Origin of the sequence: Shewanella sp. CG12_big_fil_rev_8_21_14_0_65_47_15 (assembly GCF_002783505.1) — a bacterium.
Classification (GTDB): domain Bacteria; phylum Pseudomonadota; class Gammaproteobacteria; order Enterobacterales; family Shewanellaceae; genus Shewanella.
Window position 1 is genome coordinate 149,984 of sequence record NZ_PFGL01000044.1, and the last position, 51,321, is coordinate 201,304.

General features: G+C 45.6%; 51 protein-coding genes, 3 tRNA genes and 2 pseudogenes (1 of these 56 running past the window's edge). 26 read left to right on the forward strand and 30 right to left on the reverse strand.

All coding sequences use genetic code 11. From position 1 onward, the window contains the following. Positions 1 to 605: the 5' portion of a DUF2989 domain-containing protein gene (locus COW15_RS12120; RefSeq protein ID WP_293632804.1), read on the reverse strand. Its footprint begins 295 nt before the window's first position; only the first 605 of its 900 coding nucleotides appear in the window; the start codon lies at positions 603 to 605; its stop codon lies off the left edge, out of view. Between the two features lie 203 nt (positions 606 to 808). Between COW15_RS12120 and COW15_RS12125 the strand changes: the two genes are divergently transcribed. The 5 genes from COW15_RS12125 (at position 809) to COW15_RS12145 (ending at position 4,412) form a co-directional block, all read left to right on the forward strand. Continuing rightward, positions 809 to 2,242 (forward strand): glyceraldehyde-3-phosphate dehydrogenase, encoded by a 1,434-nt coding sequence (locus COW15_RS12125; protein ID WP_293632805.1) that lies wholly within the window; start codon positions 809 to 811, stop codon positions 2,240 to 2,242. Positions 2,243 to 2,617: 375 nt separating this feature from the next. Then, positions 2,618 to 2,693, forward strand: a tRNA-Gly gene (locus tag COW15_RS12130). 20 nt (positions 2,694 to 2,713) lie between these two features. After that, a tRNA-Cys gene (locus tag COW15_RS12135) sits at positions 2,714 to 2,787 on the forward strand. 49 nt (positions 2,788 to 2,836) lie between these two features. After that, a tRNA-Leu gene (locus tag COW15_RS12140) sits at positions 2,837 to 2,923 on the forward strand. Positions 2,924 to 3,218: 295 nt separating this feature from the next. Next, positions 3,219 to 4,412: an amino acid aminotransferase gene (locus tag COW15_RS12145; protein ID WP_293632806.1), complete on the forward strand. Its 1,194-nt coding sequence runs from the start codon at positions 3,219 to 3,221 to the stop codon at positions 4,410 to 4,412. Positions 4,413 to 4,489: 77 nt separating this feature from the next. Here the strand turns inward: COW15_RS12145 and COW15_RS12150 are convergent, their stop codons facing one another. Further along, positions 4,490 to 5,413, reverse strand: coding sequence for a YvcK family protein (locus tag COW15_RS12150; protein WP_293632807.1), 924 nt, complete (start codon positions 5,411 to 5,413; stop codon positions 4,490 to 4,492). Positions 5,414 to 5,810: 397 nt separating this feature from the next. Here COW15_RS12150 and COW15_RS12155 point away from each other — a divergent pair, with 397 nt between their 5' ends. Then, positions 5,811 to 6,623 carry a glucosaminidase domain-containing protein gene (locus tag COW15_RS12155; RefSeq protein ID WP_293632808.1) on the forward strand — a complete coding sequence of 271 codons (813 nt, stop codon included), beginning with the start codon at positions 5,811 to 5,813 and terminating at the stop codon, positions 6,621 to 6,623. Further along, positions 6,616 to 7,239: a DUF2987 domain-containing protein gene (locus tag COW15_RS12160; RefSeq protein WP_293632809.1), complete on the forward strand. Its 624-nt coding sequence runs from the start codon at positions 6,616 to 6,618 to the stop codon at positions 7,237 to 7,239. Before COW15_RS12155 ends, COW15_RS12160 begins: the two co-directional genes overlap by 8 nt. 75 nt (positions 7,240 to 7,314) lie before the next feature. Here the strand turns inward: COW15_RS12160 and ttcA are convergent, their stop codons facing one another. From ttcA to ccoN, 11 genes are all read right to left on the reverse strand, one after another. Next, positions 7,315 to 8,283, reverse strand: a complete 969-nt coding sequence (gene ttcA, locus COW15_RS12165; protein ID WP_293632810.1) for a tRNA 2-thiocytidine(32) synthetase TtcA — start codon at positions 8,281 to 8,283, stop codon at positions 7,315 to 7,317. 77 nt (positions 8,284 to 8,360) lie between these two features. Then, complete coding sequence (gene uspE, locus COW15_RS12170) at positions 8,361 to 9,293, reverse strand: universal stress protein UspE (RefSeq protein WP_293632811.1); 933 nt, start codon at positions 9,291 to 9,293, stop codon at positions 8,361 to 8,363. A gap of 178 nt (positions 9,294 to 9,471) precedes the next feature. Beyond that, complete coding sequence (gene etrA, locus COW15_RS12175) at positions 9,472 to 10,224, reverse strand: electron transport transcriptional regulator EtrA (protein WP_198783418.1); 753 nt, start codon at positions 10,222 to 10,224, stop codon at positions 9,472 to 9,474. Positions 10,225 to 10,279: 55 nt separating this feature from the next. After that, complete coding sequence (locus COW15_RS12180) at positions 10,280 to 10,972, reverse strand: sulfite exporter TauE/SafE family protein (protein ID WP_293632812.1); 693 nt, start codon at positions 10,970 to 10,972, stop codon at positions 10,280 to 10,282. Further along, positions 10,969 to 11,184, reverse strand: a complete 216-nt coding sequence (gene ccoS / locus COW15_RS12185; protein ID WP_293632813.1) for a cbb3-type cytochrome oxidase assembly protein CcoS — start codon at positions 11,182 to 11,184, stop codon at positions 10,969 to 10,971. The genes COW15_RS12180 and ccoS overlap by 4 nt, the downstream gene beginning before the upstream one ends. A gap of 38 nt (positions 11,185 to 11,222) precedes the next feature. Continuing rightward, complete coding sequence (locus COW15_RS12190; RefSeq protein ID WP_293632814.1) at positions 11,223 to 13,622, reverse strand: heavy metal translocating P-type ATPase metal-binding domain-containing protein; 2,400 nt, start codon at positions 13,620 to 13,622, stop codon at positions 11,223 to 11,225. Positions 13,623 to 13,644: 22 nt separating this feature from the next. After that, a complete protein-coding gene (locus COW15_RS12195; RefSeq protein ID WP_293632815.1) occupies positions 13,645 to 14,124 on the reverse strand; it encodes a FixH family protein in 480 nt (159 codons plus the stop codon). A gap of 110 nt (positions 14,125 to 14,234) precedes the next feature. Next, positions 14,235 to 15,203: a cytochrome-c oxidase, cbb3-type subunit III gene (gene ccoP, locus COW15_RS12200; protein WP_293632816.1), complete on the reverse strand. Its 969-nt coding sequence runs from the start codon at positions 15,201 to 15,203 to the stop codon at positions 14,235 to 14,237. Next, a complete protein-coding gene (locus COW15_RS12205) occupies positions 15,203 to 15,379 on the reverse strand; it encodes a cbb3-type cytochrome c oxidase subunit 3 (RefSeq protein ID WP_198783424.1) in 177 nt (58 codons plus the stop codon). Before COW15_RS12205 ends, ccoP begins: the two co-directional genes overlap by 1 nt. A gap of 11 nt (positions 15,380 to 15,390) precedes the next feature. Then, positions 15,391 to 16,017 carry a cytochrome-c oxidase, cbb3-type subunit II gene (ccoO, locus tag COW15_RS12210; protein WP_293632817.1) on the reverse strand — a complete coding sequence of 209 codons (627 nt, stop codon included), beginning with the start codon at positions 16,015 to 16,017 and terminating at the stop codon, positions 15,391 to 15,393. Between the two features lie 12 nt (positions 16,018 to 16,029). After that, positions 16,030 to 17,466: a cytochrome-c oxidase, cbb3-type subunit I gene (ccoN, locus tag COW15_RS12215; protein ID WP_293632818.1), complete on the reverse strand. Its 1,437-nt coding sequence runs from the start codon at positions 17,464 to 17,466 to the stop codon at positions 16,030 to 16,032. 256 nt (positions 17,467 to 17,722) lie between these two features. Between ccoN and COW15_RS12220 the strand changes: the two genes are divergently transcribed. Next, positions 17,723 to 18,175, forward strand: a complete 453-nt coding sequence (locus tag COW15_RS12220; protein WP_293632819.1) for a hypothetical protein — start codon at positions 17,723 to 17,725, stop codon at positions 18,173 to 18,175. A gap of 92 nt (positions 18,176 to 18,267) precedes the next feature. Here the strand turns inward: COW15_RS12220 and COW15_RS12225 are convergent, their stop codons facing one another. Further along, positions 18,268 to 19,845, reverse strand: coding sequence for a response regulator (locus COW15_RS12225; protein WP_293632820.1), 1,578 nt, complete (start codon positions 19,843 to 19,845; stop codon positions 18,268 to 18,270). A 169-nt stretch (positions 19,846 to 20,014) separates the two neighbouring features. On the opposite strand from COW15_RS12225, the gene COW15_RS12230 reads away from it, so the two are divergent. The 3 genes from COW15_RS12230 to COW15_RS12240 all read left to right on the forward strand — a co-directional run bounded on the left by COW15_RS12230 (position 20,015) and on the right by COW15_RS12240 (position 23,057). Beyond that, positions 20,015 to 20,233, forward strand: coding sequence for a hypothetical protein (locus tag COW15_RS12230; protein ID WP_293632821.1), 219 nt, complete (start codon positions 20,015 to 20,017; stop codon positions 20,231 to 20,233). 61 nt (positions 20,234 to 20,294) lie between these two features. Further along, a complete protein-coding gene (locus tag COW15_RS12235) occupies positions 20,295 to 21,593 on the forward strand; it encodes a site-specific integrase (protein ID WP_293632822.1) in 1,299 nt (432 codons plus the stop codon). A gap of 705 nt (positions 21,594 to 22,298) precedes the next feature. Continuing rightward, complete coding sequence (locus COW15_RS12240; RefSeq protein WP_293632823.1) at positions 22,299 to 23,057, forward strand: sulfite exporter TauE/SafE family protein; 759 nt, start codon at positions 22,299 to 22,301, stop codon at positions 23,055 to 23,057. A 239-nt stretch (positions 23,058 to 23,296) separates the two neighbouring features. On the opposite strand, the gene COW15_RS12245 is transcribed toward COW15_RS12240, so the two are convergent. Further along, positions 23,297 to 23,521, reverse strand: a complete 225-nt coding sequence (locus tag COW15_RS12245) for a hypothetical protein (protein ID WP_293632824.1) — start codon at positions 23,519 to 23,521, stop codon at positions 23,297 to 23,299. Positions 23,522 to 23,775: 254 nt separating this feature from the next. Between COW15_RS12245 and COW15_RS12250 the strand changes: the two genes are divergently transcribed. Further along, positions 23,776 to 25,377, forward strand: a complete 1,602-nt coding sequence (locus COW15_RS12250; protein WP_293632825.1) for an MATE family efflux transporter — start codon at positions 23,776 to 23,778, stop codon at positions 25,375 to 25,377. Further along, on the forward strand, positions 25,374 to 25,937 hold the full coding sequence (locus COW15_RS12255; RefSeq protein WP_293632826.1) for a hypothetical protein: 564 nt from the start codon (positions 25,374 to 25,376) through the stop codon (positions 25,935 to 25,937). Before COW15_RS12250 ends, COW15_RS12255 begins: the two co-directional genes overlap by 4 nt. 503 nt (positions 25,938 to 26,440) lie before the next feature. Here COW15_RS12255 and COW15_RS12260 read toward each other — a convergent pair. Together COW15_RS12260 and COW15_RS12265 are read right to left on the reverse strand one after the other, a co-directional pair. After that, positions 26,441 to 28,066: a methyl-accepting chemotaxis protein gene (locus COW15_RS12260; protein WP_293632827.1), complete on the reverse strand. Its 1,626-nt coding sequence runs from the start codon at positions 28,064 to 28,066 to the stop codon at positions 26,441 to 26,443. A gap of 57 nt (positions 28,067 to 28,123) precedes the next feature. After that, a complete protein-coding gene (locus COW15_RS12265) occupies positions 28,124 to 28,705 on the reverse strand; it encodes a TetR/AcrR family transcriptional regulator (protein WP_293632828.1) in 582 nt (193 codons plus the stop codon). Positions 28,706 to 28,808: 103 nt separating this feature from the next. Here COW15_RS12265 and COW15_RS12270 point away from each other — a divergent pair, with 103 nt between their 5' ends. The 3 genes from COW15_RS12270 to COW15_RS12280 all read left to right on the forward strand — a co-directional run bounded on the left by COW15_RS12270 (position 28,809) and on the right by COW15_RS12280 (position 30,625). After that, the gene (locus COW15_RS12270; RefSeq protein ID WP_293632829.1) at positions 28,809 to 29,348 is read left to right on the forward strand and encodes a carboxymuconolactone decarboxylase family protein; all 540 of its coding nucleotides are present in this window, start codon (positions 28,809 to 28,811) and stop codon (positions 29,346 to 29,348) included. A gap of 78 nt (positions 29,349 to 29,426) precedes the next feature. Further along, positions 29,427 to 29,933 carry a hypothetical protein gene (locus tag COW15_RS12275; RefSeq protein WP_293632830.1) on the forward strand — a complete coding sequence of 169 codons (507 nt, stop codon included), beginning with the start codon at positions 29,427 to 29,429 and terminating at the stop codon, positions 29,931 to 29,933. Then, positions 29,921 to 30,625, forward strand: a complete 705-nt coding sequence (locus tag COW15_RS12280; RefSeq protein WP_293632831.1) for an NRDE family protein — start codon at positions 29,921 to 29,923, stop codon at positions 30,623 to 30,625. Before COW15_RS12275 ends, COW15_RS12280 begins: the two co-directional genes overlap by 13 nt. 216 nt (positions 30,626 to 30,841) lie before the next feature. Here COW15_RS12280 and COW15_RS12285 read toward each other — a convergent pair. Next, positions 30,842 to 31,041: pseudogene (locus COW15_RS12285) on the reverse strand (IS110 family transposase); the annotation flags it as partial. 212 nt (positions 31,042 to 31,253) lie between these two features. Here COW15_RS12285 and COW15_RS12290 point away from each other — a divergent pair. The 6 genes from COW15_RS12290 to COW15_RS12315 all read left to right on the forward strand — a co-directional run bounded on the left by COW15_RS12290 (position 31,254) and on the right by COW15_RS12315 (position 34,534). Continuing rightward, positions 31,254 to 31,463, forward strand: a complete 210-nt coding sequence (locus tag COW15_RS12290) for a DUF2892 domain-containing protein (protein WP_293632832.1) — start codon at positions 31,254 to 31,256, stop codon at positions 31,461 to 31,463. Positions 31,464 to 31,466: 3 nt separating this feature from the next. Then, positions 31,467 to 31,988: a sigma-70 family RNA polymerase sigma factor gene (locus tag COW15_RS12295; RefSeq protein WP_293632833.1), complete on the forward strand. Its 522-nt coding sequence runs from the start codon at positions 31,467 to 31,469 to the stop codon at positions 31,986 to 31,988. Positions 31,989 to 32,105: 117 nt separating this feature from the next. Then, positions 32,106 to 32,414 (forward strand): DUF2282 domain-containing protein, encoded by a 309-nt coding sequence (locus COW15_RS12300; RefSeq protein WP_293632834.1) that lies wholly within the window; start codon positions 32,106 to 32,108, stop codon positions 32,412 to 32,414. Positions 32,415 to 32,427: 13 nt separating this feature from the next. Further along, positions 32,428 to 33,279: a DUF692 domain-containing protein gene (locus COW15_RS12305; RefSeq protein WP_293632835.1), complete on the forward strand. Its 852-nt coding sequence runs from the start codon at positions 32,428 to 32,430 to the stop codon at positions 33,277 to 33,279. Then, entirely contained in the window at positions 33,276 to 34,046 is a 771-nt protein-coding gene (locus tag COW15_RS12310) for a DNA-binding domain-containing protein (RefSeq protein WP_293632836.1), read from the forward strand. The genes COW15_RS12305 and COW15_RS12310 overlap by 4 nt, the downstream gene beginning before the upstream one ends. Further along, complete coding sequence (locus tag COW15_RS12315) at positions 34,043 to 34,534, forward strand: DoxX family protein (protein WP_293632837.1); 492 nt, start codon at positions 34,043 to 34,045, stop codon at positions 34,532 to 34,534. The genes COW15_RS12310 and COW15_RS12315 overlap by 4 nt, the downstream gene beginning before the upstream one ends. A gap of 10 nt (positions 34,535 to 34,544) precedes the next feature. Here the strand turns inward: COW15_RS12315 and COW15_RS12320 are convergent, their stop codons facing one another. From COW15_RS12320 to chrA, 6 genes and pseudogenes are all read right to left on the reverse strand, one after another. Beyond that, a complete protein-coding gene (locus tag COW15_RS12320; RefSeq protein ID WP_293632838.1) occupies positions 34,545 to 34,859 on the reverse strand; it encodes a class I SAM-dependent methyltransferase in 315 nt (104 codons plus the stop codon). Positions 34,860 to 34,884: 25 nt separating this feature from the next. Next, a complete protein-coding gene (locus COW15_RS12325) occupies positions 34,885 to 35,241 on the reverse strand; it encodes a DsrE family protein (RefSeq protein WP_293632839.1) in 357 nt (118 codons plus the stop codon). 26 nt (positions 35,242 to 35,267) lie between these two features. Continuing rightward, entirely contained in the window at positions 35,268 to 35,846 is a 579-nt protein-coding gene (locus tag COW15_RS12330; RefSeq protein WP_293632840.1) for a class I SAM-dependent methyltransferase, read from the reverse strand. After that, positions 35,843 to 36,511 carry a metalloregulator ArsR/SmtB family transcription factor gene (locus COW15_RS12335; protein ID WP_293632841.1) on the reverse strand — a complete coding sequence of 223 codons (669 nt, stop codon included), beginning with the start codon at positions 36,509 to 36,511 and terminating at the stop codon, positions 35,843 to 35,845. The genes COW15_RS12330 and COW15_RS12335 overlap by 4 nt, the downstream gene beginning before the upstream one ends. Before the next feature lie 165 nt (positions 36,512 to 36,676). Beyond that, a complete protein-coding gene (locus COW15_RS12340) occupies positions 36,677 to 36,982 on the reverse strand; it encodes a PadR family transcriptional regulator (protein WP_293632842.1) in 306 nt (101 codons plus the stop codon). Positions 36,983 to 37,010: 28 nt separating this feature from the next. Continuing rightward, positions 37,011 to 38,150, reverse strand: a pseudogene (chrA, locus tag COW15_RS12345) (chromate efflux transporter). A gap of 83 nt (positions 38,151 to 38,233) precedes the next feature. Here chrA and COW15_RS12350 point away from each other — a divergent pair. Beyond that, positions 38,234 to 39,016, forward strand: coding sequence for a TSUP family transporter (locus COW15_RS12350; protein ID WP_293632843.1), 783 nt, complete (start codon positions 38,234 to 38,236; stop codon positions 39,014 to 39,016). A gap of 104 nt (positions 39,017 to 39,120) precedes the next feature. On the opposite strand, the gene COW15_RS12355 is transcribed toward COW15_RS12350, so the two are convergent. Together COW15_RS12355 and COW15_RS12360 are read right to left on the reverse strand one after the other, a co-directional pair. Further along, entirely contained in the window at positions 39,121 to 40,791 is a 1,671-nt protein-coding gene (locus COW15_RS12355) for a GNAT family N-acyltransferase (protein ID WP_293632844.1), read from the reverse strand. Positions 40,792 to 40,905: 114 nt separating this feature from the next. Continuing rightward, positions 40,906 to 43,179 (reverse strand): bifunctional diguanylate cyclase/phosphodiesterase, encoded by a 2,274-nt coding sequence (locus COW15_RS12360; RefSeq protein ID WP_293632845.1) that lies wholly within the window; start codon positions 43,177 to 43,179, stop codon positions 40,906 to 40,908. A gap of 178 nt (positions 43,180 to 43,357) precedes the next feature. On the opposite strand from COW15_RS12360, the gene COW15_RS12365 reads away from it, so the two are divergent. Beyond that, on the forward strand, positions 43,358 to 43,798 hold the full coding sequence (locus tag COW15_RS12365) for a hypothetical protein (protein WP_293632846.1): 441 nt from the start codon (positions 43,358 to 43,360) through the stop codon (positions 43,796 to 43,798). Between the two features lie 17 nt (positions 43,799 to 43,815). Here the strand turns inward: COW15_RS12365 and COW15_RS12370 are convergent, their stop codons facing one another. Beyond that, on the reverse strand, positions 43,816 to 44,061 hold the full coding sequence (locus COW15_RS12370; RefSeq protein WP_293632847.1) for a hypothetical protein: 246 nt from the start codon (positions 44,059 to 44,061) through the stop codon (positions 43,816 to 43,818). A 350-nt stretch (positions 44,062 to 44,411) separates the two neighbouring features. Here COW15_RS12370 and COW15_RS12375 point away from each other — a divergent pair, with 350 nt between their 5' ends. Continuing rightward, entirely contained in the window at positions 44,412 to 44,930 is a 519-nt protein-coding gene (locus COW15_RS12375; protein WP_293632855.1) for a sigma-70 family RNA polymerase sigma factor, read from the forward strand. 234 nt (positions 44,931 to 45,164) lie between these two features. On the opposite strand, the gene COW15_RS12380 is transcribed toward COW15_RS12375, so the two are convergent. From COW15_RS12380 to COW15_RS12390, 3 genes are all read right to left on the reverse strand, one after another. Then, complete coding sequence (locus COW15_RS12380) at positions 45,165 to 45,398, reverse strand: hypothetical protein (protein WP_293632848.1); 234 nt, start codon at positions 45,396 to 45,398, stop codon at positions 45,165 to 45,167. Between the two features lie 121 nt (positions 45,399 to 45,519). After that, a complete protein-coding gene (locus tag COW15_RS12385) occupies positions 45,520 to 48,528 on the reverse strand; it encodes a Tn3 family transposase (protein ID WP_293632849.1) in 3,009 nt (1,002 codons plus the stop codon). A 28-nt stretch (positions 48,529 to 48,556) separates the two neighbouring features. Continuing rightward, the gene (locus tag COW15_RS12390) at positions 48,557 to 49,789 is read right to left on the reverse strand and encodes a site-specific integrase (RefSeq protein ID WP_293632850.1); all 1,233 of its coding nucleotides are present in this window, start codon (positions 49,787 to 49,789) and stop codon (positions 48,557 to 48,559) included. A 242-nt stretch (positions 49,790 to 50,031) separates the two neighbouring features. Between COW15_RS12390 and COW15_RS12395 the strand changes: the two genes are divergently transcribed. Next, entirely contained in the window at positions 50,032 to 51,066 is a 1,035-nt protein-coding gene (locus tag COW15_RS12395; RefSeq protein ID WP_293632851.1) for a DNA-binding protein, read from the forward strand. The last annotated feature ends 255 nt before the right edge of the window (positions 51,067 to 51,321 follow it).

Below are 51,321 nucleotides of genomic sequence, written 5' to 3' on the forward strand. Positions count from 1 at the left end.
CCAAGCAACCAGTTGACGTCGAAATTATCGTATTGGATCTCTGCAAACACCTTAAGGTAGAGTTGTTGCGCTTTAGTGGCATGCCGATTGCTGTAGTAAGTTGCGACTTGGGCGAGTAGGAAAGGGTCAGTCACTTCGCCCGCGTCTTCATGTGCTAACAGTCGATTTAACGCTGCGGTATCGCCAAAGCGCGTCCATTGATAATAGGACATAAAGGGGTCTTGTCGCTCACGGGTTTGCTCTTGTAGCAAGCTTAAATTCTGGGTACTGAGCCTAAATGCCCTTGCTCTGTCGGCGGTGCGATTGGTGTGGATGATATGTTGTACCCCTGAGGCCAATTCGATACAGCGACTATAGTCCTCAAGATAGGTGAGTTGCAGATAAAGCTGCTTTCCCGTGGGATTGAGATTGTCTTTTAAATCGAAGCGGTTTTGAATGAGCCTCGTTTTCTCTGTCATACACCAGCCATCTTTATGCAGATCGGCACAAATTTCAGGATTATTTTTACAAATCGTTGTGATATTTCGACCATTATCACAACCTAAAAGACTGAAAAAGCTTATCCCGAGCATAAATGATGTAATTATTACTAGATTTTGTCTCAAAATACTCTCCAAACGATATTTTTTATAATAAAATTACAGATTTACGGAAAATATCTTACTGGCAAGAAAGCACGCTTTTCATTACAATGGCGCCGACCAAAACAAGGGTTTCCCTGAAACCTGTATAAGATTATTGGTCTTTTCGTCATGTTACTCAAACCTTTCAGTACATTTTATTGAAAAGTGAGATAAAGGATCTGTAAATGAGCGCTGATAAACACCTACAAAGTTGGCAAGAACGTTTTGAAATGGCAGAGGCTATGCAGCCTTTGCTTGGCAAGTTATACCGTAACCAGGGCGTTGAAGTCGTGGTTTATGGTAAGCCGTTACTCAATGCTTCTACTATTGAAATCATTAAAGCGCATCGTTTAGTTCGTCGCCATGTGGGCGAAAAATTACGTTTACGCGAGAGTTTCCCCTTCGTTCAAGCATTAAGCAAACTCGCCGTTAAACAATGCAAAGTGGATATAGGTAAGCTTGCCGTCAATTATTGGCGCGACCATGCCGATGCCAGCGAAATCGAAAGTTATATGGCAAAGGCCTTAGTTGATGCCATAGATCATGCCGATGATATTGCACCGCGCGATGTGGTTCTTTATGGTTTTGGCCGTATCGGTCGTTTGTTAGCGCGTTTACTGATTGAGCGCACGGGCCGCAGCAATAAGTTAAGATTACGCGCTATCGTCTTACGTGGTGGTAAGAAAGGCGATTTAGAAAAACGCGCCAGTTTATTACGCCGTGACTCAGTCCATGGTCCATTCAATGGCTCGGTAGAAGTTGACGAAGAAAACAACGCCATCATAGCCAACGGTACTTATATCCAAGTGATTTATGCTAATTCACCCGATGAAGTGGATTACACTAAATATGGTATTAACGATGCTTTAGTGGTTGATAATACAGGTATTTGGAAGGATGAAGCGGGTCTTGGTTTGCACCTTAAGAGCCCTGGTGCTAGCAAAGTATTGCTGACAGCTCCAGCCAAAGGCGCAATCAAGAACATCGTTTACGGTGTGAACGAAGGTGATATCACGCCTGAAGACATTATCGTTTCTGCGGCAAGTTGCACCACCAACGCTATTACGCCAGTACTGAAAGCCGTGAATGATAAGTATGGTATCGAGAATGGTCATGTTGAAACCATTCACTCTTACACCAACGATCAAAACTTGATTGATAACTACCACAGTGCCGATCGTCGTGGCCGCAGTGCACCATTGAACATGGTGATCACTGAAACGGGTGCAGCGAAAGCCGTTGCTAAAGCGTTACCTGTGTTAGCAGGCAAGTTAACTGGTAATGCGATTCGTGTACCAACACCCAACGTCTCTATGGCCATTATCAGCATGAATCTGAATGCTGAAACCAATAAAGATGAACTGAACGAGTACCTTAAAGATATCGCACTACAATCACCGCTACAAAATCAAATCGATTACACCGATTCAACTGAAATTGTATCGAGCGATTTAGTGGGTTCTCGCTACGCGGGCGTAGTTGACTCGCAAGCGACAATTGCTGAAGGTAAACGTGCAATTCTGTACGTATGGTATGACAACGAGTTTGGCTACAGTTGCCAAGTGGTTGGCGTGATGCAAACCATGTTAGGCTTAACGACGCTATCGCTGCCTGCGTAAGTTGTTTGCGTAAGTCACCTGCATAAGTTTTGTTCGAGTCATTAAGAACTCCGCAAAATTTTTACATAAAGCGCCCAATAGGGCGCTTTTGTTTTTCACTATTTCCTCGTTTTGGCTAATGTCGGCTAAATCATCCATAGGGTTCTACCGTTTATCTGCTTAGCCTAATCATCGACAAAAAACTAAATTGATGAATGAAACAGCAATGTTGTAGCGTGATGGTGGTTTATTGGGCAAACGATGCGGCTGAGATCATTTTTTAAAAATTGTTGATTGACTCTGGGATCTAAATCGGTAGAATGCCAATCCGCAGTCAGGGAAAGCGGCTAAATTATTTCTTTGAAGCTAAACAGTCAGTTTAAGCTGGCATAAAACGCGACATTAGCTCAGTTGGTAGAGCGATACCTTGCCAAGGTATAGGTCATCGGTTCGAACCCGATATGTCGCTCCAAGTTTTATACTTGGCAGATTGGCGCGATGGCAGAATGGCTATGCTGCGGATTGCAAATCCGTCGATCTCGGTTCGACTCCGGGTCGCGCCTCCATAAAATAAAGTGTTAATGACACGATTCCCGTCGTTAATACACAGAGTTTGCCCGAGTGGTGGAATCGGTAGACACAAGGGATTTAAAATCCCTCGCTGGTAACAGCGTGCCAGTTCAAGTCTGGCCTCGGGTACCATAATTGAAAAGGCCTAACTTAATCGTTAGGCCTTTTTACTTTGATCAACACTATTCCCATCTCTCCTACGATCATTGCTGCCATCCTATTGTGATCTAGGCAGTAAAAATTACATTTATAAAACGATTAACCCTACACGCCGAAGATATCTCATCTATTTGTCAATAATTTTGATAAATCCATAATAGTGAAACAATTTCATTTAGATCGGGGATAAGGAGCTATTACCCCTCCTAAGAGAGTGGTATAAATAAGCCGAAATTTCCCTACACGCGAATATTTAGGATAAGTAGTCATGATTTTCTCTCAGGTAGTACTTGCACCCGCCGATCCCATCCTTGGCTTAACTGATACTTTTAAGGCAGATCCTCGCCAAGATAAAGTCAACCTCGGAGTGGGGATTTATAAGGACGAAGCAGGACAGACCCCCGTATTACAGTCAGTTAAAAAGGCTGAGGCACTGTTGCTCGAGCAAGAGAAGACCAAAAACTACTTAGGTATTGAGGGCGTACAAGCCTACAACCGCGTAGTACAAGAACTGCTGTTTGGTGCGGGCAGTCCACTGTTCACCTCGGGTCGCGCGGCCACAGCGCAAGCGCCTGGTGGTACGGGAGCATTACGTATCGCAGCCGAGTTTTTACTGCGTAACACCCCATCCCGTACCGTGTGGGTGAGTAATCCCACTTGGGCAAACCATCAAAATATCTTTGAAACAGCAGGATTAACGGTCAAAGAATACGGTTATTACAATGCTAGCGCCCATGATATTGATTTTGAAGCCATGATGATGGACCTTGCCGGTGCCGAAGTGGGCGATATCATTTTGCTGCATGGTTGCTGTCACAATCCGACGGGTATCGATTTAACGCTGGCTCAGTGGGAGAGTGTTGCAAAGCTTTGTGCCGATAAAAAACTGGTCCCATTATTCGATTTTGCCTATCAAGGTTTTGGCAGTGGAATTGAAGAAGATGCGGCAGGTTTACGCTTAGTCGCATCTAAAGTGCCTGAGCTATTAGTGGCGAACTCATTTTCTAAAAACTTTGGTTTGTATAATGAACGTATCGGCGCAGTGACTGTGGTTGCCGGGGATGCGGATGCTGCCGTACGCGCCTTTAGCCAAGTGAAGCGCACTATTCGTGCAAACTATTCAAACCCGCCAGCCCACGGCGCCTTGATCGTCAGCACCATTCTGGATGATGCGACACTAAAAGCCATGTGGGTACAAGAAGTGACAGAGATGCGTGAGCGTATTGCCGAAATGCGTACTCTGTTTGTTGACAGCTTAAAGGCTGAGGGCGTGACTCAGGACTTCAGTTTTATTTCCCGTCAAAATGGCATGTTCAGTTTCTCAGGCTTAAATAAAGCCCAAGTTGCACGCCTAAAGGATGAATTTGGTGTCTATATTGTGGGATCTGGCCGCATTAGTGTTGCGGGTATGACTAAAACCAATATGCCAGTGATCTGCAAGGCAATTGCACAAGTGCTTTAAGTTATCGCGTGGTGATATTCGGCATAACCATCATGAAAAGGACAGCCTAGGCTGTCCTTTTTGTTGTTGAAGATAAATTAACAGGCGAGGGATTGTAGGCCTAAATCCGATTTTATTCGCAGCACAGCACTGAGTGCATCCCTCAGTCCCGCTTGATCATGCAGATTAGGATTATGCCTGTTTTTGAGTGGGAAATAGTTAACTAGCGTGTCTAAACGAACCTGTTCACCGTGGCGTAGCACCTTAGTGATCACTGGCTTTCCAATCACTTGATGGCACCAAGCAATGCGTTGCTCAAGGCTAAATTGAGCCGCAGGGGATGACTCCTCGTCGAGGTTATCAATAAAGATCACCGGCGCTTGAGATGCCGACACACTTTTGGCAAAACGGGGCAATAGAAGAGGAGGCATAATACTGGTCAAGAAGCTACCTGGGCCTAAGATAATCAGATCGGCTCGACGAATGGCTTCGCAGGCTTCAAAAGTGGCATCCACCATAGGTTCAAGGCAAAGTGCAATCGGTGCTTCAGCCATTTTATCGACATTCACTTCACCAAAGACCTTGCTACCGCATGCTTGAAGGGCGACTAAGTGCGTAGGTTGTTCCGACATCGGAATGAGTCGAGTCTCTATTTTCAAAAGATTTCGAATAATATCTACCGCCTCGAGTGGCCTAACGCAGAGTTGATCCAGCGCCAGCAGCATGAGATTACCTAGATTATGGCCACTCAACTCAGTGTCACCTTGGAAGCGATATTCAAACAGTTGAGAGCCGACAGAAGGACGATAGGCGAGGTGTGATAGACAATTGCGAAGATCACCCCAGGCAATACAATCCTGCTGCGCCCTTAATCTACCCGTTGAGCCACCATTATCCGTTGTGGCGACAATGCCAGTGAGGCGCTTACCTAAAAAATCGAGTGAGGAGAGGACTCGGCCTAAACCATGGCCTCCACCTATGGCGACGACATTATGGTACTGATTTAAGAGTTGATGTTGCATATGGGTTGTTCCTTCCTGAATACCCGGTAAAATCTTGGTCTGTGCATTCGCTAAACCTAAATGGCACTATTTAAGTTGAATATTTAGGTGGGTGCGGTTCCAATCTATGGCCATCTCTAAGTGCCTTCAATTCAGTGCATTCAATGGTGCTGTCGGCGATAGGAACCTTAGTATAAAAGCTCAGTCAAAAGCATGCACTAAAAATTCGACTTAAATATTGGGCCTATGGGCGTTTTAACTTGTTTAACGGCTAACGACAGGCTTGCCATGCATTCTTTTAATGTCGCTTATGAATATTGGTTCAACTCAAGATCAGTTGATTTCGTAAAATCCAATATATGACATATAATCTGGCGTTTATTTTGCCAATACAAACTGACAGATCAAAGGTGACTTATTGAAAACGGGTAGAATTGGTTCATTTACATTGGCGTTAGCCATGGTGATATTAGCAATATTTTCGCTGAGAATTTGGCTCATCCCTACTGCAGATGAGCCCGTTTCCATTGTAACCCAATTGGAAAACTCCGTCGATCCTGTGACTCAAGTACCTGACTTTTCTGCTATAAACGATATTATTCAAAAGAAGAAAGCTTTTTTCGATTTCCTAAGGCCCATCATTCAACAACAAAATGCCATTATTGCTACTGAGCGTGATTTTGTGAGAGACATGGGCGAGCTGATTGAGAGTGGTGAAAGTTTATCGGAAACACAGTTAACGCAGCTCCATCAGCTTTTTGATAAGTATCAGTATGCCGCGCGAAATATTGATACTAAGTCACTGGGCAGCTTACTCAAACGTGTTGATATAGTGCCAGAATCTATGGTGTTAATTCAGGCTGCAAATGAGTCTGGTTGGGGGAGTTCACGTTTCGCTCGGGAAGGTTTTAATTTCTTTGGCGAATGGTGCTTTAGTGCCGGTTGTGGCATAGTGCCATCGTCCCGAGGTTCAGGAAAAGTCCACGAAGTCAAAGTTTTCCCTTCGGTAGATGCTTCAGTGGCGTCTTATTTGCGCAATTTAAATGCGAATACGGCCTATGCCTTATTTCGCTCTATTCGCGCCGACTTACGGTCGCAGGAATTAGAGCCCACCGCTGATCAATTAATTTATGGCTTAGTGAATTATTCTGAAAGGCAAGAAGCTTATATCGATGAATTACTCGATATGTTACGTCACAATGAAAAATATTTGGTGAAGCTTGATGTATAAAAAATGCTTATTAGCAGGGTTATGTTTATGGACATCTGTGGCTCATTCAACAACCATATCCCTTGAATATAAAGGGTTTTATGACAGATTAAAGCAAGTTAATAAGGGCGGTTATCAACTCGTCGAAGTGGCATTCAGCGTGCCTATGCAGCCAAATTGCATTATACAAAGCGGTACTATTTCAAGTGAAAAAACTTCAACACCATTAACCTATACCTCGGCACAGCGGTTATTTATTCCCTTCGATGATGCTTTAAAGGACCAGCGGGCCTTAGTTAATCTGAATTTTGCAGGCAGTGCCGAGGGCTGCGCCATTGCGATGCAGGTCCGTGCTAAGCGAGCCCAAACAGAGTACGATAAAGCGCAGTTGCAGCAACTTGTCGATGAAATGGATAATTTGCTTGGGACCATGCAAGGATTCCCCATGCGCTATTTTAGGGAGCCAATAGCAGGGCTGAATTTTGAGTTTAGCCCCGAGCAAGACATCAGCGTCAGTGTTGATGGGCGTGAGCAACAAATCAAAGGCAGTTTTAAATTAACCGCCGCAGAGCTTGATTCGATGAATTCATTAGGTTTCAGCCAACCACCCGCAATATTAAGCCCCTGGGTGAAATAACTCGTTAAGAAATAAAAAGTTTGGAACAATAAAAATGCCCACAAATGTGGGCATTTTTATTGTTAGCCTAGGGCATTAAACCTCATAGACATTGACAATATCGATACGCTTAACCGCATCTAAATCAATATGACCACTGTTGGCAATATCGAGAAAATCGAAGGCAGGTAACTCGGCCTCGGCTACATCCCCTTTCATCGGGGCATTGGGGTCGCGTTTGAGCGAGATAAAATCAAATTGCTCACGGTCAACACCTTGGGAAGGTGCCGTATTCTGCATGGCGGTAAAAATGGTTTCGATACGGCCTGGATATTGTTTATCCCATTGGTTAAGCATGTCTTTAACGGCTTGGCGTTTTAAGTTTTCCTGTGAGCCACATAGGTTACAGGGAATAATGGGGAACTGCTTTAGCTCGGCATATTCCTCTAAATCTTTTTCGCGGCAGTAGGCCAAAGGACGAATAACCACATTGGCCCCATCATCCGACAGCAGTTTAGGTGGCATAGCTTTCATCTTGCCACCGAAGAACATGTTTAAGAACAAGGTCTCAATAATATCGTCCCTGTGGTGGCCTAGGGCGATTTTAGTGGCGCCGATACGTTGGGCAAAACCATAAAGCGTACCGCGGCGCAGGCGAGAGCATAGGGAGCAGGTGGTTTTACCCTCAGGGATCTTGTCCTTCACTATCGAGTAAGTGTCTTTCTCGAGGATGTGATAGGGGATGTTTAACTTATCCAGATAAGCGGGCAGCACATCTTCGGGAAAACCGGGCTGCTTCTGATCTAAATTCACCGCAATAATTTCAAACTGAACGGGCGCGCGTTGCTGCAGATTCATTAGAATATCAAGCATGGCATAGCTGTCTTTACCGCCACTAAGGCAGCACATGACACGGTCACCTTCTTCGATCATATTGTAATCGGCGATGGCGCTACCCACTTCACGACGCAGACGCTTTTGCAATTTATTCAGACGGGTAGTGTGTTTTTTTGATAATTCTTCAGACATTTGACTCGCCATAACTTCAGACATAGCTTCCAACATAAAAAAAGCGCCCAGTAACACAGTTTCAGGGCGCGTATTATTCCAGCTATCTTAGGCGGGGTAAAGAGCGGAGTGCTTTAAGCCTCTTCTAAGGGGGATTTATAGCCATCAGGTTTAATGGCTAATAAATCGCAGTTAATGCTATCAATCACATGCTCGGCAGTATTGCCAATTAATGCGGCGGAGAACCCAGTGCGGCCAACGGTCCCTAGGATCACAAGCTCTGCATCTAATTGCTCGGCAAGTTCAGGGATAACATCCTCTGGTAAACCCTCTTTGACATGGCAACGATTTACATCGATACCATAGGCATTCGCAAGATAATTGACACGTTGTTCATGTTGCATGCGAATAGTGTCATTATAGGTTTGCGCATCAAAATCGGGCAACTCAATCGCTAAGTTAATCGGCGTTCCCGGATAACCATTGACTAAATGGACTTCGGCTGCAAATTTAAGCGCCAAATCCTTAGCATGCTCGATAATTTTACCGTTAAGCATTTGATGATCGGTGTCTTCCGTTGCCACATTGACGGCACAGAGTATTTTGCCTGCATCTGGCCAATCATGGTCCTTGACCATTAATACCGGCACTGGGGCTTTACGCATCAAATGCCAATCGGTTGGAGTGAAGATCACCGCCTTAAGTTTGTCATGGGCGTGGGTACCCTTAACAATCAAATCGTATTGACCTGCAATCGCATGGTTAATAATGCTTTCGAAGGGGCGATTATGCCAAATGACTTGGGTGTCGATACTGAGTTGTAAATGACTATAAGCTGCGAGCAAGTCTTGGATCCATGCCAATCGTTGATCGATAACCCCTTGACGCATGGCTTCACGTTCCTGATTAGACAGAATCGAGGTCATTTCATAGGAGAAATCAAAAATAGAAAGAAACACAGTCACATGGGCATTAGATTTACTCGCTAAAGTCACGGCGCGAGCGAGGGCAACCTGATTTTCAGTCGTGGGGTCTACTACAACCAGTATTTTTTGATAATCCTTCATAACATGTTCCTTTAGTCATAGGCTCACCTTTATCATGGGCCTTTGGCAGTTAGCTGTATTGTTCTAGATCAAAAATCATTTAAAAAACAGTCTCTAATGTTAGAGCAGTATAGATATCAACCAATCAGTATTTTGCCGCAACGTTAACGCCATTAAGGGGGTGATTATCTGCAGTTAGCTATCTAGCAATTCTGGCGTTTCCGGCTAATAAGTTTAGCTCTTGGTGATCGACTATGGTGATGTATTTGCCTTTCACTTCAATTAGGCCTGACTTTTGGAAACGGCCGAGTAGGCGACTGATGGTTTCAACGGTAAGCCCAAGATAGTTACCTATATCACCGCGAGTCATAGTTAAACGGAATTCTTTGGGTGAAAAACCACGGTTGCCAAAACGATTCGCAAGATTGCTAATAAATGCGGCGAGGCGCTCCTCGGCATTTTTTTTGCTGAGCAAGAGGATCATTTCTTGATCGCTCATAATTTCATTGCTCATTAGGCGCATAATTTGTTGGCGTAACTTAGGCATAGTGCCCGACAGTTCATCGAGGATATTAAAGGGGATTTCACATACCATGGAGGTCTCGAGGGCTTGGGCAAAACTTTGATGCAACTGCGCGTGGATACCGTCGAAACCAATGACATCACCCGCCAAATGAAAACCAGTGATCTGCTCATCGCCTTGTTCGGTAATGGTATAACTCTTGATGGTGCCAGAGCGGATCGCAAACAGGGATTTTAAGGGATCGCCAGATTTAAAAATCTGCTCACCTTTCTGGATGGGTTTTTTGCGCTCAATAATATCATCGAGTTGATCGAGTTCATTGGCATTAAGGGTAAAAGGAATACAAAGGGTACCCATACTGCAGTCGTGACAATGGATTGTGCATCCGCTCGCAGCGGGGCGACGATTTTTATTCTGTTCGATTGTCATGTCGGTTCTCAAGTTAAGCCACTATTGCCATGTTAAACCAATTCATTCACTTGGGCTAGTTTAGCTGCGCCAGTGCGATATATAAAGTTTGTCCACCGAAGGCCATTAAAAGTAAGCCACTCAATACTCTAACGGTTTTCTGTTGCACCCAAGCAGCAAGCCGTTTAGCCGCCACGCCAGCACTCAATAGGGCGGGTAAGGTGCCAAGTCCAAAGGCCAACATAATCAAGGCGCCTTGGCTGGCTGAACCAGATGCTACCGACCAAGTTAAGGTGCTATAGACGAGACCGCAGGGGAGCCAGCCCCAAATAAAACCGGCCATCACCGCTTGATTCGGACTTTTGATAGGCACAAGACGTTGCGCTATGGGCTTTAAATATTGCCATAACCATTGTCCGACACGTTCAATCTGCACGATTCCAACCCAAATTTTGGCAATATACAGCCCAGTTGCGATCATCATCAGTCCGGCAATGATACGCAGCACAATCAGATAAGTATCCAGTTCAAATAAGTGACCTAAACCTGCCGACGATGCGCCCACTAAGCCGCCCGCTAAGGTGTAACTCGAAATACGCCCAAGATTGTAACTCAGTAGATACTTGAGCTGGTGTGCCAGCAGATTACCTGTTTTAGAATGAGGGATTTGGGCGGAGAAAGCACCTACTAAGCCGCCACACATGCCAAAGCAATGGGCGGCGCCCATAAGACCAACAAGAAAAGCACCAGTGACATTGTACTCAATCACAGCGGCATGCCTTTGTCTTGCGCAGCATCTGCTTTCTCTTTTTCAGGCAAGGGATGGCTGTTTGGCTTAACGGTGTCTTCGTCGAATAATATCGACACACTTTGACGGTCTAAATCGTCAAATTGCTCGGATTTCACCGCCCAAAAAAATACCATTACAGCGATGGCGACAAAGATCATGGCAATGGGGATAAGCACATAAATAATTTCCATAATGACCTCTTACTCGTTTGGTTTCACATTCATTGTGATCACACTTTAGCCCGCAATAATCTCAGGCTATTGCCGACCACAATCAAAGAACTCGCCGACATGCCAATGGCGGCGATATAAGGTGCCACATGGCCCGTGACGGCTAACGGCAAGATCAGGGCGTTGTAACCCAGCGCCCAGACCAAATTTTGTCTGATAATCCGTGTTGTCAGTTTAGCGACCGCGACCGCTTGGGTGAAGCGAGACAGATGATCCCCAAGCAAAATCAAATCGGCACTGTTTTTCGCGATAGCGCTGCCGCTGCCCATGGCCACCGACAAATCGGCGCCCGCAAGCACAGGCGCGTCATTGATCCCATCGCCAAACATGGCAACCCGAGTATGCTGTTGTAATTGTTTCACTAGGGCAAGTTTATCCGCGGGGGTTAAGCCGCTGTGCACATCGTCAATCCCCAGCTCTTTGGCCAGTTGATGCACATGCCCTGAGCTATCGCCGCTGGCGATACTGACGAGACAACCCTGTTGTTTTAGGGCCTCCACTGTCACTTTACTGTCTACACGAATATTGTCTTGAATAATGAAGCTGGCTATCACATCGAGTATTTCACCGTTTAAACGGGCTAGCCAAATTTGCTGTTGAGTCAGGCTGTTATCTACCTTTGCCCCTGTAAAATGGGCGTTGCCAATTCGATACTCAATACCCTCTATTATGCCTTTGATCCCAAAGCCCACTTCGTGGTGAACTTGCTCGGCAACAAGACGGCTATCCGCATGAAGAGCGAACGCATTGGCAATGGGATGACGAGAGCCACTTTCAAGTGCCGCGGCGATGGCGAGTGCTTTATCCTTTGGCATATCACCATAGCACTCTATTCGACCTATGGAGAGGGTACCACAGGTCAGTGTGCCCGTTTTATCAAAGACAACATGCTTGATCAGCGGCAGTTTTTCAAACACCCCAGCTTTGCGGGTAATGATCCCAAGGCGGGTAAAAATGGCGGTGGCGCAGGTGACTGCCGTTGGGGTTGCTAGCGCTAGGGCGCAGGGGCAGGTTGCGACTAATACCGACAAGGTGACCCAAAAGGCATCCTCAGGGGAGATCTGCTGCCAAACCAAATACGTAATTGTCGCTATGGTCAGGATGGAGCCCGAGAAATAACGCGATAATTTATCGGCTAATAGTGCAATCGCAGGTTTTGTATTGGATGCAAGCTCCTGCAGGCGAATAATTTCGGCCACCAGTTGATCTTGCCCCAGCGCAGTGACTTTAACTTTAATGGGTTGGTCGACGTTGATGGTGCCAGCGTAAACTTGGCTAGCAACTGGTTTTTCAATCGGCATTTGCTCGCCGGTGAGCATGGCTTCATTGATGCTAGTGTGGCCTTCAATTACCGCACCATCGGCGGCCACAATTTCCCCGGGTTTGACAAGAATAATGTCATCGAGGCGTAACTTTTTGGCAGGGATTTCCTCTTGACCATTTTCGGTCACTAGGTGCGCCGTGAGCGGCACTAACTTATGTAAATTACTCGAGCTAACAGAGGCCTTTTGTCTAGCCTTTTGCTCGAAGTAGCGCCCGAGTAACAGGAAGAAGGTAAACATGGACACAGATTCAAAATACACTTCGCCAGTGCCGTTCACTGTAGCAAAACAGCTGGCAACGTAGGCACCGCCAATCGCAATGGAGACGGACACATCCATATTGAGTCTGCCGCTGAGCAGGGTGCGAATAGCGCTAAAATAGAAGGGCTGCGCCGAATAGAGCACCACAGGTGTGGCAAAAATCATGCTCACCCAGCGGAAATAGTCCCGATATTGCACATCTAAATCGGTAAAGTAGCCCGTATAGAGGGCGAGGGCGAACATCATCACCTGCATGGTCGCAAAGCCCGCTAAGCCTAAGCGCAGCAAAAATTTGCGACTATTTTGTTTACTGCTCCGTTCCTGCTCATCCACTTGATAGGGCGCGGCTTGATAGCCAATGCGACCAATTTGCCCGAGAATATCGCTGAGTTTTACCGCGCGTTTATCCCAACTGATCATCGCCCTTTGGGTGGTCGAGTTGACGAGCACTTGGCTCACTCCCACAAGCTGTTTCACTTTGTGCTCAATCAACCAAGCACAGGCCGCGCAGGTGATGCCATCGATAGAGAGTGACACTGACTCGATATTGTTCTCTGAATGGACAAAGTCTTGCTGCACTTCGGGTAAGTCATAGGCACTAAACTGCGTTAAGGCTTCGGGGACGAGGGCGTTCTGTTTACTGCCTGGTTCGGTACGGAATTTGTAGTAGCTGAGTAATCCCGCATCCACAATTGCCTGAGAAACCGCCTGACAACCAGGGCAACACATCAATTCATCACGATCATTAATGCGAGTTACAAACTGCGCCCCCGTTAGCACAGGCTCATTACAGTGGAAACAACTTGGATGTGTCATAGCCATTCTTATTCAACTACAATCAATTCAACCACAATTGGGCATTATCTTTTAATTCAACACGTTGATGAATGCGCCATTTACCATCAAAACCTTCGAGGCGCACTTCCCATGGACCAGTGAGTACATCGGGCAGGGTAATTCGGTAGACATGATTGGCATCGGCAGTCACGGTCAGCTTAAGATCTTTCTCTGCCAGCGTTGGGTGGTAAAATTCAACTTTCAATGCGGCTTGGTAGGCTGGGCCACCGTGTTGAGTCAGCAGTACTTCATGGTGATTCTGCTCGAGTGAAAATTGCATGCCTAATTGCTTAGCGTATTGCACTTTACTCAAATCCATATTGATGGCTTTACCTTCTTTATAGTAATCCTCGGCGACTAGGGAGTCTGAGTTTGAGAGGGCAATTTTTAGTGTGGTAAAACTTGCGACGACGGCACATAAAGGAAGAATAATTAAAAACCAAGGCCAGAACTGCTTATACCAAGCTTGTTGTTCGTTCATATCGGATATCCATTAAAAAATTTCGCGCCATTTTACCGTTAAAAGGCGGTTTTAGCACTTTAAAAAAAAGGCCTCGAAGTCTTCGAGGCCTTAGGGTTACTCATATCTAATTACTTGTTTGACAAGCTATAAACATAAGCTGCGATCACGTGAACTTTCTCTTCACCGAGAACGTCTTTCCATGCTGGCATGACGCCTGCACGGCCGTGTTTGATCGTTTCTTCGATCACGCCGCGGCTACCGCCATATAACCAAACATCGTCAGTTAAATTAGGTGCACCCATGAATTTATTGCCTTTTGCGTCCATACCGTGACACGCGAAACAACCTTTCATAAATGAGCCTTGACCAAGCGCAGCGAGTTTCTCGTCATGCTCACGACCAGACAATTTAACAACGTATTCGGCTAAACCCGCAATTTCGCTATCATCAATTGGCAAACCACCTTTTGGCGGCATCATGCCATGACGACCACCCATGATAGTGGTTTTAATCGTGGCTAACTCGCCACCATATAACCAGTCACCATCGGTCAAGTTAGGGAAGCCTTTGCTACCACGTGCGTCAGAGCCATGGCACTGCGCGCAGTTTTGTAGGAACAAACGGCCACCCACTTTCAATGCTTCTTGATTTTTCACTAACTCTTCTAGTGGTGTCGCCAAGTAAGCTGCGAAGATAGGGCCATATTTTTCGTTAGCGTGTTTTACTTCTTGATCATACTGAACATAACGGCCTTCTTCCGCTGCGAGTGCAATGGCTGCTGCAGAGTCGGCTTTGATACCTTGTTCAGTACCAATGCTTTGGTTGGCACTGCTCCAGCCTAATAGGCCTTTGTAGTTACCTAAACCAGGAAATAAGGCTAGATAGATCAAGCCAAACACGATAGTGATATAGAACATATAACTCCACCATTTTGGCAGTGGGTTATTGAGTTCTTCAATACCATCGAAACTGTGTCCCATGGATTCGCCTTCTTTCACATCCGTGGTGTTTTTGGAACACACACGTAGTAATAGAAAACAACCCGCGATCACAATTAACGAGAGTACGCTAATCCAAATACTCCAGAAGCTACTCATCACTTATTCTCTCCTGAGTCCTTCGATTTCTTGCCGATTTCCTCATCGGAAAACACAAGATTAGCTGCTTCATCAAAGGATTTTTGACGACGCGAGCTATATGCCCAAGCAAATATACCGACGAAGGTCAGCATCACAATGATGGTCAAAATGCCTTGTAATGTGCCGTAATCCATATATTGCCTCCTTATTTGAGTGCGTGACCCAAAGACTGAAGATATGCGATCAAGGCTTCCAGCTCTGTTTTGCCTTCAACAGCTTTCTGAGCACCTGCGATTTCTTCATCGGTATAAAGATCATTACCTTTGTAACCGCCTTTATGCAGGTTACGCAGAATAGTCATCTTATCGCCAGTCAGTTTGCCGTCTAACGTATTTTCGGCAAGCCATGGGAAGGCGGGCATATTCGATTGAGGTACAACCGCACGGGGATCGATTAAGTGAACTTCATGCCACTTATCGCTGTAGCGACCGCCAACACGGGCAAGATCTGGACCAGTACGCTTAGAACCCCATTGGAATGGGTGATCCCAAACGGATTCACCGGCAACAGAATAGTGACCATAACGCTCAGTTTCAGCACGCAGAGGACGGATCATCTGGCTGTGACAGTTGTAACAACCTTCACGCACATAGATATCACGGCCTTCAATCTGTAGGGCTGAGTAGGGCTTTAAACCTTCTACAGGTTCAGTCGTATCCTTTTGGAAAATCAATGGAGTGATTTCTACAAGGCTACCGAAACTGATAGCGATAACGGTGAAGATCGCTAACAAACCGATGTTTTTTTCAACTATCTCATGATTAAATTTCATCGAGTTTGCTCCTTAAGCCGCTGTTGGTTCAGCCAATGCTGGCAATGAATCTTTAGAGGCTTTCACAGTACGAACAACGTTGTATGCCATTAACAACATACCGGTTAAGAAGAAACAACCGCCGAGGAAACGTACGAAGTAGAAAGGATAAGAAGCTTCCAGACTTTCAACAAAGCTATAAGTCAAAGTACCGTCAGCATTCACTGCGCGCCACATTAGACCTTGCATAACACCCGAAATCCACATAGATACGATGTAAAGCACAGTACCAATAGTCGCTAACCAGAAATGGACGTTGACTAACTTGATGCTGTACATACGGCCGTGGCCGAAGAGTACTGGGATCAAGTGATACAGAGAACCGATAGACACCATTGCAACCCAGCCTAGCGCGCCGGAGTGAACGTGACCTACAGTCCAATCTGTATAATGAGATAAAGCGTTAACGGTCTTGATTGCCATCATAGGCCCTTCGAAGGTAGACATACCGTAGAAAGACAGAGAAACAACCAAGAAACGCAGTACGGGGTCAGTACGCAGCTTATGCCAAGCACCGGACAAGGTCATGATACCGTTGATCATACCGCCCCAAGATGGTGCGAATAGGATCAGTGACATTACCATGCCTAAAGACTGAGTCCAGTCAGGTAAAGCTGTGTAATGTAAGTGGTGTGGACCTGCCCAAATGTACAGTGCAATCAATGCCCAGAAGTGCACGATTGACAGACGGTATGAGTAAACAGGACGACCCGCTTGCTTTGGTACGAAGTAGTACATCATCCCCAAGAAGCCAGCGGTTAACAAGAAGCCTACCGCGTTATGGCCATACCACCACTGCACCATGGCATCGACGGCACCACTATACAGAGAATATGACTTGAACAGGCTAACGGGTACTGCCATAGAGTTAACTATGTGAAGTACGGCAACTGTGATAATAAATGCACCAAAGAACCAGTTCGCTACGTAAATATGCGAGGTAGTTCGTTTGATAATAGTGCCGAAGAATACTATTGCATAGGATACCCACACGATAGTGATGGCAATATCGATAGGCCATTCTAACTCAGCATACTCTTTACCTTGGGTGAAACCCATTGGCAGAGAGATGGCTGCTGACAGAATGATGGCTTGCCATCCCCAGAACGTAAATGCGGCTAACTTAGGTGCAAATAGTCGGGTTTGACAGGTGCGTTGTACGACATAATAGGATGTTGCAAAGAGGGCTGATGTTCCGAACGCGAAGATCACCGCATTGGTGTGTAATGGTCGCAAGCGACTATACGTTAACCAAGGTGTTTCAAAGTTCAGTTGAGGCCAGATTAACTGAGCCGCAATTAATACACCGACTGACATACCAACAATACCCCATAAAACTGTAGTTAAGGCAAATTGGCGGACAATGGTGTAATTGTAATCAGCGCCTGTTGGCTGGGAATGGTTCATCATAATGCTTCCACTGCTTATTACTTTTACTTTTAGTAAAGACAAGCTTTACCTGTTATAAATGACACAAAACTCGCTTTCCTATTAGGGTTGTCGAGTCATGTCAATGCGTTACCCTGCACATTTGTGCTCAAATATGAGGTTTCGCAATGATACTTGAGCTATATCAAAAAAGATACCAAAGAAGGGGGGTGGAAAGTTGATCTAGATCAACCTACACAATAGAATGTTAACACATTGCATCACAAGGTTAATTTTTGTGCTTATCCGTCAATCCCTCCCTTTGCTCATAGCCGCATTAGTGCTTAATCTCAGTGCTTGCAATGAAAAGGTTGAGCAAGTCGCAGAAAAAAAAATGCTAGATGCCTCCCTTTGCGATTTTTCACGGGGTGAATGCATAAAAAAAGTGGCTGGCGTCGAGCTTAAATTCACGCTTTCACCGAGTCATGCACCAAGCGAAAAACCATTAACATTGAAGCTATTATCCTCATCTGCAATCAGTGATGTGCAGATCCGTCTCGAGGGAAGAGATATGTTTATGGGGGTTATTCCCGTCAATATTCGTGAACTGAATGAAAATGCTTATGAAGGGCAAATGATTTATGGCTCTTGCAGCAGTGGATATATGGTCTGGCGAGGATTTGTCAGCTTTACCCTTAATGGTGAGTCTAAGGCGGTCACGTTCGATTTCCTTGCCGACAATAACGCCTAACTCATGACCAACATCCCCTCATTTATTGACTGCATTGATGTATGCCACTGTGATTTAGCCATCATTTTAAAGCACATATTGAAGGTAGTGGATCACTCATCATGATCCTTCCAATTGTTTTTGACGTGAACAAAGATATCAATATTTTGAATAAAGAGTTCCAATAGTTCGGGATCAAAGTGGTTGCCTGCGCCTTTACGCATTTCAGATAGCACTTCTTCTAGTGGCCATGCCGATTTGTAACACCTGGCATGGGAGAGGGCATCAAACACGTCGGCTATTGCCACGATACGAGCAAAGATATGAATTTCATCTTGCTTAAGGTTAGATGGATAACCTGAACCGTCATACTTTTCATGGTGTTGCAGTGCAATGGTTGAAGCGGCTTTTAAAATAGGGCGCTCGGAGTTCGCCAAGATTTGATGCCCTATGATTGGATGTTGACGCATGACTTTCCACTCATTCTCATCGAGTTTTCCAGGTTTCAGTAATACCGCATCCGGAATAGCAATTTTACCTATGTCATGCATAGGTGATGCGCGGCGTAATAGATCGGCTTCGTTTTCACTTAAACCTGCAAGTAACGCTAGTTGGGAGCAATATTCAGCCATTCGCTTAACATGATTGGCGGCTTCTTTAGAACGGCTTTCGACAACATCGCCTAGACGCAGGATAAGCTCAGACTGAGTATCTTCAACTTCTTGGTTTAGCAGTAAGTTTTCAAAGGCAATGCCGACATTAATCGCGAAGATATCGACAAGTTTTTTATCTAAATCATCGATTTTATCAATGCCATCCATATAGAGCAGGTTAATCAGACCACTCTTAGTCGGAAAATAACCAATAAAACAATTATCCTCATAGAGGCAGCGTTTTTGAGTTAATGCGCTACGCAAGAGTTTATCAATATGTTCTGGGAGCACTCTGTGTGAAGGACTGTTTGCAAATTGCCCCGTGCCCGCAAGGATCTCAATTTCTGCCGAGTCGATATGGCCACTGATCGCATCCATCGCATTGCAGGTTAAGAGCAAGGTTTCTGAATCTAAATTGAGCAGTGTTGCAACTCGAGTGAGGAGCCCGTCGGCAAATTTATGCAAGGTTCTTAACTCAAATAACCCTGATGTCGCTTCAAGAACGCGTTCGAGCCCCATTCTATGATTAAATTGGGCACGTCTGGCTTGCTCGATTTCCATAATATCGCGATAGGACCGCAGGGAAGAGTAAACACTGGTCATCAATTTGCGGGAATCAAGTTCAGATTTTGCTTTATAATCATTGATATCATAATTAACGATGACATCTTCTTCCGGCGCTTGGCCGGGTTGACCAGTACGTAAGATTAGGCGAATAGTCTTGTTACGAAGTTCTTCACGGATCCATTTAACTAACTCTAATCCCGCATGATCACTTTCCATCACGACATCGATAAATGCAATTGCCACATCTTGCTCTTGACTTAAGAGGGTCTTGGCTTGCTCGGCACTGTAGGCATTGATAAAGGTGAGGGCTCGTCCATCTAATCTGAAACGGGATAGGGCAAGTTTAGTAACAGTGTGAACATCGGGCTCATCATCAACAACCAGTATCTTCCAAGGGATCCCAACCTCGGTTGTTTCATGGTTTTTTTGACCGGAAAAAAGAGGTTTTTTCTTTGTAAGATCAATCGACATCCGATACCTCAGTAAAGTAGAAATCCAGCGCACTTTATGAGTGTAGCTCAAGCCTTTTAAAGCAGTAGAAAAAATTAATCAATAAAATGGGAGAGAGGACCAAAGTGGTCTAGTTGATAACTATTATCATTTGTGTATGCTGTTATTTCATCATAAAGAGGAGAGGGCCATGGCCGAACGTATTAATTTATCCATCCCGGAGCAAAAACTCGCACAATTGATCCGCGATGGTCATTTGTGCGCCGCGGACTTTAGTTGCCTTGACAGTGTTTCGAAGCAAAAAGTCTGGCAACTCTGTTTGATCTGCTGTAAAAAGCGCATGTGTTGTCACCAATGTTCCTATACCGATTGCACACAAATTCACCTCCACCTTGGTGCCGATAAATAACGTTATCGGCATTTGCGTTTAAGTATTATCATATAAAAAATCTTTATAATTCAAATTGTCTATGCAGTATCCCGTCGTTATTCCTTTTTTTGATTCAGTTGAATTCATACAAGAGGGAAATTGTATTGTTAACCAGTACATCACTCAAATTAGCCTGTCGAGAGTTGTCGATGCGGGGCTAGTGATGGAACATGCAACTGATTGGTTGTTCGAACAAAAACACAGTGAAAACAACTATAAAGCCTACCGTAGTGAACTCACCACATTCCTGCATTGGTGCTTTGATGTGGTCTCTATGTCACCAACAGAAGTGATGCGAAAAGACATGAGCCGTTACGTCGATTATTGCCTTAATCCGCCAGTGGAATTTATAGGGTACTTCAATGTCCCACAGTTCAAATTCGACCAACAGCATGGAGAACGGATACCAAATCCGCTATGGAAACCCTTTGTAGGAAAGAAATCTTTAGGGAAAATTCAACCGTATCGACTGAGTGAGAATGCATTAAAAGCCAAAATTGCGATTCTATCTTCCTTTTATTCCTACCTAATGGGTGAAGAATATTGCGAACGAAATCCCGCACAAATTTGGCTTAATCACAGCCGTTTTGCGTCGACTCAGCGGTATCAAAGCCGAATCGATGAAGAGGAAAACAGCCTTGCATTCACTGAGTTGCAGTGGTCATACATTATGACGACCACAGCAACATTAGCAGACGAATCGCCTGAATTGCATCAGCGAAGTTTGTTTCTGATATCGTTAATTTATTCATGCTATCTGCGTATTTCGGACGTCTCTGCACGTGCAGGATATTCACCCGTCATGGGGCAATTTAGGCAGAATCATCAAACTGGCATATGGAGTTTTCATATTCCTTTGAGTAAAGGTGGCAAAAAGCGAAGTGTAGCCATTTCTAAAACCTTGCTTGACGCATTAGTGACGTATCGCCAGTATTTAGGCTTAACGGATTACCCGAGTCAAAATGAACGCCATCCGCTATTTGTCAGGCACAGAGCCGCGGGCCGTGGTCGTGATGTTGGCTTATTGAACGCTAACTTAGGAATACGGCAAGTTCGTGATGAAATTCAAAACATTATCAATCTTGCCGCCGATAATGCGCAAACAGATGGATTCATCCATGATGCTCAGCAAATGCGTAAGCTAACGGCGCATAATATTCGTCACACCGGCATTACGCACGATATCAATATCAACCGCAGACCTTTGTCACACGTACAAGCCGATGCAGGCCATGAAAGCATTGACACAACATCACAGTATTTACACACCACTCAAACGGAAAGACACGAAAGCGCACTCAATAAGCCATTAGATCATTTACATGGCATCAATGAATAAGCCCCCAAGTGGAACATCAAGCCCTCCCATATAAAGCTGCGCACAATGTATATTATGTTAAATTAAATATGGATAGAGCTACCTAGTCACTAGTGGCGTCCCTTTTTTGCAGATTCCAGGAAGATAGACATTTCGGAATGGCGGTTTCATTCAGTAATGCGGACCCGGCGTAAGTCGATCACACCAGTGCTTGTCAGTCAACACCGCTTCAATCATTAGTGTATTGACGTAAACCATGCAGCTCTGCAATAGGTGCAGTGCCAAGTATGGCCACTATCGCTGGCTAGTGTGTACTGGGCCAGTATGAGAATTCATGACTCATGGCTGATTAAGATTTGCTTTTTTCCGTCGAATTTTTTCTGGGCCATCTTACCTGCTCCGATTTGGTTATTGGTACGATTAACTGAGTTTTGTGCTTGGGGGCTTGATGGTTTGTGGCGGTTTGCTGATAAATGCCCTGTTTGTGCTGCGTCCCTACGTGATTACTTTGAAGTGTTGGCTGGCACAGCCCGCTTTAGGAGTTTCAAACGATTTTCTGATGTTGACCTAAGCGATTGCGACTAGATGAGTATTGATAGCTGTTTCGCTTGATTTTTTCTCTAATTCAAAGCTCCCTTAGGGCTGTGCTAAGTTGCAGCTTATGAGCTTTAAAGCCTCATGCGATTTTGCTACTGTTAACACTCTCACACTTTTCCAATACGACCTATGCCCTCTTCTTGGTTTTTATTTGATGCTATCCCTGCTGATATCTTTGCCCTACTAACCCTTAGCGCCGCATTTACCTCTTTTTTTACGGCCTGTTTCGGCATTGGTGGTGGCGTTATGTTGTTAGGAGTGATGGCGCAGGTGCTGCCACCACAACTGATTATTCCGCTGCATGGCGTGGTGCAATTGGGCTCGAATGGCGGCCGGGCCGTTCTGGGCTGGCGTTATATTGACTGGCGACTGATAGCAGCATTTTTCCCTGGAGCCATTTTAGGTGCTCTATTGGGGAGTTTTGTATTGGTGGCACTGCCACCATCGGTTATGTATCTCACCATCGCTGCTTTTATTCTGTATTCCTGTTGGGGCCCTAAACTACCTAAAATGGTACTTAGCACCTTAGGAACCGTTGCTGCTGGTACTATTACGACTTTTATTTCGTTATTTGCGGGGGCGACAGGCCCCCTAGTCGCTGCATTTATTAAGCAATTGGAAGTCGATCGTTTTCGTACTGTGGCAACCTTTGCCATGACCATGTCGCTGCAGCACAGCGCTAAAATAGTCGTATTTGAAGGTATGGGGGTGTCGTTAGATGATTGGTGGCCGCTGCTAATATGCATGATCTTAAGTGGTGCTATAGGCACTTGGATTGGATTTAAAATGCTAAAACGCGTCGCCGATAAACATTTTCAAACCGCTTTTAGCATTGTACTGACGCTGTTGGCCATTCGATTAATTTGGCAGGCGATTAGCCAGTGGTAGATGCATAAAAAAAGCAATAACTGTTAAATAGTTACTGCTTAGCGCCGAGCAACGCTGGCTCAACCAAGATGTCGTTAAGCGACCTCAACTCAGAAGACATTTCAAGCACCGATTACAAACTGTTTGTTGCTATTTCACCTCTCTGAAATAGAACTGCTGCGAAATAGTATTTTCCAGACACCCTCAACTATATGATCGCCATTGGGATAGGACTCTCCTGCCACTTTCATCAATGAACCTCACTTACGCGATACCACTCGCAGTGAACCGTTTGGCATAAACTCAGTTCGCCATTCACTGTCCGCCTGCTCGCAACCACCCAGATGCAAGTCGCCATCAACACTCACTAAGCATTGGGATTGTTTGTTTACCGTTAGCGACTTTGATTTCAGGCGGTAATAACCATCACTGGTTGATGTTGCTTGCCATTGCTGGCAGGCATTGGCGGTATATTCATGTTGCATCACATTGGCATTGGCTCACCAAAGTTAGGCAGGCCTTTTTCATCCCAATGATTTTGGGGTGGCGTGGTTAATCTGGTGATTGACATCAAGCGGATGAGTGAGAATAATACGCGGCAGGTTGCAGAGAAGCCTGTCCGCAAAAGATGATATCACTCTGATAAATTAACAGCGTTGCGAATCGATTTCATATCGAACCCACAGCAATCACATAAGTTTGGCTTAGCGGAATGCCAATAAACTTAGGAGAATTGTTTGTGAAACATGCAACCGCTAACACTTTCAAACCCGCCGGTATCAATGCTGAACCTTCTGACATTGTACCCTTGGCGGCCACCGAAACGTCTTCCCACAGGAAATCTCAGTCAACTGAGTCCTTAGGTACGTTAGCTATCCCTACTTTGTATTTGCGCTTTGCGTTACCCATGGCATTGGCCATGATGCTCAGCGGCAGCTACAACTTAGTCGACTCTTATTTTATTTTGAAATACATCGGCGCCGATGCATTGGCTGGGGTAACGATTGCCTTCCCATTACAAATGATGATTTTCGCTTTAGCCTGCATGATAGGAAATGGGACGGCGACCTTAGTGAGCCGATTTTTAGGGGCAAACGAGTTTAATAAGGCGAGTCAAATCGCGAATGCCGGTTTCTCGTTAACCCTATGTTGCGGAGTGATCGTCACTGTCGTGTCACTCGCCCAGCTCGATAATCTATTAGCGTTTATTGGGGTAAGCTCAACACTTGCCTTAGCTGCTACAGAGTATCTACAACCCATTCTCTGTTTTAGCCTGTTCACCTTTTTGTTATCCCTTAGCGGCGATTTACTCAGAGCACAAGGCAAAGTCGTGGTGATGCTGCTGGTTATCTTGTTGTCGGCGGTCATGAACATTCTGTTCGATACACTCTTTATTGCCGTTTTGGAGATGGGCGTAAGTGGTGCGGCGTGGGCAACGGTAGCGGGCCAATGTGTGAGTCTATTTATCGCCGTCGTTTATTTTGTCCCCAATAACCGCTTTGCCAATAAGCAGGCGCTTCATAGGCAAGCTGCCCAGCCCATTTATTTTAGAATGGAGCAGATAAAGCTCAACTTCACTGAGATAAAAGCGATTCTTGGCTTAGGTAGCCCGATATTATTGTCATATCTTGGGATTGCCTGCGTGATCTCATTGGTAAATCATATTTTAGTCAGTCATTTAGCCAATGTAGTGCCCAATACGCTAGCGGCGAATGAGGTCGCGTACATGATCAGCGCTTATGGTTTGATCGGACGCTTTAATATCTTTATCGCCCTGCCGCTCATGGCTCTCACCAGTGCAGCACAGACGATCAGTGCCTATAACTATGGGGCGATGGCATCTTCTCGGGTGTTAGCGTGTGCTAAATGGGGCATCGTCTTAACCTGCTGTTATCTGAGTGTTGTGACAATCATATTTATGGGGTTTCCTACTTCAGTATTTGGTATTTTCACCGATGACCTCGCACTCATTACCGCCTGTATTAAGATTTCGAGTGTGACGTTTATCGCCTTACCTTTGGCGGGGATCACAGGTATTGCGATTGCTATGTATCAAGGCACAAACCGCCCTAAGCTTGCATTGCTATTATCTGGGATAAAAATCTATGGTTTATTACTGCCACTGCTGGTCCTGTTACCTCAACTATCCTTTACAGATATTTCATTTATCACAGGTGCATTAAACATTAATATCATGCCAAACGCTTTGATTGAGTTATGGATGGCCTTTCCAATTGCGGACATCTTAGCTTGTCTATTGAGTTTATTGATCATCAGTATTTGGCCTTTCATTCACGTGCCGCGAGCAAATCGAGTCAGTCATGGAGGTAATGCAAAATGAAGTTCGCCAATATGAAAGACTCAAGCGCCATCGCATTAAATGAAACTAAAATTCGCGCTAAAAAGCTGTTCAAAGCTTGTCAGCAGGATGAGCCGTCTGCCAAGCAAAGAGTCGCGACCTTAATGGCGAAGTTGGGCATCTTACACTCAGATCTCCAGCTTAAGCATTGCCAACAAGTGATTGCACGTGAGCTAGGGTTTATCGATTTTCATCATTGCCAGCGAGTCCTGTCGGGTCAAGCCATACTCGGGGATGATTGGGGAAACTTATTCCACACTAAGCAATGCGATACGCTACTCAATCATTGGTTTACAGGTTATTTAGCCGCGCGTGATTTTAATGCGCAAGCTGAAGGCACATTACTACTCCCCTACAAGCAGCAGTTTTTTGTGGTGGAGTGGCAGGATTACTGTAATGCGCTGAATTTGCCAATAATTTCGCAACAGGTGGATAACGCCGGCGAACCAACAATCCTGCGGGATCTGGTGAGTAGCTATGCTAATGCAGACTGGAACTCCTTTGCGCTGGCCATGATCCAACACAAATTACCCAAAGTGTAATGATGACTGAGATTGTCAGTGCATCATCTTGAATGAGCAAATCTAGAGTTAAATGGTAAAGACTAGCAAGGTCATCAGTGCTGGCGGCCTTGTTGGTGAAATATGGTGGAGGCGCTGCGTTTCGAATCAGAAACTCAAGGCTAGAAGAGGGTCCGCCGGGATTCTGGAAATTCTCGCCAAATTCATGGTAACCCATTGTATTTATATGACATATGTCAATCATGGTGTCATATTATTTCTCACCCCCCACACACACCAGCCCTTCCTTTCTGTCTACTTATTTTGGCTTTTTCTGCTGTAAATAGGCTTTCTGGAGGAAGTGACCACCTTAAAATCCGCTTCATGAAGAGAATTAGCTACTAATGCCAGTTCTGCTGCCATAGCTTTGTTGTCAGGCACCATCACTAAATAACATTCGAGCCCTTTTAAGAGCGGACTCGTTAGCATTTGATTATCGCTTTGGCGCGTGAAACTCTTCCATCACCACTAAATAGACTGCTCAATTAGAGACCACTTTTGTGTGCATCGATGATTTTGTACTTACTCAAATTCGTTGAAATCTCTTTTGCTAGTGAAATAAGATCTTCACTGGTGCTTTGAGTTTGTTCGGCACTGGATTGAACCGTTTGCCCTAAGGTCTGAAATCCATGGACAAAGTCCTTTGCTTTCGATGTGTGATGCTGTGATAAAGACACCTGTTGAGAGGCTTCTTTACTGGTATCAGCTAAAGATAAAATGACTTGTCGTCCATTACCCAAACTTGTCACTAAGGTGTTTGTTAAGACAACAGATTGCTGAGCCTTCTCTCTATTATTATTCATATTATCAACGGCATCTTTGATTGAACTGACAATCCCTTCAAGCAAAGCGTTAATTTCATTCGTTGATTGCGCTGTTCTTATCGCAAGGGTACGCACTTCATCTGCAACCACAGCAAACCCTCGTCCTGACTCTCCAGCTCTTGCGGCTTCAATTGCAGCATTTAGTGCTAATAGATTTGTTTGGGATGCAATATTAGCAATGGTTTCCACCACATTTGATACTTGGCTTCCCGATGACTGCAGTGAGACGAGAATGGAGGACGTGGTTTCAATATCATTCGAAAGTGCATTAATACTTTCAGAGGCGAGTCGCACTTGAATTTGACCCTCGGCCATATTTGCGGCACCTTGCTCTGCAAAATGTGCAGCGGATTCTGAATGATTTAGACTCTGTTGCATGTAAGTTTCTAAGTCATCCATGATATGAATCAAACTCTCAATTCCGTCACTCAGATTAATCACCGCTTGATTGGATGATGAGGTGCTTTTGCTTAGCTGTATCACTGCGGCACCAATGTGTTGGACCACATTGCGCATATCCAACATTCCACCATTAAACATGCTAACCAAGCCATTAACACTGGTTGCTACTGTGTTTATCTCTGTCACATTCTCATCAGGGAGTATTTGAGTCAGATCCCGCATTCTCGAAATATCGATTAGCTTAGTGGCCAAGAGTTGGATAGGTTTTGCTATCTGCTTCTGGGCAACCATATAGGCAGCAATAGCAACAAAAACCATCACAAACACTAATAAAAAAATGAGCAGCGTATTGTTTTCCAAGCTCGCTTCTATATTTCTTGAGCGAGATTTAGCATTTTCAGATACCTCAATGGCGAGCAAATCTAATGCATCATTCAATTGCTTAGCAGCTATGCTCAAAGAATTCAGATTTTCCCGTGCTAAATCCCAATCGACTGATTGGTCACCCATCACACCCGCGAGAGAAATTAATGCTTGATGCAGGCCTGCAAATTCTTCAATGAGCTGTTTATTCTGAATTTCAGCTAACTTTGTTTGCTCTATCTGAAGTTGTTGTTCGAGTTTTTGTTTTAAAAGGTTAAAGTCATTTATACCAAGTGTAGTGCCGTACAACGAGTATCCAGCTAGCACCTGTTCTTTAGCGACATGCTGAAGCTTGGAGATCGCGTCTAAGGTAGGAAGTGTATTTTCAATAAATTCGCTGACATCATTTTTAATATTCTTGTTACTACTCGCCAGTAAGCCAGATGTTATTAACGTCACACAGAGTATTGCAGCATAACCGAGAAATATTTTTGATTTTATCGATTTGAAAAATAATGGCATATGCAATATCTCTTCTAATTAACTATCAAGCCTAAACACTATTCACTGAGCATAATTTTAGCGTGTAAAGAAATACTTAAGCGCATGCTCGCTCATTAACTGCATTGTTTCCTGTGACTGGCCCGTTTGAGCATATGTTTTTAATCCAATCACTAAAGCCTGAAACTCTTTTGCCATTAGCCGTGGCTCTTGGTCTAACAATTTGCCTTGCTGCTGTTGTAGATGTAAAAAAAGTTCAAAAAAAGCATTTTCCATTCGTGCTAATTGCTGCTTTGCAAGAATGGCGAGGGAATGCTCTTCATCTCCAAGCTCGGCAATAGTTTTCACTAACATGCAAACATGGCTAGGTTCATCCACACCTCTATTCACGGCAAGATGTAAAAATTGTGCTAACGATTTTTCGGCATCGCCTGTTTCTTCAAAACACTGCTGTAATGCTTGATATCCCTCATCGGCATATCGCATTAGTGCCGCACTGTAGAGCTGTGACTTATCCCCAAAACTAGCGTAGATACTACCAGGGCGTAAATCTACTGCTTGTTGTAGATCACGCATTGAAGTGCCATGGAACCCTTTTTGCCAAAATAATAATTTTGCAGCGTCAATAACCTTATCACGCTCAAACTTAAATGGTTTCACCTTTTAAGGCCTCAACTTGAACATTTGCTCAATAATAGCTTGAACGATCGTTCAATTGCAATTATATTCGACTGTATATGCAGTTAAATTTCGGAGATAAATAATGTCATCTTACATGCTACATTCCCTTGAAACAGCACCCGCGGCAAGCCTACCTTTCTTAGAAAAATCCTTGAAAGGCTTTGGAAGCATTCCAAACTTACATGCGGTGATGGCTGAATCACCCAAAGTACTGGAAGCCTATCAAACTCTACATGAGTTATTTAGCCAGAGTTCACTCAATGCAATCGAAAAAACCATTGTGTGGCAAACCATTAACATTGAACACCAATGCCATTACTGCGTCCCTGCACATACCGCCATTGCTCATATGATGAAAATTGATAGCACTATCATTGATGCTCTGATTCATAAGCGCCCATTACCCACCAACGAACAGCAAGTTCTGCGGGAAACAACGCTTGCCCTAGTGAGAAACAGAGGTCAATTAAGCCATGAGCAGAAACAAGCTTTTTTTGATGCGGGTTATACGAAGCAACAGCTACTAGAGATCGTACTTGGGATTAGCCAAAAAGTGATGAGTAACTATATAAATCATATTGTAGATACCCCATTGGATGACGCTTTTAAGGCATTTCGCTAAGCAATAAACATTTTTGCAAGTAATCACCTTGAATTAAGGTCTATTTTGCTAGATTTAGGTAATAAGATTAGGTACTGGATGTTAACCCATTATATTTCCACAATAGACCAAGGTGTTGCATTTCTTGCGCGGCTCAAGGAACATGAATACTGTCAACTTGCAGACGGGATACCCAGCTCCATCGGTAGTCATACCCGCCATATTTTGGATCATTTTATATCCTTACAATCGAGTCTTGATACTGGGGTTGTTGATTATGAAATGAGGCAACGAGGATCGTTACTTGAGACGTCATTAACTGAGGCATTAAACCAATTTGCTGAGGTAAGATGTTGGATTTTAGGCCTTAATGCGATGACGATGACAAAAGTTGTGCGTGTTAATGCCGATATTGGGATCCATAAGTCGCATATTATCCAAGTTGATAGCACCCTGTCTCGAGAATTGATGTTCGCCTGTAGTCATGCCATTCATCACTATTCGACATTAAAAACGATATATCAGTTAATGGGCGGGGTGACTTCCACTGAATTTGGCTTAGCCCCCTCAACTGCAAGTTTCAATAGAAATCAATGTGCACATTAACCTGGTTAGTCACCCCTGAGGGGCATGAAGTTTTTTTTAATAGGGATGAACAAAAAGTACGTCCTCAAGCGATACCTCCAACATGGGATCCTGCTCTCAAGGCTATTTATCCAATTGATACCCAAGGAGGTGGCACATGGATAACCTTAACTCAACGGGGAGAGGTTTTTTGTCTCCTCAACAATTACCAAGCAGCGAAGCATTTTTCTGCTGCTAGCCCAGTCTTGAGCCGAGGTTCGATCATTCCCACCATACTCAAGCTTGATGGCCCTATTGATGCGAGAGCCCAAGCTCTGCCATTAACCCGTTTAGCTCCTTTTTTACTGTGTTATTTCCCTGCCCATGTGCAAGATGATAGGGATATACAAGTCGTCAGTTGGGATGGCCTAAATTTAACAACACAAACAGCAGTCTCACCCATCACCTCATCCGGCGTGATGCTAAAAGAAGTTCGTCGGTGCCGACAAGAAAGCTATCAAAGGATCGATGGACATCGCCAAGGGCACTTAACTTATCATCAGTCTCACTATGGTCATCCGTCTGTACACAGCGTATGTATGCATAGGGAAGACGCCAATACCGTTAGCCTGAGTCATATTGTGGTCAACGCCGCTACAATGCAATTTGATTACTATGCCGGATCACCTTGTCAAAATATGACCCCAGTGACATCAATACTGTCAATTAAATAAATACGTTGTTGACAAACCCCCATTTTAAATTTGCACTTATGACAAGCTACGCCCATGAAAACCTGTGACGTGGACAAATAAAATATATTGCTATTATGAGGATAGATAACATAGCTGCGTGCTTGGGCCGTAACAATTAGACTACATATCAGGGCATTAAGAATACCTGAACCAGCAGGATATCACGGGCTAATTTTAGATTTTGCTAGTAAAGCATATGCGCAACAAAGATTGAATGTTTTGCTGCTCGACGGTTTTAGGGCGTAACAAACTGACTTGTGGCCGACAAGCTGTTTCGCCAATCGCGATAGCATCCTTGGCATCATCTTATTGCCGACCAACATGGCTTGCACCATTCTTGCAGGAATAAGTTTGACCTGATGCCCCAGTTTTTCAATGGTGCGCCCCGAGTAATTGAGTTCGTTTCACTTCCCTTGCAAGCAAAGGTTTGAGCCACTACTCTTAACTCAACTTGCAATCTAGACCTTGGTGGCATCGCTGACAATAATCAACCGATAGGCTCGGTGGCCTCAATTTTTTTTCGTTTCCAGCGAACCGTTTTGCTTACCTAGCTCCTCTTTATAAATAAGAGAGTAATCCAATACTCTTGCCATCGAAGGAGACTGACATGTTCTATGTAAAGAATGTTCCAAATTGGGAACGCGCATTGCGCATCATCTTGGGCACTATGGCACTCGTGTTTGCCGTGATGTACTGGGGTAAATCTGACTTAGCGGCTGCGGCTGGCGTGGTGAGTGCCATCCTTTCCATGACGGGTTTAATGGGCTTTTGTCCCATGTGTGCAATGGTTGGCCGTAAACTCGACAAAAGGAATTGAGCCATGACGAATGGCATAATGGAAAAAGAACATCTCATTCTGTCCGCCCAGACGGGAGACCATGCTGCTATCTCCCGTCTGCTGGCGGTGTGCCATGCGGATGTACGCCGTTATGCACGCAGACATTGTCACGCCAGTGATGTCGATGATGCCGTTCAAGAGTCTCTGATGGTGATCTCCCGCAAGGTTAGCGGACTCAAAGCTGTGGCAGCGTTTTCCTCTTGGTTATTCACCGTCATTAAACGGGAATGTCATCGCCTTCAGCGTATGATGTTCAAGCAAGATCCGTTGGAAGACGAAATGATTGAACGCCAGCTAGCTAGTTGTAATGATGAGTCTCTGAGGATTGATTTGGCTAAGGCGCTTGAATCCTTGCCCGCGCACTACCTTGAGGTGGTGTTGCTACGAGATTTTGAAGAGCTGACGATTGCTGAAATTGCTGAGCGGTTAAGTGAACAACCTGGCGCCATCAAAAGTAGACTGCACCGAGCTCGTGAGCTAGTCAGAGAATATCTGCTTAGTTAACAGCTCTAGATTAAACATTATTTTGGTTTTTTAGCCATTCAGGACAGCTGGGCTTGAAAGAATAATCTGACAGGTCGTCTACTGGCTGGTTTATCAACCCACGAAAAGGAAGCTTTTATGAAAAAGACAATGACTTCAGCCTCTCTTGCCATCGCATTTGGCACAGCCTTAGTGATGGCAACAGCTCCTGTCGCTGCAGCCGAAGACAGCAAGATGGCCAGCATGGAAAAATGCTACGGTGTTGCTCTCAAAGGCAAAAACGACTGCAAGGCAGGTGCGGGAACTTCCTGCGCGGGCACCTCTGTGCGTGACCATCAAGGTAATGCCTGGTCAATGGTTCCCAAAGGAACCTGTGAACAGACTGAGTCCAGTACCTCATCCACTGGGTTTGGTCAGTTGGATACCTTCCAGGAAAAGAGTGCCTGATAGGATGCAAACCATGACACTGTCTGCCCTACCGAGGGCGGGCGGTGTCGGGTTGAAGCCGGAACATTTTCGGACGATCCTCGACACTCGCCCAGCCATAGGTTTTTTTGAGATCCATGCCGAAAACTACATGGTGGCGGGGGGGCCATTCCATCATTACCTCGAACGCATTCGAGCCGATTATCCGCTGTCTATCCACGGTGTTGGGCTATCGATAGGTGGTGAGGGACCATTGGATGAAACCCATTTGGATAGGCTCGCGACACTCCTTACACGATATCAACCAGAGTCCTTCTCTGAACATCTGGCTTGGTCAAGTCACCAAAGTACGTTTCTAAATGACCTGTTGCCAGCGCCCTATAACCCACAAACCCTTGAGCACGTTTGCGAACACGTCAATCGAGTCCAGGAACGGCTCGGTCGGCGGATGTTACTTGAGAATCCGGCTACTTATGTCGAATTTGTCGCCTCAAGCATGCCGGAGGCTGACTTTATAAGTGAGGTGATTACCCGAACTGGTTGCGGGCTACTCCTCGATATCAACAACGCCTATGTCTCTTGCATCAATCACAGACGTGATGTGATGGCCTACGTTCGTGACCTCCCACTCTCGGCAGTCGGCGAAATCCATTTGGCGGGCCACGCCGAAGAAGTCGATGCAGCTGGAGCTCCCCTGTTGATTGATAGTCATGGTGCTCCTGTCGCCAATGCAGTCTGGGATCTCTACAGCACAGTCATCGCTCTTTTAGGACCTCAACCTACCCTGATTGAGCGTGACAACGACATTCCAGCATTTGCCGTTCTTGCTGCCGAGGCTCGCCAAGCTGAGTTGTTGATGGCGAGAAGTAAGGAGGCAAGTATATGAGTAACCAAGCCGAATGGATGGACGCGCTGTTGACGCCAACATCTGCTTCCCCATCTGGGCTGACCACCTGGAATGGTTCAGATCCAACCAAGCGGTTTGATGTGTATCGCAACAACGTGACTGTTTCACTGATCGATGCCTTAGCTGACAGTTATCCCGTGGTGCAAGCACTTGTGGGTGAAGCGTTTTTCAGAGCAATGGCTGCCGAATTTATTCGTCATTATCCTCCTAAGTCTCCGGTACTTGCTTGGTATGGTGCACAATATTCTGATTTTATTGCCAGCTTTCCACCTGTCGCAGGTTTGCCATATCTTGCGGATGTAGCACGTCTTGAGTGGCTCAGGGTCGAGTCGTGGCATGCTGCGGATGCAGAACCTCTATCCCAAGAGGCATTAAGATCACTATTGTCGGATGAAGCTATGCTTGCTCGCATTTGCTTCACCCTGCATCCGGCTCTGCGTGTCCTGAACTCGACTCATCCTGTGGTGTCTATCTGGTCAGTTCACCAGAGCCAAGATCCCGTTGAAGGAATGAGACGGGTTGATCTTACCTGTAGCCAAACTGCATTGCTGGTTCGCCCTGAACTGGGGGTAGAGATCATCCATATAGAACCTAATGCGGTGAGGTTCATAGACAGTTTAGGTAGCGGGGCTTCTTTTGTGGCGGCGGTTGCTGACTCCGGCCCATTTGATTTTCCCGAGACCCTCAGTCTGCTAATACGCAGCCATGCGTTGGTGGCAGCATCACCGATGGAGAATACCCTATGATCCTCAGACTCACGACCTTGATCCGCTCGGTTGTTCAGTTGCTGTCACGTATTCCCGATGCGTGGATTGCGCTGCTGGCCCGCTTTGCTATTGCCGCCATTTTTTGGAAATCAGGACAGACCAAAATACAAGGTTTTTCTCTAGATATTATCTCTGGGGAATTCCACTTTGGCTGGCCTCAACTCTCTGCATCAGTGGTCGAGCTGTTCCGTTATGAATATCAACTACCACTTATTCCCCCAGAATTAGGCGCCATTATGGCCGCCACTGCGGAGCATCTGTTTCCTGCCCTAATATTGATTGGGTTTGCGACAAGGTTTTCTGCGTTGGCATTACTCGGGATGACCATAGTTATCCAGTTCCTTGTCTATCCAGATGCCTATCCTACTCATAGTATATGGGCTGCGGCTCTGCTGTTTCTTGTTGCGCGTGGGTCAGGGCCACTGGCACTCGATCACTTGATTGCCAAACGCTTTGTCGCGAGCTGATGCCTACACATCAGGTTTGCCGAGGCACAACCCGAGCGCTGATCAAAGAGGATTCGTGTCGCACAGCGTTAGCAAACCCCATACTTGAGCGATCATCACGGCTACGTGCAAACGCGAGGGATTGTAGATCGAGGTCAATCCCAATGACTTGCAGATTCGGCAGTACCGCAAGTCGGCGGGTGAACCAGCCCGTTCCGCAGCCGGCATCTAGCACTCGGCCTTCCGAAGGAAGTGCCAATTCGTCCGACATTACGCGATACTCGGTATTGCCAATCCGGTTCCCTCTATGGCTGTCATACCAAGCGTCGTAGTCGGCGGGGGTCAAAGCGAAGCAGAGGCTTTGGTACGTTTCAGAATGAGATTACCTTATCGCTATCAATGACCCATTCAGCCAGTACTGGCATGGTGGATTTTTCGGCGCCTTCGAAATACGGCTGGTTCTTGTAAATACCGCAACGTGCCATGCAGGTACCGCATACCTTGACGGTGACGCCACGGGCGATCAGGGCTTTGAGCATCTGAGACAGGTCTTGATCGTACCCTTCGGGTGGGCAGCAGGCATCGCGTGCGAGGTCGACCGCATCGTTCATCAAGAACAGGCGGACTTCACTACCGGCATCGACCAGTTTGTCGGCCAGACGCAGCCCATTCCAGGTCACGTCAGTGGTGTCGTAGGGTTCGTGATTGAAAATGATCAGGATTTTCATGAAACAGTCCTCCAGAAAAAAGGGAGTCAACGCCTGGCCAGCAGGCCGAAGTGAAACGGGCAGCAATTTTGCAAATCAACCAATTCAATGGCACGAAATCCGGCCTCGCCCATCCATCCCTGACACTGATCGGGCGTCGGGCGAATCGCTAAAGAGGGACCGCGAGGGGTTGCGATGTCGCTACGCCAATGAATCACCGAAAGCACACCACCGGCCTGCAAGATTCGGTAGGCTTCGCGCAGTAAATCCACGGGGTGCTCCAGATGCAGCAGGTTGAAAATCATTGCGTGCGCCTGCGACTCGGAATCCATGCCCGTTCCGTGTGCGACGAAATCTCGAACGTTGGCTTGAATGTTGGAGAGACCGAAAGTGAAGGCCTTCTGACGCACACAATCGACCATGTTCGGTTCGATATCCAAGGCGGTAACACGCCCTGTCGTGCGTCGGGCGGTTGGCACCGTAAAGGAGCCATATCCACAGCCGAATTCGATGACATTTCCCTGTACTGCCGAACCCAGCAGCCTGTCGATTGCGTCTTCTGTCTTGAAGAAGCTCATCCAGTAGGCTTCGTCGGGCATACCGCTTTCACGTCCCTTCATGTTCATGATTCGGAACGCTCCACCGGGAAGCCCGCCGCCTGCCATTCACTGACGCCATCGAGAATCTTGCGCACCCGATAGCCTTTCGCGGCAAGAAGTGCCACGGCCTCGTCGGACAGCAGGCAAAACGGCCCACGGCAGTAAGCGACGATTTCTGTGCCTGACGGCAGTTCAGCAAGTCGCTGTTCGATTTCGACCACCGGCATCGAGCGGGCGAAAGGCAGGTGGGCCGTGGCATATTCAGTCTGCGGACGTACATCGATGACGAACACTTCGCCTCGCCGCGCTTGTTCCAGCAGTACCTCACGACTGACTGCGGAAAGTTTTTCCGGATCGGCCACCATTTGGGCGAGCGCCATCTTGAGTTCGAGCAGGTGCTCTTCAGCGACTTGGCGCAGGTTCACCCACAGACCTGCGATATCGCTGCCTGCCAGTTGATAGATGATGTATTTGCCGTCTCGCCGGAAAGTCACCAAGCGTGCTTCCTTCAGCACTCTCAGGTGGGCGCTGGTGAGTTTGATGTCTGCCGACAATTCGCTCGCCAAGGTATCGACGGTTTTCTCGCCTTGCGCCAACAGCTCCAGGATTTCCAGCCGCTTCGGACTGGAGGCGGCCTTGCCGATGCGGGCGACCTGTTCGTACAGGAGATCTTTTAGTAATCGCTTATTCATATCGATATTCTAACGAATAAGCGAATGACGAGCAAGGCAATTACACTTCACAACCAAATCTACAAAATACCGGCTACAATGGCTCTTCGAGAACTTTCGCACGCCATTTAACACGCTGTGTTTTCCGCTTTCAGTGTCTCACCTATCCGAGAAGTCTTGGTGTACTCAATGCCCCTCGATCAGTTCGCCAAACAGCTCCTTGACCTTCGCCCGGGCCTCCGCGAGCGCAACCCGACCTTGCCCGGTGATCTCGTAGACGCGCCGTTCCCGCCGCCCGGTGCGCTCGTGATGTGAACTAAGATAGCCCTTTTTTTCCAGTCCATGCAGCATGGGATACAGCGTTCCGGCGCTCATCTCATATCCGTGATGCCGTAGCTCTTCGATGATGCCGAGTCCGAAGATCGGTTCCTCGGCTGCATGGTGCAGGATGTGCAGGCGGATCAGCTCGCCGTAGAGGTCTTTGTCGGTCATTGCCACAGTCTCACTGGTCTCACTGGTCTCACTGAACGGCACTCAGCAAGCAGCCCGCCGCGCCGCTGCCGACAACGACCAGCCAGGGCGGCAGCTTCCAGAACATCAGCGCGACGAAGGCCGCCAGTGCCAGCCCGAAGTCCTGCGGCTGATTAATGGCGCAGGTCCATACCGGCTGATAGAGCGCAGCCAGCAGAAGACCGACCACAGCCGCATTGACCCCGGTGAGCGCCGCTTGAGTGCGCAGGCTTTGCCGCAGCCGCTCTCAAAATGGCAAAGCACCTACGACCAACAGAAACGATGGGGCAAAGATAGCCAGCAGGCAAATCAGTCCACTAATCCATCCGGAAGGCGTTGTGCTCATGGACGCCCCGAGGAACGAGGCGAATGTGAACAAGGGGCCGGGCACCGACTGTGCAGCACCGTACCCTGCAAGGAATGCTTCATTGCTGACCCAACCGGAGGGCACTACCTCAGCTTGCAGCAGCGGCAGCACGACGTCGCCACCGCCGAAAACCAATGACCCGGCTCGGAAGAAGGCATCCACCATGGTCATGGTTTGACTCGACATCAGTTGAGCCAGAACCGGCAGGCCGACCAGCAAAGCAAAAAACAGTGTCAACCAGATCACGCCGGCGCGGTGGCTAACTGTGATCGGCAGCGGATCGTGTGCGCCGTCCTGACTAGGCTTGAACAGCAGCCCAGCGACGCCAGCAGCAACAATCATGCCGACCTGCACCCATGCGGAGGGCATAAGTCGCAATCGCCATGATGGTGACACGCGGCACGTCAGTACAGAGGTTGCGTGCCATGCCCCATACCGCTTGGGCGACGACCGCGACTGCCACCACTTTCAGACCGTGCAGCGCGCCTAGCGATAGGGCATCGCCGTAGTTGGAAATGCCCAGCGCGAACAGGATTAAGGCAAGGGCAGAAGGCAATGTGAAGCCGGCTCAGGCGGCCAGCGCTCCAGCGTAGCCCGACTGGGATAGGCCTAATGCGATGTCGACCTGACTGCTTGCAGGCCCCGGCAGGAATTGGCACAGCGCCACCAAATCCGCATAGCTGCGCTCGGACAACCAGCGCCGCCGAAAGAGGTCAACCCAAGGCGCAGAAAGATGAGAAAAACAGACCACGGGTTGCGGTCGCCAGTGTGCGTGTTGGTCATAGTTTCTTTTGTTTTCAATGGAGATTGGTTCATAATAATCGAATGCCGATACTGAAACTCGATTATTTGATGGAGGCACACAAATGGAACTTGCCTTGATTGGCATCGTGGCGCTATTGGTCTCTGGCCTGACACTTTTTTCAGGCTTCGGCCTTGGGACAGTTCTGATGCCGGTTTTCGCGTTGTTCTTCCCCTTGCCGCTGGCTATCGCAGCCACTGCTGTCGTGCATTTCGCCAACAATATTTTCAAGTTCGGCTTGATGGCCAAGCAGGCTGACTGGCGGGTCGTTGCACGCTTCAGCGTGCCTGCCGCCATCGCCGCCTTGGCGGGGGCAAGCCTCATAAACCTGTTCGAAAAAATGCCGGTCATGGCGAGTTACACCGTTGACGGAACGACGTTCGAGATCACCATGATCAAGGCCGTCATAGGCTCCCTGATCGTGGTATTCGCCCTCTTGGAGTTGTCACCCCGCTTTCAAGCGCTGGCGTTCCCGCCGAGGTGGTTACCGCTCGGAGGTGCGCTGTCCGGTTTCTTCGGTGGCCTGTCAGGGAACCAAGGCGCACTGCGCTCGGCCTTCCTGTTGAAAAGTGGCCTATCGAAAGAGGCATTCGTCGCTACAGGTGTCGTTTCAGCAGTCATCGTCGATGCTGCGCGATTGGCGGTTTATGGCGCGAGTTTCATGGCGAGCAACTTTGCTCAGTCGCAGGAACTACTCGCGCCTGTTGCGGTGGGCACGATCTGCGCTTTCATCGGTTCATTTATGGGCAAGCGCATGCTTCAAAAAGTGACACGACGCACTGTGCAGATCGTGGTGGCTGCGGCAATGCTGCTGATCGGCACTGGACTAGCGGCCGGTCTGGTCTAACTCTGTTCAAGAGCGCGAGTGTTTGGGCTGAGCGTGCTTTATTTTCCGTTTTCTGAGACGGCCCCTAGGGTACCCATAGGTAAAAGCTAGCTGAAAACTCACCGTTAGCCATTGTGCCTTTGTCGATATGCCTCCGCCCCATGTCCCAAATACAATTTCAACAATCGCTCCGGAGCCTTAGGTAAATCCACGCTTAATAATAATCCCGGCGTATCGGCAAAATTAGGGTCAATACCGACACAATAGAACCGAGCTCCAAGTTGGTGGTATTGCTTTACCAGTACAGGCAAACCTTTACCATCAGGTTCAATTTGCTTAACTAATAATTCCAACACTTCAATATCATTAGGATGATTCGCCAAGTAATGCTGAATATCAGCAGGAACCTTTAGATCGAATGGTTTTTTGGCCTTAACCTGTGGTGATGCTATCACCAGAAATTGTTCAATTAATATTACGCTCAAAGGGGTATATTGCTTACTCAATGACACAGTGCCGTACAAGGTTCGGTAGCGAGGGAATTTACACACAAAAGCACCAATCCCTTTGAATAGTAACAGTAATCCATGAAAGCTCCGCTGATGGCTAGCGATCACAAATGAGCGACCCATTTCAAGGCATGGTTGAACTTGATTGATAAATTCGGCACTGAAGTCGAACATACGGCTTAAATACAAGGGGGCAATATCACCCCGTGCCAATAAGTTATCAGTTTGGCCCATACGATAAGCCCCGATGATCGCCTTGGTTTGACTGTCATACACAAATAGATGTGTGTAAGTATCATCGAAAGCATCACCATCTTGAGGTAGGCCACTACCTTCATCAAACAATCTAAAATTCTCTTCACGCAGGCGACTAATCTCTTCGATGACGAACGGGCATTGTGCTCTTGATGCATAGTAGACCTCAAAATGCTTATACCGGAGCAGGCATTGCTCATCTGGTAATTGGATTATCTCAGCCTGCAAATTTTCGGCTAATTGAGGGGATGCTAACGGTAATTGCACTGGCGTTTGATACGTTGACCATTGGTATTGATACTCTGGGGCCTGCAAATATGTCAGTAAACGGGCAATGTCAGTTGTCATTTGGGTTTTCTCTAAAAAAGGGGGAAATAAGACCGGCTGACCTAAGGTGATCTCAACGGTTCGACCTTTGCTTTTAAGCATTTCTTTGATTAGCAGTAGCATTCTAAAACGAAAGTAAATTTCCCCCATTAAATAGAACATGTTGCTATTTTTTCCCGAGATAAAGCATGGGATTATCGGGGCTCTCGTACTAGCGGCAAGCGACCCCGCTATACGATTCCATTGATGATCAGTCACCTGACCATCGCTATTGGGATAGCTAACTCGGCCAGCAGGAAAGAGTACTAAGAGTCCCCCTTTGCCCAAATGTGCCTTGCAAGCCCTTAATGATTGAGCATTGCCCTTTGCTCCTGGAGCGAGGGGATTGGTAAATATAAAAAAATCAGCTAATTCAGGAATAATTTTCAACGCTTGATTAGCAAGTATTTTGACATCACTCCTACTTGAAGATAGTAAGGACGCGAGAATAACACCTTCAATGCCGCCATAAGGATGATTAGCAACAACAATCGCAGCACCATGCTGTGGAATACGCATCGATAAATCTAACGGTGACTTAATCTTCAATTCAAAAATTTCTACGAAACGCGCAGCGAAGACTTCCTTTGTTAATCCCTTTATTGCGGAACGTTCATACAGGCGATTGAGTTGGCTAATGCCTAAAAGATGATCGAGCCCAGTCATACATAACTTAGTCAAAAAAGTGCTTTGGGGTAATAGATTGTTAAGACTCAGCTGCGGCATACATCATATATCCTGTTGTAAAATTTACACATCATTCAGGTAAAGCTTCATATTTTAGTGGCGGACAGAGCATTCACTCTTTTGGTGTAGAAATGCTAAAAAATCAGCGGATTGAAGTGGCTTACTGTAGTGGTAGCCTTGAATCACATCACACTGATACTGAGTTAATATCTCGAGCTGCTCACTATATTCGACCCCCTCGGCAATAATTTCTAATGATAAATTCTTCGCAAGCTGACAGATGCTCAATACTATCGATTGGGCGGAGGTATCTAGATGAAGATGTTTAATAAAGGATTGATCTATCTTTAATTTATCGACAGGGAATTGACGTAAATAAGCCAATGACGAGTAACCCGTGCCAAAATCATCAATGGCAAGTGATACGCCAATCTTCTTCAATTCATTTAGCACATGGAGGCTAGTAAGATGATTTTCCATCATCATACCCTCGGTAATTTCGAGCTCTAATGTATGAGGCGGGATATGATAATGCGCCAATAGAGCAGCAACCTGTGTGACAAAGTCTGGTTGGATAAATTGCCTTGGGGAAATATTGACGGCCAAACAAAATGAACGGTGTCCCATTGCTTGCCATGCCGCCAAATTTTTGCAGGCTTGCTCTAAGATCCACTTGCCTAACGGCAAGATAAAACCACCCTGCTCAGCTAAGGGAATGAACTCGGCGGGTGATATGACGCCCATATCCGAGTGCCAACGGATTAACGTTTCTGCACCTATTAAACAGCCACTCTTAAGATGTAACTGAGGTTGAAAAACTAACATACATTCATCGCGCTCAATCGCCTTACCTAACCGTAAGTTCAGATCCTGTTGGCGCTTATGTTGGGAGCCTAGTTGATGGTCGAAGTAGCTAACGGCTGATAATTGCTTATTATCTACAGCAATTTGAGCGTGTAATAGCAACTCATTCGCGTTTTTACTGCAACGAGGATATTCGGTAACCCCCAACTGCAACTGTATATGGATCTCTCCAAGGTGAGTATCTATGGGTTTTTCAAAGCGTTTTTGAACTTGAGACAGAAATGCTTGTAAACTTTCGGATGCATTAACATCCTCAATCAGTAGGCTGAAACTCGCATCTGCAATATGGAACAAGTTTACCTGACAGGTTAGTGTTTTTTTTGTGTGATTAAATACCCGTTCAAGTTCATGTGCGACACAGATAATGGCTTCTGCAGCGCCAGAAAGCCCAAAGTCTCCGACTAACTTAGCATAATGAGTCACTTTCACAAGCACCAGGCTAAATGGTATTTCAGCGTCAATGGCCGCCTCGACATGCTGCAAGAAACTGACACGATTATTTAAACCAGATAAATCATGGTGATATGCTTTATAGTGTAGATTATTTTCAGCTATTTTTTGCTCAGTGATGTCCTGCATATGAATATTAAAAGCTCGTTGGTCTTTCAACCAATGTATTTCATAAGTGAGAAATGCACTATTCACATAATGTTGAAAAATTTGTACTGGTGGGACACTGCTCTTTGTCGCCTCAAGCTGTAATTTAATGTCACTCGCAAGCAGGGACAATGGCGTTTCGGGTAACTTGAGCGCTCTAAGCAGGGTTATCGTGGCCGGATTATGGTACAGCACTTCTAACCCACTGTTTAATGCCAGTACAGGATTGGGATTTCGCTGTGGAAACATGGCTAAACGCTCATTAGCTATGCTTAATTCGATATAATTTTTAATGTAACGGCCCAATACAATCGACATCCCAAATAACCCCAGGCTGAAAATAATCACACTCCATGCCGTTGTGGATAGCTGTTGCTTTGTCGCGCTGTAGCCTTCTGAAACATGATTATTCACATTAGACATCAAAGCATTAAGTTGGGGTTCCATCAAACGCCTTTGCTCACTAATCTTTTCTAACTGCTCGCGAGCCTGATCCCAGTCGATATTGCCACTGGACATGTTTAGATGAAATGCTTGACTTAGCTGTTGAATCACTTGTAGTTCACGCATCAAATCCAACTGAAGAGTCAGGTCAGTATTAATATCTTTAAGTAACTCAATTTTTTGATATAAAACCTGACTGCGAGAGAGATAATTATTTTGATAAAGCTCGGGTTTAATTGTGGCGTAGTACTCGTAAAGTACACGCTCTTGTTCACTCAAATTTAAAGCGATATCTCGAGCGATACCCAAGCTAGGCAGTTGTTTCTCTACTAACGTTGTCGTGGTTTGTTCTACGTCCTCCATACCAATATACACCGACCAAGCCAAACCAAGACCAACCATTGCCACCAGTCCATACAGAAAAAATGACAACAATTGCAGCCGTTTTATTCGATTTGCCATATACAGATCTCTATGAAATTAGTAACAATATGTACCATAGAAATTGAAACTAATGATCATAACGATCTTGCCCATGGTTACATTTCAAAACTAACATAAGACTAGCTCTAAATAACAATCCGTAAATCAAAAGCATATAAAATTCACTTAACACAATTCAGTAAAATGGAAATCAATTATGCCAAGGATAGGAAAAACGCTTTTACAACAACTTCAAACGAATCTACTGGCAATGATTAGTCTCGTCGTCGCTTTGAGTAGTCTCAGCTATAACACTTGGCGTAATGAACAAACCGAAGCGAATCGAAATCAACGCACAGCTGCATTTGAGATGATCCACAAACTCAACGAGTTACAAGAAATCGTATTTTATTTGCATTATGACAAAGACATCGACAATAAAGGAAATCCTCGCAGAGGTTGGGTTACCCTTCTAACAATCAAAGATTTAGCTCAAATCATGCAAGAACCCATTCCGAAGCAAGCTGAAAATCTAGCTTTAGTCTGGCAACAAAATTGGGAATCCCTCGAACAGGATAAATTAAGCCTAGAGCGGGTGACCAACGAAATTGATCGACTCCGCCATACCTCGCTAAACATCTTAGCTAGACTAAAGTAGCATCATCCCTTCGGATCTTAAGCTACAAAATAGCGGTTTAAGAAGCGAGTCAGCATCTTCCATAATGAAATATCTTTTTTGATATTGTTTTTAACAGCGCGTTTAAGACCAAGACGTTGCTCACGAATGCTTCGTCGCTCATCGGCGCGATTCGCCACCTCGGCAAATGTATGTCGTTGTTCAAGCGTCATACTCGCCATAAAACTGCGAAAAGGGATCTTGGGTGGCATAGCCGCCGAATTAGTCTTTGGTGTACTACACATAATTTGCACTCCCAATGGTTAATCATTCATCTAATGAACAAGACCCGTCACATGAGAGAATCCTTTCACACTGATGATACTTTTATTAGCAGTTGAGGTTAGAGATTAGTGCTTCTTTAACAAATTGAAATAAATGGTAATGCCTTTTACTGATTCCTGCGTAACGACATGCCCACCATGTCACTCGCGCTATACTCATTATGCTTATTTCAAACAAATATCGATATTGAACAACTGTTCAATTACATATAGGATTATAGAACAAAGTTTATAAAACGCCATAAACTCAATAAGTAAGTGTGCTAGCAGAACTCGTGTCACAACGTGCACACCATTCAATCGGATTTGATATGTACAATGACCACCTTAAACTGCGCACTATCCGTTACCAAAAACTCGTTGCTTTGTATCATGCTGATTTATTTCGTTTTGCTTATTGGTTGAGCAAAGACAAAAATGCAACAGAAGAGATTATCCAAGAATCCTATTTGAGGGCTTGGAAATATCTCGATAAGCAACTTGACGAAAATGCTGAAAAATCATGGTTGCTTACTATCGTTCGAAGAGAAAATGCACGTTACTTCAGTAGGAAAACATTAGATATTGACGATATAGAACAGAATGACTTAGTTGATACGAGTTCTCACTCGGTAGAACAAAATATCGAATACGAAAATATCAGGAACCAAATAGCTCTTTTGGCGCCTGAGTACAGAGAGCCCTTAATCATGCAAGTATTATTGGGGTTGAGTAGTCACGAAATTGCAGAGCAGCTGATGCTAACAACCAATACGGTAAACACACGATTATTTCGAGCGCGTGAGCAACTCAAACATAGCTTGACTTGCATAACGATTGATAAACAGTGACTTAGGGGTTGGCGATGCATGATGGAAACCAATCGTTGTTTCCTATTATTAGCTCATCCATAGCGTTAGCTATTCCTCTATCTGTTGAGTCGTAGTAGATAGGCATGTGTTTGGGATGTGATTTTTATCATTTTGTCTAACGCCTTCAGTAGTAGTTTAGTGTGGGCGCAAATACGCGCTTGGCCTACTGCAAATACGCGCTTGGCCTACTGTTAGGACTATTTATCTGACCAATTATCTGAAGAGCCATTCTTCTAGTCTATCATATTCAGCCTTCACTTCTGGATCTTCAAATGCCTTTAGTTTTAATACATCAAGCTGGCTTAACTTGCTTAATGTCCAACTACCATCCCCATTATCTCCCCAACTGATAGTGTCTCCTTCATTCCAAGAAAGTTCTTTTTGTAACTGTTCAGGAATCAAGAAGTAATACTCTCCATTTTCATGTTGTTCAATTTTTATTTGCATCTAAACACTCCAACTAAATCGCTATCATATTTAAGGTTTATCGTATAGCAAACTTTTAGGCAATGATGATTGATTAATCGTCACTAAGTACGCAGAAGTAAATTTAATGGGGGTAAATGTATCATCGTCTCACATTTACTTGTGCGTCAATTTTCATGGCAAAGTTTAATGGGCTGTAACTTCGGTCCATGTCTAATAAATAGTCACCAAAGCGGTTTATATGAGCCGTTCTGTAGGGAGATAAACCTGCAAGTCGATCTGGCGTGAGATCGATTCCTTGGTCGGCTAACTCTCGTAAAATACAGGTCATCTTGTCAGCGTTGTACAAAATTACCATATTGGCAACCAATTGATTATATTTGACAACTTTGCTCTGTTCATGGCGAATATTTTCGGCGATGATGCCATCACCACCAAAGAAAAACCATTTTACGAAGTTATTGAACTCTTCAGATTTATTGGTTTCAGCTTGGATAACTTGCCGCAATTCGTAATTGTCGATGTAGTTGAGCAGAAACAGTGTCCGAATGACTTTACCCAATTCCCGAAAGGCAAAATAAAGCTTGTTCTTGCGACTATAAGTATTGAGTCGACGTAGTAACGAGGATGCCGGCATCTTGCCCAATTTAATCGATAGAATGAGCTTCAGCATGTCTGGTAACAGATTTTCAATCAGCGTGAAGTCGATACTGCCGTTGAATAGCCGATCGATGTTTTGATATTTACATTCATTGTCTGCCCGGAACAGGTTCAGATCTTGAATGTTGCGGATCCTTGGCATCAGGCCAATACCGAGTAGGTAGGACAAACCAAAAACGGGATAGCTTTGTGATTGCGTATCACCGTGCAGAAATTCAGGGGTGATATCAGATGTGTTTTTCATCAAACCATCAAGTAAATAATGACCTTCATAAGAGCCGCAAGAGATAAAACGACAGTAAAGCGCGATGTAAGTATCAGACACATGGTAATAACCAATACCGCCATAGCCACCATAGCGTATGTGGTACTCCGACATCAAATTTTGCTCATTTAAATCCCACTTAGAACCATCAACAGAAGCGTGTTTACCACTGCCCCAAAATGTTGGCAGTTCAAACTTATTGTAAGCGTTAATAACCTTGGTTAACGCTTTATCCAAACGGTCTTCGGTGACTTGTTTAAGGTTCAACCAAGCAACTTGTTTAGGGCTGATCCCTTTAATCGAACGGGCGGTTTGCATTGGTCCTAAGTTGCAGCCATAACAAAAGAGCGTAGTCACAAACCGCTGAGCGTGATCTTCTAATCGACTCTGATTGCCCGATAGCGGGTAAAATAAATCACTTAGACCAAGCCAATGCTCTGCATCCACCAAAATATCAACAATGCTGGTCGTTTCTAATTGTTCTGTAATGGCATCATCAATACGCTGGATAGCGGCACTAGGTCGCACAGTAGAGGCTCGCTTCAGACTGAGTTTACCTTCGTGAATGGCCGCGTGGGGATTTTCAGGAAATCGTCCATCTACCTGCTGTGCAAGTGTCTTCAGCTTTTGCTTTAATTCCGCAATAAAAAGTGTTGGATCCGTAAGTGGTAACCCTACTTGTTGGGCATAGACAGGCAGTTCGCGGGCATAGGTATCTGCATCCACCATCCCTTCGCGATAATCTTTATATTGTTCACTTTGTGCAACGAATAGGTCAATCGACATCAGTTCCTGTTTTATATGTACCATAATGCACAACTCCAGAAACTTACGATGTAACACCACCACTTCGTCTTCAGTTTCGGCATGGATCAATACTAATTTTTTCCACACAGAAGAAATCCATCGTGTCGCTTTGGTGCCATTAAACTGATCAAGTAAATACTGCTTGCTAATATGCTCTTGGCGATTATTCCTGAGGGATAACAGACAGTTGATTAATCGTTCTGTAGTTTTGTCACTTGAGGTGCTTTTTAAGGTGAGGATGGACAAGCAGTTAAATAATAACGACCGTTTATTTCCATAGGGACGTATCATAAAAGGTAGGTAGTTATTATCCGCATACGCGAGGTGTTCATCACATTTTGCAATGACGGTCTCTTTGTCTGGGAGTAATAACTGCTCAATATGTGCGATACGGCTACTCGCATTACCAGGCTCTTCTAAGGCAAGCACCACATCTCGAAAATTACTGATCAATTCGTCCGCTTGTTTTTGTTTCTGCAGAATGTACTGTTGTAGACTTTGTTGAGCGCTATTTTCGAGATCTCTAACCTGCTTGATGAACAGTTCGGCGACATCATCAAGTGCTTTTCCATGTTGACTGCGAATAAGGATCACCGCTAAGGCATAACGTTTATTAGACGTTAAGTCCCGCATTTCTTGAGCATCCAGTGCTCGAGCTTCCAACATAAACTGCTGAAACTTGGCAACGGGAATCGCCAGGGTTGGCATTTGACTTTCTAAATCACGTAACCACTCCACATGTTGCAAATAACTGCGCACTTCTTTGTTGGTCGGTTTTCTCGGTTCTCGTTTTAGTTGCTGCCAGTGAGAGTACACACCAGCACTGTTTGATTGCCAAAGTTGATCTAGCCTAGATTTTGTCGATTGGCTTAAGGATTGGCAGATCTGTCGATAGTACGCATCATTGACTTGTCGACGTACTGTTCTTGCTAGCTTTTCTAATACGGTAAGACCTGGAAATTCAAAACAGTGATGGGCCAGTTCTTCTAGCATCACATTGATGATGTCTGTGACGGTTTCTTTAGTTTGTGCTGCACCATGTGCCACATTTTTTAACCAAGAACGTTCAGCCGAAGATAAGGGTTTTACGCCAATGTGTGCGCGGATCATCGCGAGGTGCCGTTGTCGTGTTCCTGACTTATCATATCGTTTCCAATCAGAGGGCTTTGGTACCCAAATAATACCTGCCACTTTTCTGATGTGTTCAATGATCTGATCGGGACAATCGATAGGAGAGAGAAAATAGCCAAGACGTTGAAAGAGCTTTAACTGCACCAAGAAGCCTAGGCGGTGTAAGGGATTATGCAGAATTTGACTTAACACAAGCTCATTTTCACTGGGATGATATCGTTGCGATAACACGTTGTATGAGAAGTAGGTTTCTAATCGTGGGTAAGCAGTATTTTCAGCAGTCTTCATAGAAACTCCCTTTCGTTAGTCAATCTGGCTAATCCCAGCGCCGACCGCTTTCATGGTGGACGATTACCGCTTCCAACATACATTGATGATCAGTCGCGATACTGTGCATCCGATCCAATAGTTCATCCGCTACTTCATCGAGATCTGCATCCACACATTCAGAGAATAATTGGAGCTGGTAATGGTGTTCATCAATGGTCGTCAGTGCGCCAAAGGCCTTCAACGCAAAGCGTTCTAATTTAAGTCGCACCGTTCTTTCGTTTGGCGCTTTATCATGAAAACGTGATAAGCATAGCTGGACATCCACAATGGTCATTGGTGGGAGGATAGTAGCTGCATGCGGTGTAGATGGTTGCAGTTGTTCTGGCGTAAATGGTGCACTCACTTCGATGTAACGCAGTGCTGATTGCGCATCTCTCCAGCCGACATGCTCCATTAATTGCTTTAGTGACCATTGATGCTGCGTTGCCCATGACGCAAATCCCCGCCGTAATGAATGACTGCTATAGAGGTGAGAGTGACAGATCCCCGCTTGCGCCATTAGCTTTCGCATAAGCGGTAAGATACTGGATGGCCGCAAACTTTCAGAACTCATTTGCCCCCAACGATTAATACCGCGAAAGACCGGACCAACGGTTAACCCTGAGAGGGCTAACCATTCTTGGTAAGCTTGCACGGGGCATAAGTGTTGTAAGGCGGGGGTACGATATTCCCGACCTTGATTGGTGCGATCTGATTTAGAACGGGGTAAGTAAATGTTCATCCCTTGAGTAGGCGCAAGCTCGATATGTTCAATGACCATACGACAGAGTTCATCACTGCGAAATCCTCGCCAAAAACCCATGAGTAACAGCGCCTTATCGCGAGTGGCTTTTAAGGCTAGCAGTTGATCATTACTGTGCTGCGCTTGCTCCAAATAGCCACAGATCTGCGTAAGTTCATCAATGGCCAGCGGCTTGGCCTGCCTAGTTCTTGCAGGGTGGATCTCACGTATGCCTTTAAAGACTTTTCTCACAAGGGGAGATTTCGTTGGATCCACAAAACCTTGCGACACATGCCACTGTCCGAGCGCAGCCAACCGCAGCCGTAGCGTGCTATGTGAAAGCATATTGGCATAGTGAGCAAGATAACGGGCCACTTGCTCTGATGTGGTGGGCAGCATCCCCCCCCAATCAACTTCGAAGTGTTCAATGGCCGCTTGGTAACTGCGGCGGGTATTGTCCCGTGTTGCTGCTTCAATATAGCGTTCTACATCATTCATGTTAGATTTTTCAGTACACCACTTAGTACACATAAGAAAAGCAGCCTAGCACATTTTTCAACGGCTGTTTTTTGAACAACCTCTATTACGTACCAACTGACCCCATCAAATCAAGCTTTTTTGTTATGAGAGTAGATAACTCAGAATTATCTACTCTTATACATTGAATAATATTTGTATTTTTAAAATTACATATTAGTATGTAATTACATAGTACGTAATACATTATGAAAGGTAATGACATGGCACGTGGTGGCATAAGTAAAGAAGCAGTTGAGCAGGCAAGAAATGCACTATTGGCGCGAAGAGAGTCAGTATCCATCGACGCGATACGTATTGAATTGGGGAATACCGGTTCTAAAACCACAATCCATCGCTACCTCAAGGAATTGGAGGAGGCTGAAGGCAACACGCAGCTCACTACGTCATTAAGCGAAGAACTCACCTTTATCGTTGAAAAGATGTCGGGCCGTTTGTTACAAGAAGCGAATGAAATAATCGAGAACGAACGCGTGCAGCATCGAGAAGCAATAACGGTAAGAGACGAACGCTATCAACAACTACGCCAAGAACTACTAGAAACTCAATCTCATCGAGATGAATTAATGGGGAAGCTTCAGCAGCAAGAGCATGAAAGCAAAGCGCTCAAAACGAATATCGACACGCAGAAGCTGACACTCGAAAGACTGAAGACCAATGAAGAAGCCATGTTATTACGACTTGCCGATAAAGATCAGCAGATAGTCTCCTTAGAAGAAAAACATGCACAGTCACGCTCAGCGCTTGAACACTACCGTAATTCCGTTAAAGAACAACGAGAGCGAGAGCAACATCGCCATGAATCGCAAGTACAACAACTGCAGCTTGAGATTAGAGCGCTAAACCAACAGTTAACTGCTAAACAGCTGGAGAATGCGACGGTACAAAAGCAATGTGCCAGGTTAGAAACTTTGCTAGAGGGGACATCAGAACAGCTGCAAAAAGCAGAAGTATCATTGTCCACAATGACCAACGTGAAGCTAGCTTTGGAGGCGGAAAACCATTCATTCAAGCAGCAGATAACCTCTGTGGAAGATAGGTATCAACAGGCAACGTCTCGAATTAATTTGTTAAACACGCAACTCGCGGAGCAGACTGACAAGAACGCCTTACTTATCATTGAAGTACAATCGTTGAAATCTACTGCCAATGCACAAAAAGACATTATGGACAGATGGTTCATTGAATTGAAGGGGGCCGATAGTCAGAATCGTTCAATATCTAAAGATAACAACTAATTAGGTCTGATTTGGCGAAAAATTCCAGAATCCCGGTGGACCCTCTAGAATAGCTAAAATGCAAAAAGCCGCTAATTATTAGCGGCTTTCTGACTTCATATGGCACAGGAGCTGCGCTTAGAATGAGGAACCCAGGGTTCAAACTGTATAAACAAAAAAGCCATCATTGCTGATGGCTTTTCCGTAGAATATGGCGGAGGAGCAGGGATTTGAACCCTGGGTGGGCTATAAACCCACGCCGGTTTTCAAGACCGG

What these genes read in the sequence shown, in the direction of transcription:
- COW15_RS12125 (WP_293632805.1), top strand. Translation starts at nt 809, where the DNA reads ATGAGCGCTGATAAACACCTACAAAGTTGGCAAGAACGTTTTGAAATG.
- COW15_RS12145 (WP_293632806.1), top strand. Translation starts at nt 3,219, where the DNA reads ATGATTTTCTCTCAGGTAGTACTTGCACCCGCCGATCCCATCCTTGGC.
- COW15_RS12150 (WP_293632807.1), bottom strand. Translation starts at nt 5,413, where the DNA reads ATGCAACATCAACTCTTAAATCAGTACCATAATGTCGTCGCCATAGGT.
- COW15_RS12160 (WP_293632809.1), top strand. Translation starts at nt 6,616, where the DNA reads ATGTATAAAAAATGCTTATTAGCAGGGTTATGTTTATGGACATCTGTG.
- ttcA (WP_293632810.1), bottom strand. Translation starts at nt 8,283, where the DNA reads ATGTTGGAAGCTATGTCTGAAGTTATGGCGAGTCAAATGTCTGAAGAA.
- uspE (WP_293632811.1), bottom strand. Translation starts at nt 9,293, where the DNA reads ATGAAGGATTATCAAAAAATACTGGTTGTAGTAGACCCCACGACTGAA.
- etrA (WP_198783418.1), bottom strand. Translation starts at nt 10,224, where the DNA reads ATGACAATCGAACAGAATAAAAATCGTCGCCCCGCTGCGAGCGGATGC.
- ccoS (WP_293632813.1), bottom strand. Translation starts at nt 11,184, where the DNA reads ATGGAAATTATTTATGTGCTTATCCCCATTGCCATGATCTTTGTCGCC.
- COW15_RS12190 (WP_293632814.1), bottom strand. Translation starts at nt 13,622, where the DNA reads ATGACACATCCAAGTTGTTTCCACTGTAATGAGCCTGTGCTAACGGGG.
- COW15_RS12195 (WP_293632815.1), bottom strand. Translation starts at nt 14,124, where the DNA reads ATGAACGAACAACAAGCTTGGTATAAGCAGTTCTGGCCTTGGTTTTTA.
- ccoP (WP_293632816.1), bottom strand. Translation starts at nt 15,203, where the DNA reads ATGAGTAGCTTCTGGAGTATTTGGATTAGCGTACTCTCGTTAATTGTG.
- COW15_RS12205 (WP_198783424.1), bottom strand. Translation starts at nt 15,379, where the DNA reads ATGGATTACGGCACATTACAAGGCATTTTGACCATCATTGTGATGCTG.
- ccoO (WP_293632817.1), bottom strand. Translation starts at nt 16,017, where the DNA reads ATGAAATTTAATCATGAGATAGTTGAAAAAAACATCGGTTTGTTAGCG.
- ccoN (WP_293632818.1), bottom strand. Translation starts at nt 17,466, where the DNA reads ATGATGAACCATTCCCAGCCAACAGGCGCTGATTACAATTACACCATT.
- COW15_RS12225 (WP_293632820.1), bottom strand. Translation starts at nt 19,845, where the DNA reads ATGTCGATTGATCTTACAAAGAAAAAACCTCTTTTTTCCGGTCAAAAA.
- COW15_RS12230 (WP_293632821.1), top strand. Translation starts at nt 20,015, where the DNA reads ATGGCCGAACGTATTAATTTATCCATCCCGGAGCAAAAACTCGCACAA.
- COW15_RS12235 (WP_293632822.1), top strand. Translation starts at nt 20,295, where the DNA reads ATGCAGTATCCCGTCGTTATTCCTTTTTTTGATTCAGTTGAATTCATA.
- COW15_RS12240 (WP_293632823.1), top strand. Translation starts at nt 22,299, where the DNA reads ATGCCCTCTTCTTGGTTTTTATTTGATGCTATCCCTGCTGATATCTTT.
- COW15_RS12245 (WP_293632824.1), bottom strand. Translation starts at nt 23,521, where the DNA reads ATGCAACATGAATATACCGCCAATGCCTGCCAGCAATGGCAAGCAACA.
- COW15_RS12255 (WP_293632826.1), top strand. Translation starts at nt 25,374, where the DNA reads ATGAAGTTCGCCAATATGAAAGACTCAAGCGCCATCGCATTAAATGAA.
- COW15_RS12260 (WP_293632827.1), bottom strand. Translation starts at nt 28,066, where the DNA reads ATGCCATTATTTTTCAAATCGATAAAATCAAAAATATTTCTCGGTTAT.
- COW15_RS12270 (WP_293632829.1), top strand. Translation starts at nt 28,809, where the DNA reads ATGTCATCTTACATGCTACATTCCCTTGAAACAGCACCCGCGGCAAGC.
- COW15_RS12275 (WP_293632830.1), top strand. Translation starts at nt 29,427, where the DNA reads ATGTTAACCCATTATATTTCCACAATAGACCAAGGTGTTGCATTTCTT.
- COW15_RS12280 (WP_293632831.1), top strand. Translation starts at nt 29,921, where the DNA reads ATGTGCACATTAACCTGGTTAGTCACCCCTGAGGGGCATGAAGTTTTT.
- COW15_RS12290 (WP_293632832.1), top strand. Translation starts at nt 31,254, where the DNA reads ATGTTCTATGTAAAGAATGTTCCAAATTGGGAACGCGCATTGCGCATC.
- COW15_RS12295 (WP_293632833.1), top strand. Translation starts at nt 31,467, where the DNA reads ATGACGAATGGCATAATGGAAAAAGAACATCTCATTCTGTCCGCCCAG.
- COW15_RS12300 (WP_293632834.1), top strand. Translation starts at nt 32,106, where the DNA reads ATGAAAAAGACAATGACTTCAGCCTCTCTTGCCATCGCATTTGGCACA.
- COW15_RS12305 (WP_293632835.1), top strand. Translation starts at nt 32,428, where the DNA reads ATGACACTGTCTGCCCTACCGAGGGCGGGCGGTGTCGGGTTGAAGCCG.
- COW15_RS12310 (WP_293632836.1), top strand. Translation starts at nt 33,276, where the DNA reads ATGAGTAACCAAGCCGAATGGATGGACGCGCTGTTGACGCCAACATCT.
- COW15_RS12315 (WP_293632837.1), top strand. Translation starts at nt 34,043, where the DNA reads ATGATCCTCAGACTCACGACCTTGATCCGCTCGGTTGTTCAGTTGCTG.
- COW15_RS12325 (WP_293632839.1), bottom strand. Translation starts at nt 35,241, where the DNA reads ATGAAAATCCTGATCATTTTCAATCACGAACCCTACGACACCACTGAC.
- COW15_RS12330 (WP_293632840.1), bottom strand. Translation starts at nt 35,846, where the DNA reads ATGAACATGAAGGGACGTGAAAGCGGTATGCCCGACGAAGCCTACTGG.
- COW15_RS12335 (WP_293632841.1), bottom strand. Translation starts at nt 36,511, where the DNA reads ATGAATAAGCGATTACTAAAAGATCTCCTGTACGAACAGGTCGCCCGC.
- COW15_RS12340 (WP_293632842.1), bottom strand. Translation starts at nt 36,982, where the DNA reads ATGACCGACAAAGACCTCTACGGCGAGCTGATCCGCCTGCACATCCTG.
- COW15_RS12350 (WP_293632843.1), top strand. Translation starts at nt 38,234, where the DNA reads ATGGAACTTGCCTTGATTGGCATCGTGGCGCTATTGGTCTCTGGCCTG.
- COW15_RS12355 (WP_293632844.1), bottom strand. Translation starts at nt 40,791, where the DNA reads ATGACTGGGCTCGATCATCTTTTAGGCATTAGCCAACTCAATCGCCTG.
- COW15_RS12360 (WP_293632845.1), bottom strand. Translation starts at nt 43,179, where the DNA reads ATGGCAAATCGAATAAAACGGCTGCAATTGTTGTCATTTTTTCTGTAT.
- COW15_RS12365 (WP_293632846.1), top strand. Translation starts at nt 43,358, where the DNA reads ATGCCAAGGATAGGAAAAACGCTTTTACAACAACTTCAAACGAATCTA.
- COW15_RS12370 (WP_293632847.1), bottom strand. Translation starts at nt 44,061, where the DNA reads ATGTGTAGTACACCAAAGACTAATTCGGCGGCTATGCCACCCAAGATC.
- COW15_RS12375 (WP_293632855.1), top strand. Translation starts at nt 44,412, where the DNA reads ATGTACAATGACCACCTTAAACTGCGCACTATCCGTTACCAAAAACTC.
- COW15_RS12380 (WP_293632848.1), bottom strand. Translation starts at nt 45,398, where the DNA reads ATGCAAATAAAAATTGAACAACATGAAAATGGAGAGTATTACTTCTTG.
- COW15_RS12385 (WP_293632849.1), bottom strand. Translation starts at nt 48,528, where the DNA reads ATGAAGACTGCTGAAAATACTGCTTACCCACGATTAGAAACCTACTTC.
- COW15_RS12390 (WP_293632850.1), bottom strand. Translation starts at nt 49,789, where the DNA reads ATGAATGATGTAGAACGCTATATTGAAGCAGCAACACGGGACAATACC.
- COW15_RS12395 (WP_293632851.1), top strand. Translation starts at nt 50,032, where the DNA reads ATGGCACGTGGTGGCATAAGTAAAGAAGCAGTTGAGCAGGCAAGAAAT.